Raw genomic sequence first — 57,671 nt, 5'->3', positions numbered from 1 at the left:
CATTATCGACACAAGGAGTTCCCAACACATACAGCTTTTCTAAGCCTAGTTGCTTCTCTACAGCCCGCAAAGCTTGAATTTGACATCCCACACCAATAACTAACAACCGCTTCATTCCTGACTGTTCTACTTGTTCTAAAATCGAAAGATTCGGCGATAGTGTTGGTTTATTCACCCGTGCGGCTAATATTTCTTCTGGAGTCCGTGCAATAATCGGCATCGGTTGAAAGCGATCTTCTTTGGTATTTTGCACGCAGACGACACCTTCAACGACACCGCGATTGAGCATTTCAATTGCAATAGAACTGACAATTCCTGTCCATTGCGCCCCTGCAATAGGTTCAGTCTTACGCGCCGCCATCATCTTTTGATGTACGCCGAAGTACAATTCATCAGGATTGTCTAAGTTACGGGCGCGAGTGTGCGATCGCGTTTCTAATTCCGCAATTTGTTGATTAAGAAATGCACACGCTTCCTTGACATAGTGAATATAATATGTATCGCATAACCCGCATTCGCTACAAAGTTCTTTTGCAGGGCGACGAGATGATTTTAGAGCTTTAGCTTTTTTGTGCTGGGCTTGGGGGGTCACTGATGTCATGAGTTGAGGAGCATTGATACATAACTATCTTTACCCAACGATACATGAGAGTTGGTTTGACTTGTACTAAGGTCATCAATTTTGCAATATTTTGCAATTTCGTAACTGTAGATTATATTAGTAAATACAATGTAATTACTGCTATGGGTACAGCCATCAAAACTCGTATAGTGAGAATTGGCAACTCTCAAGGAATTCGTATTCCCAAAACATTGCTAGAACAAACTGGGATTTCAACATTTGTTGAGATTGAACTTGAGGACGATCATCTCATAATTCGTTCGGCATCGCGAGCGCGTATGGGTTGGGACAAGGCGTTTACAGCAATGGCAGAACACAAAGATGATAATTTGTTAGACAATGTGAGTACAACTTCTTTGTGGGATCAAACTGATTGGGAATGGTAGTTAGGCGTTTTGATGTTTTCCTCGTCAATCTTGATCCTACTATTGGTAGCGAAATTCAGAAAATAAGACCTTGTTTAGTCATATCGCCAGACGAGATGAATAGGCATATTGCAACTGTCATTGTTGCTCCGATGACAACGAAAGGTCAATCTTATCCAACACGTGTGGCTTGTCAATTTCAAGGCAAAGATGGACAGATTGTTCTCGATCAAATTCGTACTGTTGAAAAAACCCGCTTGGTAAAACATTTAGGGCAAGTTAGTTTAGAAGCGCAACAAGCAGTTCTTAGTACTTTAGCTGAGATGTTTGCTGAGTAATTTAGGGTTCACTATAGATTACATCTGAAAATACTCTAATCGATAAACTGCCCTAGTGTACAGGTACAAAAACTCCTATGGATTGTAAGATTATCAATTGATAAAACGTATCACAGACTGCTAAATCATGTCAATTTTGTTATGTTGTCATGGTGGTTTGAGGAGAGGATACGTGCTATCTGCAATCCAAATAGGAAAATTCTGTATGCCTGATCGCTCAAAATTTAATTATGCAGCTTTACCCTTCATTGGGATTCATATTGCTTGTCTCGCAGTCTTTTGGCTAGGTATAGACTCAGTAGCACTCTGGATGTGTGTTGTACTGTTTCTTGTCCGCAAATTTGGCATTACTGGCGGCTACCATCGCTATTTCTCGCATCGTGCTTATAAAACTAGTCGTCTATTTCAATTCTTGCTAGGCTTTTTGGGTGCAACTTCTGGACAAAGAGGACCTGTCTGGTGGGCTGCACAACACCGCCATCATCACAAATACTCTGATACCGATGAAGATATCCATTCGGCTGAAAAAAAAGGTTTTTACTGGTCACACGTAGGTTGGGTGCTGTCTCCAGAATATGACGACTATAACGAAAAGTTAGTTAAAGATTTAACTCGTTACCCAGAACTACTTTGGCTAGAAAAATATCACTTTGTGCCACCTATCCTCCTAGCAGTTGTTTGTTACTTAGCTTACGGCTGGCTAGGGTTGTTCTGGGGCTTCTTTGTCAGTACAACGATTCTCTATCACACGACGTTTGCCATTAATTCCTTGTGTCATGTATTCGGTAGCCAACGCTATGAAACCGGAGAATCAAGCAAAAACTCATTATGGTTAGCCCTGATCACTTTAGGCGAAGGCTGGCACAATAATCATCACCGCTATCCTCTCGCCGCTTGTCAAGGTTTCTTTTGGTGGGAAATTGATATTAGCTACTACGTTTTGGTTGTACTGTCGTGGTTTGGTATTGTCTGGGATTTAAAACAACCTCCCAAACAGCTTTTGCAGCCTGAAACTGTGATCGCTAAGACTAAGACTTCCACTGTAGCCTAGTGCTTACTGCTTGTATATGGACAATCCGCGCCAGCTTGCTTTTATCGCCCTCCGTTGGGTACAGCGGGGGGCTTATGCTGATGTTGCCTTAGATCGCGTACTGCGTCAAACTGACTTAAGTAGTGTTGATCGCCGTTTGGCGACAGAGTTGGTCTATGGTAGTGTTCGCCGACAGCGATCGCTTGATGCATTAATCGATCAGTTAGCGAAAAAGAAAGCCCAGCAACAACCACCCGAATTACGAATTATTCTGCATTTAGGGCTATATCAGTTGCGATATCTTGACCATATCCCTGATGCGGCTGCGGTCAATTCTACCGTAGAGTTGGCGAAAAAAAATGGTTTCTCAGGACTTGCGAATTTTGTTAATGGATTGTTACGTCAATATTTGCGGTTAGCAACAAGGGAAGATCCTTTAAAACTACCTGATCATTCTGTAGAACGTTTAGGCATTTTACACAGTTATCCTGATTGGATTATTGAAGTCTGGCTAAAACAATTCGGCTACAAAGAAACTGAACAACTCTGCGCGTGGTTCAATAAACCCCCAGCAATTGATTTACGTATTAATCCTTTACGTGCTTCTGTTGAGAAAGTTACAACAGCATTGCAAGAAGCTGAAGTCGGTGTCACTCGTGTTGCCAATTTGCCACAAGCTTTAAGATTTACAACTAGCACAGGTGCAATTGAAAAGTTACCAGGATTTGATGCAGGTTGGTGGACAGTACAAGACAGTAGCGCACAACTTGTGAGCCATATCCTCGATCCTCAACCAGGTGAAGTTGTGATTGATGCGTGTGCAGCACCAGGAGGAAAAACAACACACATTGCTGAATTGATGCAAGATACAGGTACGATTTGGGCGTGCGATCGCACTGTGTCGCGTTTAAAAAAACTTCAGCAAAATATTGCACGGCTGCAACTCAAATCAATTAAAATCCGCACAGGAGATAGCTGTAATCTTCCTCAATTTGTTAATGTCGCAGATCGCGTTCTTCTCGATGCGCCGTGTTCAGGGCTAGGAACGCTTCATCGTCATGCCGATGCGCGCTGGCGACAAACACCAGAAACAGTACAAGAACTCACGGTTTTACAAACAGAACTTTTAACTCACGTTGCTACTTGGGTTAAGCCTGGAGGTGTTCTAGTTTATGCGACTTGTACTTTAAATTCTGAAGAAAACGAAGCGATCGTTCAAGCTTTCTTAACTCAACATCCATGCTGGCGGATTGAACATCCTGCTGCAAATTCTATTGGCGCTCCTTATGCGACATCATCGGGTTGGATGCAAGTCTTACCACATTACCAATCGATGGACGGTTTTTTTATTGTTCGCTTACAGAAAGAATCACAATAAGCTTGTATCTTAAAGATAAAATTAGCTAATTTGAAAAACTCAAGGACTAGTAATATATGAAACAAGACAAAGCTAGTGTCAAGAAGTTAGTAAAAATCTTAATTGGGGCTGCTTGGCTCGATGGTAGAATTCAGCCTGAAGAAAGAGAATACTTACATCACGTAGCGACAGAAAAAGACGTGGCTGCCGATCCAGAAATTCAGCCTCTACTTAACGAACTTAAGACTGTGCAGCCAACTGAATGCTACGAGTGGATAAAGGAGTATTTAGGAGAGCACCCTGGTTCTGAAGCTTATCAAGAGTTGCTAGAATCTATCAGTGGCTTGATTTACCGTGATGGAGAAGTTGCAACCGAAGAAGCACGCCTTCTCACCAAATTGCAATCCTTAGACACAACAGACAGTTCTTCTCAAGGAGCTTATTCTAGCGTACTCCAAGGAATTCAAACGCTTTATCGACGTTGGGTTAGTAGTCAAAGCTAATAAGAAAATAGCGAATAAAATTAAGGTTTTGGCTCGCCAATACCTGGTGTTTCTTCTTTTTTAACTTCTGGCACAATATCTGGACGTTGTTTATCTTCCCAACCAACGGGGCGCTTTGAGTTGTACCAAGCGATTGAGCCAATTGTAGTAGCAGCAATAAAGCCAACAACAATAGCTGCGGTAGCAGCAACGGGAAAATGAGGAACGTTGTCTGTTGCTGCTGTTGCTTGCATGAGGATTTCCATAGTTGTTCTTCCTGTAGTGATTTAATACTGCTTTTAAGACCGTATAAAAACACAATATAACTTACATCCACCTCAAGTTTGATCCCAGTAGGAGAGATTGGAGATTGGGGATTGGGGAAAGCCTGGCGACTAATCAGCAACGCCGTTTATTTAGTCTTTCGTTGGGACAATGTACGATCCTGCGGTAGATTGTGAACTATTGGTTTGAGACGTTGGCTGCTGTGTTTGCGGTTCAGACTGGCGGAGGTTGCGTAACCGTTCGCGTAGTCTTTCTTGTGTTTGTGGTGTCGGTGTTGGCGCGTTGCTACTTCTTCGCGTCGCGGCTGGGCGTTCATCACGACGCGATCGCCGTCTTGGTTCAGGTACAGTCGCTTCTTGTTGGTAACTACGGCGATAACGTCGGCGAGGACGATTGTTGTTGAAATCAGAATTATTTTCTGGAAAATCTCTGCGCGATCGAGATCTTCTCACTAAAGAAACTCGCTTGGGCTTGATTGGCTGGGCTTTGATACTACCTTTGCGCCCTGCTAAATTCGGACGTTCTGGAAAATCTTCAACTGGCATCTCTTCTACAGCTGCCATCATGAATTGTCGCCAGGTAGCAGCAGCAGTCCCGCTGTTTCCCCGAGTTGGTTCATTGTTATCGTTACCAAGCCAAACTCCGGCAACAAGTTGCGGGATATAACCAACAAACCACAGATCGCGCGATTCATCCGAAGTTCCTGTTTTTCCAGCAACGGGACGGTTTAAAGATGCAGGGCGTCCAGTACCTGCTTGTACCACATTTTGTAGCATCCATGTTGAAATCGCGGCACTACCAGGGTCTAGCACTCGCTTGGGCTGAGGTGTTGTAGTATAAAGAACTTCCCCACTGCGATTGAGAATACGGCGAATTCCGTGCGGTTCTACGTGCATCCCTTGCGTTGCTAGCGTTCCGTAGGCGCTTGTCAGTTCGAGTAAATTTACCTCAGAAGAACCTAATGCTAGCGAGTACATTGGTCTCAACTCTGATTTGATACCCATTTGGTGCGCAAGTTTAATCACTGGATCGAAGCCAACATCGATCATTACCTTAACTGCGACCGTGTTAATTGAGCTTGTGAGTGCATCGCGCATTGTTAACCAACCGCGAAACTCGCGGCTGTAGTTTTGCGGTTCGTATCCTTCGACAATGAACGGAGCATCTTGGTAGGACTTATAAGGAGATAAACCTGTGGCGATCGCCGCTGTGTAGACGAATCCTTTGAATGTCGAACCTGGTTGGCGCTGTGCTTGAGTTACGCGGTTAAACTGATTTTTGCCAAAATCCTTACCGCCGACTAACGCCCGAATTTCACCATTACGCGGATTAATCGCTACCAAAGCAGCTTGCTCAAAGTTCTGCCATCTACCGTTATTCGCAACAGTGTTTATTACTGCGGTTTCTGCCGCATTTTGCCACTTTGGATTTAACGTTGTCTCAACAATTAGGCCACCCGCTTCGATAACTTCTGGCGCAACGTACTTTGGTAATTCCTTTTGAATATAACTCGTAAAGTAGGGGGCGGTTACTTCAAGACGTTTTGGCGAACTAGGATTGATATTAATTGAAGTTGCGATCGCGGCTGTGGCTGTCTCAGAAGTCAAAACTCGATCTTCACGCATTCGCTGCAACACTAAATTACGCCGCTGTTGTGCTGCTGCTAAATTTACCGAGGGCGAGTAGCGACTTGGTGCAGGTGCTAAACCTGCAATCAGCGCCATTTCTGGTAGCGTTAGCTGATCGACTGATTTACTAAAATATACCGAAGCGGCATCGGCAACACCATACGCGCCTTCTCCCAAATACACTAAATTGAGATAGCGCTCTAAAATTTGCTCTTTTGTCAAATTTGCTTCAATTTTTTGCGCTAATCGAATTTCTTTCAGCTTGCGCCATAGCGTGCGCTCTTGATTTAGAAACAGAATCCGAGCAAGTTGTTGTGTAATTGTACTACCGCCTTCAACAACATTTGCCGAGCGTAAGTTAGAAACAGTTGCCCTGGCAATTCCTTGATAATCAATGCCATTATGCCGATAAAATCGGCGATCTTCTGAGGCAATAAATGCTTGAATTAACGGTTTAGGGATTTCTGCTAACTTGAGTTGTTCGCGCGTTGCTGGTCCAGATTGTTGCAAGATAGTACCATCAGCAGCTTTAATCGTTAAAGTCCCTTCGCGCACTACCGTAAACAATTCAGCAGTTTTTGGTAAACTCTGCTCAATGGAAAACGCTATTCCTCCTAGGGCGATCGCACTTCCACCAACACCTACTAGCCAAAGCAATTGACGGCGGTGCCATGGTTGTTTGTTAATCGCAGGAGAAACCAATTGACGCGGTAGTTGCTTGATCTGAGTCAGAGTCTGAACAACTTTCCGGCGGGGAAGTTGCTTTTGCCTAGGCGGTTGCTTGCGGCTGGGATTGCTCTTTTTTGCTGATTCAGTGTTACTGATTGTGTCTTGTTCCTTGAACCAGGGCATATTCGGCACGTCACTTCCTCGCTTCACTCCACTTCAAATGCAGCCCAGTATTACTTTTACTCTTGCCTATTTTACGACTTGCTGGAAAGTACAATTTTTACTCTAACAACTGAAATCTCTTGAGTGCGGTTAGGAAGTAGCATAAATCTTTACTCAGTGTACATCTAATATCATCTCCGGTTAAATAACCTTTCTTTGTGGTTAATAACTAGTAACGAGTTGTCATAGCAAATTAAGTTAGCATCCGTGTCCAACTCAAAGAACCTTGAATACCAAGTTTTCTGTTCCTGAAAGGTTATGTCATTACAACACAACTAACCACTAAACCTCCTGCATGAAGGCTTGAGGAATAAATTTGCAGCTAAACAAACAATCTATAGCAGAGGTCAGGGTTGAAAATCAGTTAGGGTAATAGTTATTCATACCTTCAATGTCCTCACTATCCCGACGAGACGGCTAGATCACTGTGAACTTATTGATAAAAGTCTTGCTTCAGTGTACGAAAGTACACTTTGCTTGAGTAGCCGCTGACTTCAATCAGAGGCGTTTGTGATTCATGCAAGAAGTCTACTAGTCACCATTTTTATCGTCACTAATTAACCAGATTTAATATAGGAAAGCTTTTGATTATAGATGTTTGGGGCAAGCCCATCGCTCATCTTTCCGAGGTGATTAGAGTTAAAAATATATGTATTGAAGGAAAATCGAAGTTGAATACGAACGCGCTATGTGCGATCGCAATTGGCAGTAATTTAGGAGACTCGCGCGCCACGGTAAAAGCTGCATTAGACACGTTAGCAGCGACACCAGACATCGCCTTAATAGCTCAATCAAGTTGGTATCAAACTGCCGCCGTTGGTCCCCCGCAACCAGATTTTATTAATGGGTGTGCGGTGTTACGGATACAAATGTCTCCACAATTACTGTTAGAAACTCTGTTGTCGATTGAAGCTCAATTTGGTAGGGTACGACGCGAACGTTGGGGACCGCGATCGCTTGACCTGGACTTATTGCTTTATGATGATTTAATTCTCGATACTCCCACACTGCAAATTCCCCACCCGCGAATGCGTGATCGCGCTTTTGTGCTAGTACCTTTAGCCGAAATTGCCTCAAATTGGATCGATCCTGTATCGGGTAAAGCGATCGCTGAACTCGTTCAAGCTGTAGACTGTTCTGGTGTTGTTCGTATTTGATTTGAAAGCACACTCAGCGGTAAATTTATATTCCCTAGCCTCTAACCTCTGACCCCTAAACTCTCACTTATGCCATCAGGTAAAGAACCCCCACAACTACTCAAACAGCGCCTTTACTATCGCGGACGCAAATTTGATTTTGAAGTCAGTCGTCTGCGCCTACCCAATCAAGCCGAAGGAAACTGGGAATGTATTCGCCATCCAGGAGGTGCTTTAGCTGTACCTGTCACTTCTGAAAGGAAGCTGATTCTTCTCAAGCAATATCGTTTTGCCGTACAAGGACGACTTTTAGAGTTTCCAGCAGGAACCATAGAACTCAACGAAGAACCTTTCGAGACAATTCAGCGGGAAATTCAAGAAGAAACAGGCTATCGCGCGCACAAGTGGCAGAAACTGGGACAATTTTTTCTAGCACCAGGCTATTCTGATGAAGTCATTTATGCTTTTTTGGCACAAAATCTAGAACTACTCGACAAACCGCCGCATCAAGACGCTGATGAAGATATCGAAATTGTTTTGATGAGTCCACAAGAATTGGAACAAGCAATTTTAGACGGCGAAGCTGTTGATGCCAAATCGATTTCTAGCTTTTTGCTCGCAAAACCATTTCTAAATTAACATATCTAGCATCAATGATGAAGAAGCAGGAAAGCAAAAGTTTCTATAATCCTAACTCTGTGAGTTCACCTTCATAGACTTCATTGATTAAGCCGCGAATTTATTCGCCAGGCTTCCCATACAGGAGATAATTATGTCGCTAAAGTGGCTAGAATGGTCACAAAAATTACAGGCGATCGCCCAAACCGGACTCACCTATACTCAAAGTCCGTATGATATCGAGCGATATCAGCAAATTCGTCAGATCGCGGCTGAAATCATGGCAACTTATGCTCATGAAACTCCAACCTATGTTTACGACCTATTGAATAAAGAAGAAGGTTACGCAACTCCGAAAGTAGATGTCAGAGGTGTCGTATTTCATAACGATCAAATTCTCTTGGTTCAAGAACGCGAAGACGGCTGCTGGACATTACCAGGAGGATGGGTTGATGTCGGAGAATCACCAAGTCAGGCAGTCATTCGCGAAGTTTATGAAGAGTCGGGCTATCAAACACGAATTATAAAGTTGTTAGCACTTTACGATCGCAATCATCCGCGTCATAATCATCCACCCCTGCGACATCACGTTTACAAACTTTTCTTTCAATGTCAAATCAGTGGTGGGAATGCAGCAGAAAGTACAGAAACAGCAGGCGCAGCATTCTTTAAAGAGCAAGAAATTCCCGAACTTTCCCTAACACGCGTTGTTCCTTCACAAATTTCGCGCCTCTTCGCGCATTATCGTCATCCTGAATGGCAACCCGATTTTGATTAGCAACATACCCATCTCACAGCAGAACATTAGTTGTAGAGTAGACTTTCAGCCTGCCCGATTGATGCAAAATCTAAATCAACTCATCTAAACTATTAGTACAAAAGAACTATTATTAAGCATTAAATGTCTGACCTCATTTTATTTTGGCATCGCCGTGACTTACGCATAGCGGATAACACTGGACTTGCAGCCGCAAGAAAGCAAAGTCAAAAAGTTGTAGGAGTATTTTGCCTCGATCCGAATATTTTAGAACGCGACGACGTAGCTGCTGTACGCGTAACGTACATGATTGGGTGTCTGCAAGCCCTGCAACAGCGATACACCGAAGTTGGCAGTCAACTCTTAATTGTGCACGACAATCCAACACAAGCAATTCCCAGACTCGCAGCAGCACTCAATGCTCAAGCAGTATTTTGGAATTGGGACGTTGAACCGTATTCGCAAAAGCGCGATCGCACGATTATCGAAGCTCTAAAAGAGAAAGGAATTCAATTTTTACACGAAAATTGGGACCAAATTCTTCATTCTCCTGACGAAATTCGCACTGGTTCTCACCAGCCTTACACCGTATTTACTCCGTTTTGGCGTAACTGGAGCAGTAAATCTAAAGCTGAACCTGTCGCAACGCTACAAGGTATCACAGGCTTGACAGATACAGAACGCGACATTGCCCAACAAGCAGGCGTTATTCCACTTCCTACAGCCAAAGATTTAGGATTCATTTGGGATGGCGATTTAGTAATTGCGCCAGGAGAAGCAGCAGCCCAAGAAAGGTTAGCAGAATTTAGCTATAAAGCAATCACCGAATACAAAGAACAGCGGAATTTTCCTGCGGTGAATGGTACATCGCAACTTAGCGCTGCGCTTAAATTTGGCGCGATCGGCATTCGTACAGTTTGGGCAGCAACGATCGCCGCATTAGAAAATAGCCGCAGCGACGAAACTGATACGAGTATCCGCGCTTGGCAACAAGAACTCGCATGGCGGGAATTCTACCAACACGCAATGTATCATTTTCCTGAACTAGCAACAGAAGCTTATCGCAAAGATTTCAAAAACTTTCCTTACGAAAACAACGAAGAACTTTTTCAAGCTTGGTGCGTCGGTAAAACTGGCTACCCAATTGTTGATGCTGCGATGCGTCAGATGAACGAAAGTGGCTGGATGCACAACCGCTGTCGCATGATTGTCGCAAACTTCCTCACCAAAGACTTGTTAATCGATCCGCGCTTGGGCGAAAAATACTTTTATCAGCGACTCATTGATGGTGACTTATCGGCTAACAACGGCGGTTGGCAATGGAGTGCATCAAGTGGTATGGACCCCAAACCTGTACGCATCTTCAACCCTGCCAGCCAAGCCCAAAAATTCGATCCTGAAGGCGAATACATCCGCGAATGGATACCCGAATTGCGTTCGGTAGATACCGAATATCTACTCAGTGGTGATATTCCAGCACTCGAAAGAGAAGCCCTTGGCTATCCGCTACCAATTGTCGATCACAAACGACAACAAAGGCAATTTAAAGCAATCTATGCACAGCAAAAAACGGTAATGGGAGGTTAATCATTTCTATAACAAACTTTTTCATAATCGCTACTTGTAAGTCGGCTGATATGTATTGAAACGATGTGAGAGAATGAGTCATTAGGTAATAGAAGGATGTAACGTTTACCAATTACCAGTTACCAATCACCGATTACCACAGTGCTGCGAGGATCAAAGTGAAAGTTTTAGTTGTAGGTAGTGGAGGGCGCGAACACGCGATCGCCTGGAAATTGTTGCGATCGCCGCAAGTTGAACAAGTCTTCTGTGCGCCTGGTAATGGTGGAACGGCAATTCTAGACCGCTGTCAAAATCTGCCATTCAGTGTTGAAGACTTTGCCAGTATGGGCGAATTTGCGCGATCGCACAACATCGATCTTGTCGTCGTAGGTCCTGAAGTTCCCCTAGCATTAGGAATTACAGACAATTTACAACGCCTCGGCATTAAAGTTTTTGGTCCTACGCGTGCTGGCGCACAAATCGAAGCAAGTAAAGCTTGGGCAAAAGCCTTAATGCAGGAAGCCAAAATCCCTACTGCCAAAGCTGCTGTATTTCATCACGCAGCCGCTGCTAAAGACTATGTAAAAGCCCAAGGCGCACCGATTGTGGTCAAAGCTGATGGTTTAGCCGCCGGTAAAGGGGTGACAGTTGCCGAAACGGTAGCGCAAGCCCACAGCGCAATAGACGCCATTTTTCAAGGGCAATTTGGTGCAGGCGAGTTTGTCGTTATTGAAGAATGCTTGGTTGGTCAAGAAGCCTCAGTTTTAGCGCTTACCGATGGTTTAACGATTCGTCCGCTATTACCTGCACAAGACCACAAACGCATTGGCGAAGGTGATACAGGAGAAAATACAGGCGGTATGGGAGTCTATGCGCCTGCACCGATTGTCACACCAGAGTTGATGGCAGAAATTGAAGCAAAAGTTTTACAACCGGCGATCGCTACGCTCAAAAAAAAAGGTATTGACTATCGCGGTGTCCTGTATGCTGGCTTGATGATTGCCCCCAACGGCGATTTTAAAGTTTTAGAGTTCAACTGTCGCTTTGGCGATCCTGAAACTCAAGCAATTTTACCGCTACTCGAAACTCCTCTCGAAGAGTTATTACTCGCTTGTGTAGAACAGCGATTAGAACAAATGCCGCCGATCGCATGGAAATCCGGTGCATCAGCTTGTGTCGTCATTGCTGCGGGTGGCTATCCTGGAAGCTACGAAAAGGGAAAAGTCATTTCTGGTATCGACTTTGCAGAAGCATTAGGCACAAACGTCTTCCATGCAGGTACCAAATTATTATCAGACCTCGTGACTGATGGCGGTCGAGTTCTCGGTGTTACGGGAATTGGCGAAAATTTTGAGCAAGCGATCGCACTTGCTTACAGTGCAGTTAATTGTATTCAATTTGAGAAAATGTACTATCGGCGTGACATCGGCTACCGCGTCCAATCAAAAGCTGTTAATTTTTAGTTGTTAGGTTTTAACAGAAGCCACAACTAACAACGTATAGAAGATGCTAGCTTTACTGAAGAAAATTCGAGAGGCGATCGCCCATTGGTGGTCAGAGTTCACGCTCCAGACTAAGCTAATGGCTGCTGCCACGTTGGTGGTTTCCTTAATCATGAGCGGTCTCACCTTTTGGGCAGTCAACACGATTCAACAAGATGCCCGTCTTAACGATACTCGCTTTGGTCGCGATCTTGGTCTATTGCTGGCATCGAATGTCGCTCCCTTAATTGCCGAAGATAATTTAACTGAGGTTGCCCAGTTTTCACAACGCTTCTACAGCAGCACTTCTAGCGTTCGCTATATGCTCTACGCAGATGAATCGGGCAAAATCTTCTTTGGCATTCCTTTTTGGGATTCAGAAGTTCAAAACTCCTTGACAATCGAACGCCGCATTCAACTTCCCGATGACTACGCTGCCAATTCAGAATTACCTATGGTGCGGCAGCATCGCACGCCTGATGGCGTTGTGACAGATGTTTTTGTCCCCTTGACGCACAACGGCACTTATTTAGGCGTTTTGGCAATCGGCACGAATCCCAATCCTACTGTCATTACCTCATCAAATCTCACGCGGGATGTCACGATCGCCGTATTCATCTCAATTTGGGTCATGGTAATTCTTGGTGCAGTGTTTAATGCACTGTACATTACAAAACCAATCAAAGAACTCCTCGTAGGTGTGAAAAACATTGCCGCCGGAAATTTCAAGCAGCGAATTGACTTACCCGTCGGCGGCGAACTCAAAGAATTAATTTCTAGCTTCAATGAAATGGCAGAGCGTCTAGAACGCTATGAGGAACAAAACATCGAAGAACTAACCGCCGAGAAAGCGAAGCTCGAAACCCTCGTTTCGACAATTGCGGACGGTGCGATATTACTCGATACGAATATGCACGTCATTTTAGTCAATCCGATCGCACGGCGAATGTTTGGTTGGGATGGTGCGCCTGTTGTTGGAAATAACATTTTGCATCATTTGCCACCAGTGCTACAGATGGAGTTAACACGTCCTTTGTATCAACTTGTCGCTGGCGAACGCGACAGTGCTGAATTTCGAGTCTCGCTCAATCAACCGACAAATCGTACGATTCGGATTCTGTTAACAACGGTTCTCGATCAATATCGCGAAAGTCTTAAAGGTATCGCGATGACGGTGCAAGACATCACGCGCGAAGTTGAACTGAATGAAGCGAAAAGTCAGTTTATTAGCAACGTCTCGCACGAACTGCGAACGCCTTTATTTAACATAAAAACTTATATCGAAACTTTACACGACTACGGTGCAGAACTCGGCGAACAACAGCGCCGCGAATTTCTCCAAACAGCCAACAATGAAACGGATCGCCTGACCCGCCTTGTTAATGATGTTTTAGATTTGTCGCGCTTAGAATCGTGTCGTATTTATCATTTTGATGCGGTAGATGTCGCGCAGGCGATCGACCAAACGCTGCGTAACTATCAGTTAAATGCTAAAGATAAAGGAATTGAATTAATTCAGGAAATTGAACCTAAGCTACCTCCTGTACTCGGCAACTATGACTTGTTACTACAAGTATTTACAAATCTAGTCGGTAACGCTTTGAAATTCACAAATGCTGGTGGCAAAGTTGTTATTCGTGCTTACTTAATAGAGAATACAAAAACAAAGCAAAGCTTGCTACGGCTCAATTCGCAGCCACTTGCTGGAAAAGTCCGTATTGAGATTTCTGATACGGGTATGGGCATTGATCCTGAACATCAAGAGAAGATTTTTGGTCGCTTCTTTCGTGTAGAAAACCGCGTTCATACTCTCGAAGGAACAGGATTAGGGCTATCAATTGTCAGAAATATTATCGACAAGCACCATAGCAGCGTACACTTAGTTAGTGAGGTTGGCGTCGGCACAACTTTCTGGTTCGACTTGGCAGTGTTTCAAGCAGCAATTTTAGAGAATCCATCGAGCGTTACAGCTGCGGATGGTAACTAGCGTAGCAAGGGTCAGGTGTCGTGAATACCGAAAATCAAATTACAGTAGGCAAATTGGAGTGGTTTTATCGTGAAAATAAACCAATTCAAAGTATAGATAAGCCACCTGTTGTTTTACTTCATGGTATTCCTGCCCAAAGCTACAGTTGGACGGCAATTATGCCAACTCTTGCCGAAAGAGGATTTCGTGCGATCGCCCCCGATTGGATTGGATTTGGTCTTTCCGCTAAGCCTGATAAACGAGATTTTGCTTACACGCCTGATGCTTTTATCACTGCATTAGCAGAATTTATTCAAGCCTTAGAAGTTTCGCGGTTTTCCTTAGTTGTGCAGGGTTTTTTGGGTTCGGTTGGTTTGCAATACGCTTTACGTAATCCCCAGCAAATTGAACGCTTAGCGATTCTCAATGCACCAATTTCTCCTAACGCTAAACTCCCTTGGAAGCTGAAACAACTCGGATTACCATTTATGGGTGATATGCTCACGCAAGACCCCCTATTAGTTGACCGTACGCTAGAAAGTGGTAGCCGTTATCAAATCGGTGAACAAGATTTGAATATTTACCGCAAGCCTTTTCTGACAAGTTCAGCAGCAGGGCGATCGCTTTTGGCGACTATGCGCAATCTTCAACTTCAACAATCACTCGCAGAAATTGACTCGGGCTTACGCAAGTGGCAACAACCAACAATGGTTATTTGGGGAATTAAAGATCCTTGGCTTGCGATCGCTGATACACAAAACGCAGTCGAGTCTTTAAAAAATGTCGAACTCGTCCAAATACCTGAAGCCGGACACTATCCGCAAGAGCATTGGTCAGAAAAAATTGGCGATCTATTGCAATTGTTTCTCCGTCGTACTACGTAATAGTTTTGTGCGTAAGTCTACAAAGGCCGATAGAGTTCATCTAGTAGCGAATAAATTCGCGATCATATTCAGGCTCGAATCTGCGTGGTATGTGTTGTAGGGTAAAGGTTCATCTCTTGTATAAATGCTCTTTTCCCAATTAATGCCACGTCGTTTAATAATGAAAGTGATAATCAATTACAAATAGCTAATATTCCGTTCAAGAATAAATATAAATTATTTATTTGTTAGAGATATTTTCTTAATCAAATCTTTAAAGAATTTAGATAAAAACTCAATAATGTTTTATTTTTATCCGCAAAATGCTTGCTAAATTACTAGTAATTCTCTGTATAGAATCCCTAAAATCTCCTTGTTTAGCAAAATAAAGTGAAAAAATCAATAACTTATAAAGCCAAGCTTACAAGGATTTAATTCTGCTAGCTCTAATTTCATCAAGTAGATATACAAGTCTGCTAAAACTTTCATGTCTCAAATTATTAGAAATTTGAGAATTGATTTACCTATCTGAAAAATATGTCATACAATTTAAAGCTACTAGAAAGCTTTAGTTCAAATATATTTAATACTTCTCTAGTTTCAGAACCAAACTCATCAGGCATACCATACAATACAACTTCAGAACTTACTGAACCAGTAATATACAGAAACAACAGATCGAGTAGCTCAGCAACTTATTCTCCTGATGTTTCTAACTTACCTACTCCGACATATTTAAGCTCTTCCCAAGATAATTTATCAACTCAGATAATTACAGACCAGGAAATTCAAGAAAATACATACTCAGCTTTTAATAACTATCCATATATCACAAGTGACGCACCGAATAACAATAATAGCGATCCATTAGCCACGACAAGTATTAATCCTATCTTTACCAAATTTAGTGTATTTGATGCTTCGGGAGACAATACTTTAAATAGCGTCTTTGAAAGTGGAGCTTTACGTCTCAACTATAATTTAGACAACATTTTTTCTTTATTAGATGTACGTCTAGAAGCCCTAAAAGGCAATAGTGTTGTATCAACTCTGGGAACTTGGAATCAAGCTAACTTATCGAATGAGTTAATTAACCTCGCCAGCTTTTCAAATTTTACTGGAGATAGTTATCAACTGCGTGCAGTAGCTCGTACTACTGACGGTCAAGAGTTTGCTTCTGCTTCTCAAGCTATAAATGTACTATCTTGGAACCGAATTAATGGCTCTTTTAAGGGTGAAATTATTGACTATACAGCAGACTTAGGGACAGGTGCCGTTATTATTGGACGCGGCGGTACAGATACATTAAACTTGTTTGAAATTTCTCCTTCTAGCATTACTAGTATTAATGGTATGAGCCTCGCTGATTTTAATCCGTTGTCTGGTTCAACTGCTAATCAAGCAATTTTTGGAGGTACAACCTTCGATTATATAAATCTTGCTGATGGTCGAGAAATTTACTTACAAGGTATTGAAAGATTGCGCTTTTCAGACTCCTCAATCTTTGAACTACAAGTACGCACTAATGATACTTTCTTCGGTTCTCAATGGAACTTACATATATCTGATGTAAGTAACGCATGGCGCTTTACTCAAGGGGCTAGCAATGTCTTACTAGCTTCTTTAGATACAGGAATTTTGACAGCAGCCGGTGCTAGCGGAGATATTGTTGATATTGCAATAGATCGCTTAATTACTGATCCTAGTGATGATGACAACTTTAATAACTATGGACATGGGCATTCTGCAATAAGTATCATGTCTTCAATTGCCAATAATTCCTCTGGGATTGCAGGAATTAACTGGAATAGCAGTGTGTACGTGAATGACGTATACAGAGGTGTATCTTTACAGCAAGCGATTCAAGATACTATTAGCTATGCACGAGCTAGAAATCAACGAGTTGTTTTCCAAGGCGGAATTCAAGGAAATTGGTTTAATAGTGGTGGAACGCGCGAACAACTTGAACAATTAATTCGAGATAACTCTGACATTGCTATTTTTGCGATCGCAGCCGGTAATGGTGGTCCTAATGGCAATCTTTCCGATCCTAATTACTTAACAAGCGTGAGTGGTGTTGCGCAATTAGAAACAACGCATGACAATGTTATGTCAGTTGGCGCACTACGGAACACAAGTGCTACAACGATAGTAGATGGCTTGACTAATGCTTCTTCTGTCAATCTTGCTAGTTACTCTAACCGTGGTTCTAATTTGACATTAGTAGCAGCAACCGATTCTCCAGCAATTGATAAATTCGGTAATATGCGCTTTTTTGGCGGAACCTCTGGCGCTAATCCTAACTTAGCTGGAATTGCTTCCTTGGTGTGGAGTGTCAATTCCAGCTTGACAGGAGGGCAAGTACGTCAGATTTTGATTGATACAGCAATGGATTTAGGAGCAGAGGGACGAGATAATACTTTTGGTCACGGATTAGTCAATGCAGATGCTGCTGTGCGTCGTGCAGTAGCACTCCAGCGTAGTGCTGACTTAGCAAATCTCTATTCTGGTTGTTCCATATTTGTGTAGGATAGCAGGGGTTAGAAACTAGGAGAACTTAAGAGAAGTGTAAGTGTTAAGTTATAAGTTATCAAAGCCGCTTCAACTTAAAGGTCGAATAATTGTTTAGAGACTACATAACAGCAAAAACTTTGATACCCGTTTTTAGAGTTTTTTATTTTAAAATTAGATGACTGCCAATTAACAGTTATACATGAAAAGATTTAATAGAAAAGGAATGCGATCATGGACAGACATCTAAGCTCGCTATCTCTTCTTGGAATAGTTTTTGTATCTGCTCAATCTCCTGAACTTGACACTATGACTTTTTGCACTCCTAGCATAGAACCTGCAATTACAGTAACAGTTTCTGATGCTCAAACAAATTTACCACTAGAAGCTAAAGTTGTTGTTCAAAAACAGAACTTCCAAGAGGAACTTCAACTGAGCAGTGTAACACCAGCAGGACAATTTATATATGGAGGAGTGTTTGAACGTCCTGGAGTCTATACCGTATCAACATCAAGCGATGGTTATGAAACTTCTGTCTTAGAGAAAGTCGAGGTAACTCAAGGTGAATGCCACGTACTCACTCGTCATCTTCAAGTTCGATTAAAACCCGTTAAATGCAACTAAATACCATTACTAACTTAACTATAACGTTTCTCTAGAATTAACAAATACGTTATTGAAAGTAGTAATATCCAACAAATCGGGAAATTTATATTTTTAGAAGTACTGCTAAGCGATAAGCAGCTTGTAGAATTCAACAGCACTCATGCTTTTCTAAAATATAATTTAGATGCCAACGATTTGTGACCAAGTTGTTAATACAAAAACACTTAAAGTAACAACTGCTAACGCTCCCTGAATTAAATTTCCTATCAAAGAACCGACGACAATTCCTACTCCAGCTTTGACGGCTAGTTGCAAATTGTGTTGATAAAGATATTCCCCTATAATCGCTCCAAGGAATGGTCCGAGGAGAATACCGAGTAAAGGTCCACCGAAGGGTAAAGTTGGTAATAAGCCTAAAAAGCCTAAGATTAAACCGACAATTGCGCCTATTTGTCCCCATTTACTTGCACCAGCACGTTTCGCACCCCAGTAGCTTGCTAAAAAATCAATTCCGATACTCGCAAGCAACACAACGATCGCAACCGTGAGGGGTACAGCAATACTACTCAACGAGCCTTGGAGAACTCCCCAAATAATAATAGCTATTAAAATTAAACTGGTTCCAGGAATCCCTGGAACCACAGCGCCAATGACACCAACAATCATCAGGGCAACTAGCACCCAATACAGCGTTAACAACATAAAGCTTTATCCAGAGACAGAAGCAACATTTGTAGAGTTCTTGAGCGTGACACTTAATTTATCAGCAATTCCCGCGATCCAATTTTCATCTTGCTTAGTATAGCTACGCGGTGCATTAGCTGCTAAAATCAACGCACCCTCTTGACCAATTGGTTGTACTATTACACCTTGAGTATTCTCTGGCAAGTAATCAAATTCAATCCGTCCTGGGTATATTTTTAAGTCTACTAGGTAAACAGGTTTGTGCTTGTCTAGCACGCGTTGTAAAATTGCCCCTGGTTTGACTTCTGGTTGTTGACCCAAAATACCCCGCCGCAGCAATACTTTACCTTGGTAGAATACGACTAGCGATCGCGTTGCGGTATTTGTTAATAGTAAGTGCGATGCCCAAGCTAGTTCTGTTTTTGCTGGCTCTGGCAATGGTGCAATCTCAAAACCTTCTTGCCCGACTAAACTGACGGTATCGGGCGATTGCGGTATAATTCGCTGCCATAGCAAACCTGTTAATATTAATGTTGCGCTTAGCATAATCCCTAGCGCATCTGCTCGTGCCTGTGAACCCGTTAACTCTGGTGTTAGTAGACGGTTGAGCAGAAGTAATGTTCCTCCTAGCGCACCTACAACAATTGGTAGCAGCCGGAAGAATTGATTTTGGTCTGATTTAGCCATCGTTTAGCAATGAGTAATTAGTTTTTTTTACTTCACTCCTCGCCTGGTTCTATAATGCGTTGAAACAAATAACCCGTACCTCTTGCGGTAAGAATAAGTTCTGGATTACTCGGATCGTCTTCTAATTTTGCACGCAAGCGCGAAATGTGAACATCTACGACGCGAGTATCTACGTGTCTTTCAGGAGTATAGCCCCACACTTCTTGAAGAATCTCTGAGCGCGAGAAAGCTTCACCTGAACGACTTACGAGTAACTCAAGCAAACTAAATTCCATTCCGGTTAATCGAATCCGCTCATCTCCTTTGTAAACTTGCCGTTTGTTAGTATCTATCCGCAGTTGTCCGACGTGAATCACGCCTGAACTTGGAATTCCTGTCACGCCCGTTTTATCGACTCGCCGCAATACCGAACGAATCCGCGCTTCGAGTTCTTTAGGAGAAAATGGTTTGACAACGTAATCATCCGCACCGAGTTCTAAACCTGTGATGCGATCTGCGACATCTCCCAAGGCTGTTAGCATAATGATTGGGACGTCTGATTCTTTACGTAGCTCTTGACAAACTCCGTAGCCGTCTAGCTTTGGCATCATGACGTCAAGTACAACTAAATCAGGTTGCGCTTTCCGAAATGTGTCGAGTGCTTCTTCCCCGTCAGCTGCGGTAACAACGTCATAACCAATCATTGATAGTCGGGTTTCTAAAATACGACGTATGCTTGCTTCGTCATCTACTACTAAGATTTTTTCTTTATGACTTTCCAATCTTCTTCGCGCTCCTTAATTGGATTTTATGAAACTTAATTTTTAGTACCATTAATTTAAAATTTTAGCTGATTTGTGTATTAAAAAATATCGAATTTTGCATCAAAAATTGATTTCAAACTTTTTTAAACTTTCGCTCTAAACATATTTTAACAATTAACAAATAGCCAATGCCAAAGCCTCGAACTTATTACGTATGCAATGAATGTGGTGCAGAGTCTCCGCAGTGGTTTGGCAAGTGCCCTGCCTGTGGAACTTATAATTCTTTAGAAGAACAAATCGAGTCTACAACATCAGCAACTTTACCCAGTCGTGGTGGATTACAACTTACGCGAAGTAATAACAAATCGGCGGCTAAACCAGCTAAACCAAGAGCTTCGCTTACCTTTGCTCAAATTAGCGATCGCCAAGTAATGCGTTGGGTTTCTGGCTATGGCGAACTTGACCGAGTTTTGGGCGGCGGTATTGTTCCTGGGTCTTTAGTACTCATCGGCGGCGATCCTGGAATTGGGAAATCAACTCTTTTATTGCAAGTTTCTAATCAACTCGCACAAAAGTATCGCATACTTTATGTTTGCGGAGAAGAATCAGGACAACAAGTAAAGCTGCGCGCTTCGCGTTTAGGAGTTGCGAAACCAGTTAATGACTCAAGTAATGACGAGGCAAATATTAATTTACCACAGCCTAATTCACCGGCAACTGAAATCGCTGTTGGTGCCGATTTGTATGTTTTACCTGAGACAGATCTTGAAGAAATTTTAAGAGAAATTGACTCGCTTAAACCGAATGTTGCTGTCATCGATAGCATTCAAACAGTTTATTTCCCCACACTAACTTCAGCACCTGGTTCGGTTGCACAAGTACGCGAATGTACCGCAGCTTTGATGCAAGTTGCAAAACGCGATGATGTGACAATGTTAATTGTGGGTCATGTTACCAAAGAAGGTGCAATAGCAGGACCTAAAGTTTTAGAACATTTAGTCGATACTGTTTTGTATTTTGAAGGCGATCGCTTCGCCTCGCATCGACTTTTAAGAACTGTTAAAAATCGCTTTGGTGCAACGCATGAAATCGGCATCTTTGAAATGATTGATCGCGGTTTGCGCGAAGTTCCGAATCCATCTGAGTTATTTTTAGGAAATCGTGACGAACCTGCACCAGGCACCGCGATCGTTGTCGCGTGCGAAGGAACGCGCCCGATTGTTGTTGAGTTGCAAGCTTTGGTAAGTCCCACAAGCTATGCTTCCCCGCGCCGATCGACAACGGGTGTCGATTACAACCGTTTGTTACAAATTCTTGCTGTTTTAGAAAAACGTGTTGGTATTCCGCTATCTAAGCTAGACAGCTACGTTGCTTCGGCGGGTGGTTTGAGTGTTGAAGAACCTGCTGTAGATCTTGGTGTGGCGATCGCTGTCGTCGCCTCGTTTCGCGATCGCGTCGTCGATCCAGGGACAGTTTTAATCGGTGAGGTTGGCTTGGGTGGGCAATTGCGAGCAGTTTCGCAAATGGAACTCCGTCTCAAAGAAGCCGCAAAACTGGGTTTCAAGCGCGCGATCGTTCCCAAAGGGCAAAACCTCCCTGATGTCAATTTGGAAATCATTCCTGTCGCAAAAGTTCTTGATGCAATTATTGCGGCTATTCCTCCGCAACACCTGCAAGACTCGGTTTTACTTGATGAAGAGTCATGAAAAAGGAGTCAGGGTGATTTTCTTAACCTTGACCTCTCTCAATTATGAAGTCCACGTAGGCGGACTTCGTTGTTAAGCTGCAACTTCAGTCACCAAGCTAAGAAAAAGTTAAATATTGGTTAAAAATAAGTTAACAAATTGACGATATACTAGTTGGTATCGATTAAAATCTAACTACAAGTTGTAGCCACAATCTCAAAAGTTGTCGGCAAAATACGTATTGCCGTTTGTATTGCTTGATGTTAGATCAATAAGGGCGTTTCATAAAACTGGATCTGCGATGGCGAATCAATCTGAATTTCTCTATCCGCGCAGTCGCTACTATGGCAAAGTTAAGCCAGAGAACCTGGTTTTCAATGCCAACCTACAAGAGTTTGCCCAGCGCGTCAGCTACATATGTAATCTAGAAACGGCTGGGAAACTATCCCCCGAAGAGTCTTATAAGCAAATTCATGCGCTTTGGAAAGACCTCAAACGCACGAAAAAGCAACTGGGTATTGGCGAAAATCTCTTTCAAGACGATAGCGAAAATCCGCCCGCGTAAGTGGATGGCTTAGCGTGTTAAGCTAGCTAACTTCTGCGACAACACACTCGCGTAATAATCTTGTAGTTGGCGTGTAGCTGCTCCCCAGCCCCAACGTTCAGCTTCTTTACGGGCATTTTGCCGAATTATTTCACGCTCTTGTGTTTGTTCTAATAAGCGTTGTGTCGCCGCGATCGCGCCTGCATCATCCGCATCCGGCTCGAACAAATAACCATTGACACCGGAAGTCACAATATCAGGAACACCACCTGAATTTGCTGCAACAACCGGACAACCTGCTGCCATAGCTTCTAGTAGTACTAATCCTAGCGTTTCTGTCCGCGAAGGAAAAATAAACGCATCTGCTGACGCAAACGCCGCTGCTAAATCTTTACCAGTGAGATAACCAACAAAATGCGTTGGTGTTTGAGCAAAGTGCTTTTCTAAGGCGTGACGATGTGGTCCATCGCCAACTAAGGCTAAACGCGCTTCGGGAATCGCTGTCAAAATCGCTTTAATCCGCTCAATTTCTTTTTCTGCTGATAAGCGTCCGACATACAACAGCAGCGGCTTTTCAGGATGACCCTGGCTGAGATGCGATCGCATTTCTCTACTCGCCTGATCCGGATGAAATAATTCTGTATCTACACCCCGTTGCCACAATGCTATCCGTTCAATACCATGCGCAGCTAGCTCCTGCATCATCGCTGTTGAAGTACATAAATTAATTTCTGCTTGGTTGTGACCCGTCTTGAGCAATTCCCATAGCAAGCCTTCTAACATTCCCAAGCCATAGTGTTGTAGATATTGTGGCAAATGCGTATGGTAGGAAGCGACTAAGGGAATTTTGAGCGCTTTGCCATAAAACAACCCAGCCAAGCCTAAAACGGCTGGATTTACAACATGAATAATATCCGGCTGAAAGTTTTCTAGTGCGTGACCGATCGCAGGTCGAGGTAGTGCTAATTTCAACTCCGGATACAGTGGTAAGGGAAAGCCTGAGACACCATGCACTTTAGCGCCTTTGTACTCTGCAATTCCGCCCTCAGGGGCAAATACCATGACTTGATTGCCGTTACGCTGGAGATGATCGATAGTATGGCTTAAGCGCGTGACAATACCATCGACCTTGGGTAAAAAGGTTTCTGTAAATAAGGCGATTCGCATAGGTTGTAGGTTGTCAGTTGTTATTTTTTGGCTGTCAGTTGTCAGCGATAAGTTACTACTGACCACTGACGATTAACTCCTGACTATCTCCGCCAAGAAACTTTTGGCAGAATTTGGCTGTGGTCAACGCGATGCTGATACTTGACCGCAAAGTTAAGTAACGAATCAAGCAATGCTTCTGAAAGATAATGCGGCTGTAATCCTAAGTTGAGTAAATTTGTGTTTTTGGCGTTGAAGTAATGTTCTTCTTTCTCGATTCTCGGATTATCAATGTTGTTGATTTCGACGCTCAATCCCAACGATTGTCCAGCTTTTTTCACCATTAACGCTAAGTCACCAACGCTAAACTGTTCGGTGAACTGGTTAAATACGCGAAATTCTCCAGGTTGCGCTGGATTTGCGATCGCGAGTTCCACACACCGCACTGTATCGCGGATATCTAAAAAGCCCCGCGTTTGACCTCCTTGACCATAAACTGTCAGCGGATGACCAATGGCAGCTTGAATACAAAAACGGTTAAGCGCGGTGCCAAAAATACCGTCGTAGTCTAAGCGGTTGATCAGCAACTCATCCATCCCTGTTTCTTCAGTCAACACGCCATAAACAACACCTTGGTTCAAGTCGGTTGCGCGCAAGCCCCAAATGCGACAAGCAAAGTGAATGTTGTGGCTGTCATGGACTTTGCTGAGATGATACATACTACCTGGCTGTTTTGGATAAGGTAGTGTGTCTTTGCGTCCATTGTGTTCAATCGTGATATAGCCTTCTTCAATATCGATGTTTGGCGTACCGTATTCACCCATTGTTCCCAACTTCACTAAGTGACAGTCAGGAAACTCGCGCATCGCGTACAACAAATTTAATGTTCCGACGACATTGTTGACTTGGGTTAAAACGGCGTGTTCGCGGTCAATCATCGAAAATGGAGCCGATCGCTGTTCGCCAAAATGAACGATCGCATCTGGTTCAAACTTATGTAGCGCCTGATTCAGAAAATCGTAATTGTTAATATCACCGACAAATAGGTCGATCGATTTTCCCGTCAAATCTTGCCATCGCTGTAGTCTTTGTTTGATCGGCGCAATCGGAGTTAATGTTTCTACGCCTAATTCCAGATCCCAGTACCGCCGTACCAAGCTATCTAGAATGCCAACTTCGTACCCTTGATTAGAAAGGTACAGTGCGGTTGCCCAACCGCAATAGCCATCGCCACCAATAACCAGGACTTTCATCTTCAAACTGTGCTAACTCGCTGATCTTCGCTAAATCTATCAGGTTTGTGACCCCTATAAACCACTAAATGTAGAAGTCATCACCAGGATGAGAAAGCGCTAATACGCAAATAGGTCTCTCAACTTGTGTAGCTACTGTGTTGTGGAGGTATGCGCTCCACTACCGTAACTAGTATCACCCCTACATTTAGAGCTTAGGAATCGCAGATCGATGTGAGAATGCTTAAGCTTAGCAAACTTTCTGACACCGAATCCTTAACTTTTACCCTAGCTATTTCCTTCGCGTTAAACATTAAGATATGTAACATTATTGACGTTAAAACGCTTTGCAGTCTTGACAACTAATGATAGAGTCGATAACGTAATATGCATACCCGGGTAAGACCACTCAAAAGTTATATGCAAGCTAAGCAAAAAGTTACTTTATATTTGTCGCCAGAATTGCATCGAAAACTCAAAATTCGAGCCGCAATCGACTCAGAACCAATGTCCGACATTGCCGAAAAAGCTTTAATCTTCTATCTCAATCATTCTGAAGTAGTAGAAGAGACAGAAGCAAACCACGGCAGAAACCATCGCTTATACAACTGCCCTGAATGTGAAACGGCACTTGTTATGCGAGACGGAAAAATGGTTCCGGTAGGCGAACAACCTGGAGTTCGGGAAGAAGTACCCGTCGAACAGGTTGCACAAGTGGAAGCAAGTCCGCAAGGTGAAGAACTAGTTCCTTGCTAAAGACTTAATCCGAGGTGAATTTGTATCAAGCGTCTGTCTGCATCAACTAAGGTTCCAAGTAGGTCGTCGGCAATGAAAGAAGAGCTAAACGTCTTAATACAAGCTCAATACCCTCTAATCTACCTTGTGACCTCCGAGGAAGAACGGGCTGAGCAGGCAATATCGATGATCGCCCAAACGCGACCCCAACGGCGAATCTTTGTCTGGACTGTCACCCACGGTATTGTTGAGTATGGTCAACCCCGGAATATTACGCAACACAATACCGTGTCGCCAGAAGCCGCGATTGAATGGGTAATCCGCCAACGCGAAGCAAGCATATTTATTTTCAAAGATTTACATCCTTTTATTGATTCACCTGCAACAACACGATGGTTAAGAGATGCGATCGCCAGCTTCAAAGGCACGCAGAAAACCATTATTTTGATGTCGCCATTACAGCAAATCCCCATCGAGTTGGAAAAAGAAGTCGTCGTTCTTGACTTTGCGCTCCCCGACATGACTGAGCTTAATGATGTGCTATCTCGGCAGTTGGAGCAAAGCCGAAACCGGCGGTTAAGTACCGAGGCAAGAGAAAAACTTCTTAAAGCAGCTTTGGGTTTAACGCGCGATGAAGCTGAGAAAGTTTACCGTAAGGCTCAGGTTTATACTAAAGGTCAACTGACCGAAAACGAAGTAGACATCGTTTTATCGGAGAAAAAGCAGCTAATTCGCCGTAACGGTATTTTGGAATTTATCGAAGAGGACGAAACTCTAGAGGCTGTTGGTGGCTTAGAAGAACTCAAACGGTGGCTAAAACAACGCTCGAACGCCTTTACTGAAAGAGCGCGCGAGTATGGACTACCTCAACCTAAAGGAATGTTAATTCTCGGTGTCCCTGGTTGTGGTAAGTCACTTATTGCCAAAACAACATCTCGACTCTGGGGTTTACCACTACTCCGTCTTGATATGGGTAGAGTTTATGACGGCTCAATGGTAGGTCGATCCGAAGCTAACTTACGCAATGCCTTAAAGACAGCCGAATCGATTTCACCAGCAATTCTCTTCATAGATGAACTCGATAAAGCCTTTGCTGGTGGTACCGGATCTGCTGATTCAGACGGCGGAACATCAAGTCGAATTTTTGGTTCGTTCTTAACCTGGATGCAAGAAAAAACTTCTCCAGTATTCGTAATGGCAACCGCCAACCGAGTTGAACGTTTACCAGGTGAATTTTTAAGAAAAGGTCGTTTTGATGAAATTTTCTTTGTCGATCTTCCCAACGCTGAGGAGCGTAAAGAAATTTTCCAAATCCACCTTGTCAAGCGTAAACGAGACATTTCGCGATTTGACCTTGAACAACTTGCCAAAGTAGCTGATGGCTTTTCAGGTGCAGAAATCGAGCAAGCATTAGTTGCTGCGATGTACGAAGCCTTTGCGCAAGACCGCGAGTTTACGCAATTAGATATTATTGCTGCGATTAAAGCGACGTTGCCCCTATCGCGCACCATGACCGAACAGGTCACAGCCCTCAGAGATTGGGCTAGGCAGCGTGCCAGACCCGCAGCAGCCTCCGTTGCTGAGTATCAGCGAATGGAGTTTTAAAAGCTTTCTCCTGCTACCAACAGGAGCAAAGGCTAGCAAATGCTAGCAGTTTAGTCAAAAGCCGCGAATACAAACTTCCCAAAAGGCTCGCGGTTCCATCTGATCCCAAACGTTGTTTTTCTCAATTTTCCCTTTAGGAGGAAACTAAAATGTCTCACTTTAGCACCCTACGCACCAAAATTACTGATGTAGAAATCCTCAAGGCTTCTCTACGCGACTTGGGTATTACTACCAAAACTGAAGCCGATGTACGCGGATACAATGGTCAGCGTGTTCGTGCCGACTTAGTTGCAGTATTAGAAGGTGAGTATGACCTTGGTTGGTCTCGCAATAGCGATGGTTCGTTCGATTTGATTGCTGACCTTTGGGGCGTTGCTAAGAAGCACAATCAAACTGAGTTAATCAACTCAATTAACCAAAAGTATGCTGTTAACAAAACTTTAGCTGAAGTTAAGCAGCGTGGTTTGCAAAATGCCAATGTTAAGTTGGTATTGCAATAGTTTATACAGCGCGTTCCCAAGTATGCGGGTTGACCAAGAATTGTGAGGTTAACCCTTTTTTATTACGTTAACCAACATTAAAGAAAGGGTAGAAATTTCTACCCTTTTATTATGAAGTATTAACAACTAAGAACTAACCAATCACAAAGGTTACTTTTTCTTTCCAGTCAAAGCTTCGAGGAAACTCTTAGAGTTTTCTTCAACTGATGTTGCCTGAGCATTTTCTGGACGACTCATTTTTTCTGCGTCAGCAGCACCTTGAATTTCGTTAAGACCTTCATTGGCTTTAACTTGCGTTTCTTTACGAGAGTAGGGATCGTCTAAAGCTGCTTTCTGTGCTTCTTTTTCGATTGCTGTCAGATTCGCCTCACCTTGCTGGGGCGCGGATGGAGCAGCATTAGGTTGTGGAGTCTCTGTACCACTTAAAGCAGGTGTAGCACTGGATAATACTAGAAAAACACAAGCACAGATAGCTATCAAAACACGGGCTGGACGCAAAGCAGAAAATTTGAAACGAATAGAGCGCATACCAAGTTTCTCCTGGTTATAGCAATTGACCATTAATTAGGTTATTAACAGGATAAGACTAAGCAGAATCCTATACAACTACTTGTAGTTGTATCGTGAAATGTTCATTTAGATACATCTACAGCAAGATAGATATGTTAATCACCAAGTGGAAGCCTAAAAATGAGTTAAAAAGTCTACTTTTGGTAGTAAAGGATCTTGCACAATACCGACACCGACAAAACCCCATCTTTGAAGTAGGCTTTTAACTTGACTACCAGCAACTGATTCTACAGCAAATTGCTCTGCTACGTCTGCACCATGCGTATTGAGATAGCTAAGTGCGTCAAAATCTTCGCGAAACATTAACAAATAGCCATCTTTTTTTGTCGTTTCAGTCGCAGTTTGAGGGTGAGCAACAAGATAACGTCCGTCGGCTCTGGAGCGGATTAAATAATATATTTGTGACATAAGCAGAAAACCTCAGGAGCTATCTGAGATTATTTTTAACTCCTGACTCTAGTTTCATTTAATTAATATTCTCTAAACGAATTCTGGGATCTACGACTTTGAGGAGCAAATCGGCAATCAAGTTACCGACAATGAGCATCACCGCGCCCATCGTTAAGCTTGCCATGACGAGATACAAATCTTGTGCTAAAACCGCTTGCAGAATTAAGCGCCCCAAACCAGGCCAATTAAAGAAAAATTCGGCAATAAATGCACCGCTCAATAAACTAGCGAGTTCAAAACCGAGAATTGTAATTAATGGGTTCACCGCATTGCGTAACGCATGAACATAGATGACACGGTTTTCTGGCAAGCCTTTAGCGCGCGCCGTTTGAATGTAGTCTTGTCGCAAAACATCCAATAACTCACCCCGCGTGATGCGTTGCAAACCCGCAAAACTGGTGATGCTTAATGCGATCGTGGGCAGGATCATGTGCCAAGCAACATCCAAAATTCTGCCAAATGGCGAAAAGTCAGCATGGTTAATACTTGTCATTCCACCCACAGGAAAGAGGGGCGAAGTATTTTGGGCAAAAATGAGAAGTAAAAGCGCAGTGATAAAGCTAGGAAAACCTTGTCCTGTGTAGCTGATAACTTGTAACAAGCGATCGCTCCAATGATTTTGTTTGACTGCGGCTACAATTCCCAGCGGAATGGCGATCGCCCACGTCAGAACGAGAGATGCGATCGCAAGCAACAACGTTGCACCAACTCGCTCCCACAATAACGAAGCCACCGAGCGTTGATAGACGAAACTTGTGCCAAAATCGCCTTGCGTCACGATCCGCCACAGCCAACGTCCGTACTGCTCGATCCACGAGCGATCTAAACCAAACTGCTGGCGTAGTTCCTCGATGCGTTCGGGCGAAATTTGCGGATTTTGCCTTAGCGTGTCGAGATAATCGCCAGGAGCCAACTGAATAATAAAAAACGAAAGTGCTGATGCGAGTAACAGCGTTAGCAGTGCCTGTAGTAGCCGCTTAACGACATAAACAACCGTTTCGCTATCAAATAACCGATTCAGCCAGCCCCAACGGGCAATCGCAGAAACCTTACTCGAAGTCATAATCGCAGTTCGCTCGTAGCCAGAGTCAAGTCAAGACAATCTCGTTACCATCAATATTCAACCAGCGAGATGACAGGTACACCATCAGGCAACTGTTGTCGTCCTTGTAAATCCCGTAGCTCGATAATAAACCCAAAGCCAATTAACTTGCAGCCGATCTGTTGTACTAATTTGGCAGTTGCGCTTGCGGTTCCCCCTGTCGCCAGCAGATCGTCAACGATTAACACTGGGCTACCTGGCTGTAAAGCGTCTTGATGCACCTCCAACCGATCCATTCCATATTCCAGTTGATACTCGACAGCATGAACCGACGACGGTAATTTTCCTGGTTTGCGGACTGGAATAAAACCAGCCCCTAATTTATAAGCTAAAGGCGCGCCAATAATAAAGCCCCGCGATTCCATCCCGACGACATAATCTGCTTTCAGATTCGCTACCTGAAATTTATCGGTTAGGGAATCAATCGTGTAGCGTAAACCATCTGCATCGCGCAGAAGCGTCGTGATGTCTCGAAATAAAATTCCAGGTTTAGGAAAATCGGGAATATCACGAATTAAGGACTTGAGATCCATAAGCGTGTTGCCAAGAGTAAATTAGTGTAAAGTAGCATAATATTTTCAACAAAAATTAATGTCTTGTTGAGTTAGACAAGGTTATCAGGTTCTTGCTTCTGCTCCCTAGTTCCCGATTCCTCAATGATGCCTGAAAAATCGTACACTAGAAATCTAGATAAATCTGAATTGTTGCTGACATTTGTAAGTTAGTAAATAATTCTCAACCATAAAATCGCTGAATCTAGCTCGAACTCGCGAACTATAGTAGATGTATCCTCGGCCTCTTGCTTAATTGCTGCGAAGCTGGGATCTAATTGACTCAAGATCCGTCAGTTCAACCAGTAGGGGAATCTTGCTTCCATGCCAAAAGTGGACGTTTTGTCGTGTAATTTGGCAATCTAGTGGAAGTTTGTATGGCAAAATTCCTCTTCACCCGAGATCGTTTGATAACATGAATGCTTCTGTAAGTGTAGTACCAATAGATGCGGCTGCTGTCCAGTCCAATCCTTTGATTTTAGATTATTTACCTTATCCACCTATTGAAGAAAAAGGGTGTCCCCGCCGCACCTGTTTGCAAATTGACTTGATTCTACTAGCAATCGAAGCTTTAGAAATAGGTGGTTCTGAAGCTCTTCTGGATGTAGCACGAGAACTAGAACTTCAAGACATTATCAAAAATCGGGTGAATTTGTGGCGGCTACGCAGTACAAATCCATTACGTAGAGGGCATACGCGCCGTTTGTTAAGTATTGTTGAGGCAAAAGCGCTCGTTGTCATCGCGTGTCATATAGCAAGACGCTTGACAGTTTTACTGCGCCAATTGTTGTTAGCTTATCAACAGATGAGAGATAAGCAAATTCCTCTAGAGCAGAACTTACGTTTAGCGAATTACCTAGAGCGTTTTCGCGCGCATTTCCGTAGCCGCATGAACCCGCGCCGTTCAGGAGTCTTAGCTTACAATTCTGATGATAAGTTAAACGAACTCGCACTCAGTTTATTAGGACAATTACTATTTTGTACTGGGACTGCCGGAACTCAGAGGTTGTGGATGAGTTTGTTTGACGGGGAAGTAGAATGAAGACAATTCAACGCAAGTACAGTTTGCCTAATTGTACTCTCTTTGTAGAGGGTTTAAGCGAGCCTATAAACGAGCAGTCTCCAAGTGTTAGACCCGTGCTTTCGATATTGGTGAATGCAGAATGTCACTTAGCAGGAGCTAAACAACCTTTGACGGGAGGACGAGAATTTTTTGAGAGTTTAGTAACGGCGGTGAGTGGTTATGCTCAAGAATTTTTGAGCAAAGTTCCTCATCCTGAAGCGCATCGAAACGAGTCAGGTTTAGTGCAATTGCAGCAAATTGATCCTAATCGTCATCGGTTAACTGTCTATTCAAGCGCCTCAAATCCTAACTCAGAAGCGACGAATACCCCCGTGACGATCGATTTAACCACGGTGCAACTGTTTGATTTGGTAGAAGCCGTCGATCAATTCTTTGCGGATAGCCAAACGTTACCCACAATGTCGTTACAGCTAGCTCCTGTCTCTAAACGCTATGCGGGACACACGCCACAGTTAACAAAACAAGCCGTACCAGCCGCAGTTGGAGTGTCGAGTTTAGCATTAGCGGCGATCGCGTTCTTTTTCGTCCCCATTCCCGAAGTTCGTCGTCCCGAAGAACCACAACCACAATCGCGATCGCGTAGCAGTAATTTAGCCGCAGCAATTACTGACACCGAACAAATCGCCTGGCTGCAACAAAAACTCTACAACCGCATCAATCGCGTTTGGAAGACTCGCACGGTCAATCACGATTTAATCTACCGCGTGAGTGCTACAGCCAACGGTGCAATTGTCGGATATCGATCGACGAATGCGATCGCCAATGATGCGATCGCGCAAACTCCGTTACCGAATTTACTTGTTTATCCTGTCGCCACTCCAGAAACAGCACAAGAAGCACTCGCGCAGTTTCGCGTAGTATTCGGTCGTGACGGGGTGTTGCAGGTGTCTCCCTGGCAAAGTTAGCAGTTACTGGACAACTTGACGCATATAGTTACCCCATAATTGTGCCGCGATCGCGCTGCTACCTGCTGTGGGAGAACTATTGTCGTTCCCTAACCAGACGCCGGTTACAAGTTGGCGATCAGGAATAAAACCAATAAACCACAAATCGCGATTATCATCGGTTGTACCAGTTTTTCCGGCAACACCTAAACCTAATGCGGCGCTTCTTCCTGTCCCACGCTGGACAACACTGCGTAACATCGAAGTCATTGTCTCAGCTACATTAGGGGGGATTGCCTGAATATTCGCATCATTACTCTGCTCAAAAGAATAAATCTCACGGCAAGTTTTTAAGTTTTGGCGATCGCTACAATCGCTGCTGTCTAAAATGCGACTGATCAAGTGCGGACGATTCCATACGCCACTGTTAGCAATAGCAGCAAACGCGCCTGTCATTTCGAGAACATTCGTTTCGCTTTGTCCTAAGACCAAACCAGGTACAGGATTGAGCGGCGATTTTACACCTAGCCGCCTTGCCATCCGCACTACCCGATCTAATCCCACATCTTGAGCGACACGTAAAGCAACCGAGTTTTCAGACAGTGCTAGCCCAGCATACATATCAATACTACCACTAGAGCGTTCGCATCCACGATACCTCTGACCTCTCCAAGAAACAGGCGCACACGAATAAGCTTTGTAAGGGGAAATTCCCTGCTCAACGGCGGCGGTATAAGCAAATAACTTGAACGTTGAACCTGGCTGTCTTTGTGCTTGCGTAGCACGGTTAAATTGACTTGTTTTGTAGTCAGTCCCGCCGACAAGTGCTAATACTGCACCTGTATTAGCATCAAGCGTGACGATTGCGCCTTGCGAAAAACGATACGCTCCGCCACTGTTACTTACCGCGTCGCGTAGTGCAGTTTCTGCTTGGGCTTGCATTTTGGGGTCTAGCTGCGTTTCAATAATAAAATTACCTTCGCGTGCAAGTTGCTCGCCCAAGATTTGCCTGAGTTCCTGAAAGACGTAACTATAAAAGTAGGGCGCGATTGTGTTGGCTTGTTCTTCACACACGCGACGGCTGACATCTACAGGCGATCGCCGCGCGCGATTTGCTTCTTCCGCACTAATTCTACCCTGCGCGAGCATTCGAGTTAGTACACGATTGCGGTAATCGATAATACTTTGATGACTTTGCGCATCACCACAAAAGTTGAAGCTGTTCGGGGCGGGCAAAATTCCGACTAAAGTTGCGGCTTCGGTTAAAGTTAAATCTTTCGCCGCTTTGTCAAAGTAGTATCGTGCAGCATCCTCAAAACCTAAGGTGTCTCCACCTAGATAAATTCGGTTTAAGTAAGTTCGTAGTAAAAAGTCTTTACTATAAAACGTTTCCAGCTTCAGCGCGACGATCGCTTCGCGCAGTTTGCGTCCTAAAGAATCTTCGGATCCGACATAATCGCGAAACAAGCTTCGCGCAACTTGTTGCGTCACAGTACTTGCACCTTGTTGAAACTCGCGATCGCGCACATTCACGACAATGGCGCGCAGAATTCCAATCGGATCGACGCCAAAATGCCAATTAAAGCGACTATCTTCGGAAGCAAGAACCGCATCGGGTAAATAAGGTGAAAAGTCTGATAGGCGTGGTAAATCAACATGGGAAGTTGTTCGCGGTGGACGTAAGGGCGTTTCTCCATCACGCGCATAAACAACAACGGGCGCTTGTGTCGCACCTGGTAAAGGCACAACAGAAAACTTTGTCCATTCAATTCCAATTCCCAGCGCCAAAAGCAGCGTCACGCCACCAATACCATACGCGCACCAATTAATTGCCTGAACATACCAAGGTGGCGGATCGACGTATTGTAGCCTCACCGCCGCCGCGAGTTCTGGCGGACCCAGTGTAATCATATCTCCGTGACGCAGTGCTAGCGATGAAATGCGTCGTTTACCGCGATAGATACCATTCGTCGAGTTTTCGTCTTTGATCACAAAAGGCGATCGCCGCTTCGGATCGCGGGAAATCGATAGATGAATCTGGCTGACAACCGGATTGCGGACGACAATATCACAAGAGCGCGAACTGCGACCGAGAAGATAGCGATCACCAAGCAATGGATAAACTTCAGCTTTATCAGCCCCTGCATCCTGTAACCAAAGCTCAGGCACTCTAGCATTTGGTTTGAGGGCTAGTTTGGAAAAATCTACTTTGGCTTGAATCGTTTTTACTGCTTGAGTTACCTGTCCGAAAACGGTTTGTGGTTTGCGCGGTGGTTGGGGTTGATTCATTTTCTATTTGCATTACCAAGTTGTCAGTAAAAGTTTTGACTCATTGCAAAAATGAGGAAGTTTCTCAGCAAATGATTTAGTCTTTTACCTTCCAGTAATTGAGATGCGATCGCTCATAGCTCAGCGCCCAAAGCGGCTTCTTTCATCCGAGGAGATTTTTTGAAGCTCGATGTTGATGTACTGAAAATATTTTACTCACAAGCTCACAATAGTTACTGAGCAAAACGATTCGCTACAAGCTGTCTTTAACACATTCGTGTTTTGCTTTAAAGTTATTGATTGATTAGCGCGATCGCTAATATATTCTTTAAACTTATTAAGACGATAAAACAATGTTATCGGTTTCCTGAAACTATCTTGTGACAATGTCTCTCCTTATGTGGAGCCTTCTTATGCATACAAAGATCTCATATATATCCTCATTAGGGTAGATTTTTGATGTATTTTCCTCTGTTTTAATGATCCAAAAAATGTGTTGAGGTTAAGTGGTGTGAAAATAAGATACATAGGTTTATTTGGTACTGCTCTGACTCTGGCATTATCTAGCAATGCTGTAGCTCAAGAAGCAACAACTCAAACTCCAGAGATTGAGCTTTCGCCACAAGGTTTAGAAATTCTGTGCGAGCGTTTTCCACTCAACTCACGTTGCGAAGGTGGTACACCGCTAACAGGACCAGCACCCACAGGTACAACCCCTGATGCAACGACGCCTGTAACCCCAGGAGGTACAACTCCACTCGATCCAACTGCACCACCAGTAACACCGCTACCAGGACCTGATGGTACGATGACTCCAGATACCATGACTCCGCCAGCAGGACCAACTGACGGTACAACATTGCCTCCAGAATCTCCTACAGGTGGTGGCACACGAGTAGCACCTGAAAGCCCAATTAATGCTCCAGATGCAACAACACCAGTACCTGGCACAGATAGCACCACAACTCCTGACGGTGCAGTAGCACCCACAAGTCCTGATGCGCCTATTGATGACCGAATTGAGTCTCGTCCTCCTGAGCCTCTACCAGGTGGAACAACCGCACCTGGACCCGGCATGGATGGTACTACACCTTAACAATCAACACTAAGGCATAGTTAAGGTTCTAGCTGATAAATATTAACTACAAGGGGATCTACGTTTAAGATCCCCTTGTTTTCATCTATTTCTACGAGGAGTATCTTTTGGCTGTGCAAATGTGGCAATGAGTAAGCAGATAATACCGATATTAATCGATACATCGGCAAAATTAAAGATGGGAAACTGAATCAGGCGAAAATCCAGAAAATCAACAACGCTTCCTGCGACAAAGCGGTCAATTCCATTTCCTAGCGCGCCGCCTAAAATTAACCCATAACCTAGTTGTTCAAAAGTCCGCATGACTCCCCCAAACCAAGCTAATACCATTAATCCTAAACTCACAGCTAAAGACAGCCAGCGCAACCACTCAACTTTGCCACTAAATAAGCTAAACGCTGCACCAGTGTTAGTGACATACGTAAGATGAAATACTCCCTCGATGAGAGGTTGGGTTTCTGATAAATAAAAGTTCTGTACAATCCAAAATTTAGTTAATTGGTCAATAACTAAACTAATAACAGCAACGATCCAGAAAAGACGATTTTTTACACGCATGAGAATTTACAAAAGCTGAGATTTTAGATGCATCTAAAATCTCGATAGAGTAATCTACTTGAAGCTAGTACAACATAACGAATCGTAAACAGTAAGATAAAACTGCTACTGCACAAGTAATAATTAGATGTCCTGGTAGCGAATAAACAGAATATCTCAATACTGCTTCTAAAAGCGTTAACTGTGTAAACCCCGCACCAATAATATACTTTAAAATAAGATACCCTACCCCAGTTGAATGAATCGCTAGTAGACCACACAAACAACTAAAAGCAAGTGACTCTAGTTTGTTTGAAGTTTTAAAGGCAAGAAAACCACATATCCACGCTCCTGGAACAAAGCCTAGTATGTAGCCGAAGTTAGGTTGGTTGAGATAGTTAAGTCCGCCACCTTGATAAAATACAGGTAGCCAAGTTAAGCCAAGCACGATATAAGCAATTTGAGAAAGTGCGCCTGCTGTTTTACCTCCTAAGCAACCTACAAGCAGCACTGCTCCAATTTGATATGTTACTCCTAAAGGAGTCGCCTGAATGCCGTACTGGTTCCAACTCCAAGGGGCGTTCGTAAAATGTGCTTCGATAAAAGTGCCACCAATGGTGAGGAGTAAACCAACTAAAGACCATAGTATTTGACGGGGAACAGCCACTATTTTCTTCACATTCGTAAGGATCGTAGTAAGAGTACCAATCGGCTTGATTCATCATCTCATTATCTACTACTACCTTAGAAGTCTTATGGTACTGTGGCCAACAAATTTTTGTTAGGGAATTACTTAATGGTTCTAGCCTGGCGACTTCAGTCGCGGCGCAAAAACTAAGTCCACTTGCGTGAACTCATCTAATGCTTCTTCGGCATAGCTACAGTATTATGCACTAAGTTCTTTTGTGTCAAACTGACTTTGACAAGCCAAGCAAGCTTATAAAAAACCTTGCCACAACTGATAAAGATGGACAAGGTGTTACAGCTATTTATGGCAATTTTAACCGAATTTGCCGCTGACGTACTGTCGCGTGTATTCTTCTCGCGGGTTATTGAAAATTGCTTCTGTTCTATCGTACTCAACTAAATAGCCAAAGCGTTTTCCACCTTCTTCTGCTTCAGCGTTGAAAAATGCAGTAAAATCAGCTACCCGTGTCGCCTGCTGCATGTTGTGCGTCACAATCACAATTGTGTAATTTTCTTTCAGTTCTTGAATAAGTTCTTCTATTTTTCGAGTAGATATCGGGTCAAGTGCAGAAGCGGGTTCATCCATCAAAACGACATCAGGTTCGATCGCAACTGTCCGCGCGATACACAGACGCTGTTGTTGACCACCAGATAAGGATAAACCACTTTCTTTGAGTTTGTCTTTAACTTCATCCCATAATGCGGCTTGGCGGAGCGATCGCTCGACAATCTCATCCATTTCGCTTTTTTTGTAGCCGTTGATTTTTGCACCAAAAGCGATGTTGTCGTAGATCGATTTCGGGAAAGGATTTGGTTTTTGAAACACCATCCCAATTCTGCGGCGTACCTGTACTGGATCTACTTTATCGCCATAGATGTCAACGCCTTGATAGGTAACTTTCCCACCAACTTTTGTTCCAGGAATCAAATCATTAAGACGGTTGAAGCATCGCAATAGCGTACTTTTACCACAGCCAGAAGGTCCGATAAAAGCAACAACTTGATTTTTAGGAATGTCTAAGCTCACACCGCGTAAAGCTTGGAAAGAACCGTAAGTAACAGAAACGTTTTCAGTACGTAAGATTGCTTCTTGCGTCGTACTACTATTTCTAGAATTTGGTGTATCGATCGTGTCAGAATTCATGGTTCTATGAGTTTAGTAAAGATTTCTCGTTTCAAATCTTGTTGGTCAGCGCTTAAGCAACACTTTAGTTACTGAAATTTCCTGCGCGTTAGTAAACGAGAGGAAATACTCACGGTCAGGATGATAGCTAACAATACTAAAGCTGCTGTCCAAGCAAGCTGCTGCTGTGCTTTAAAGGGAATGATCGCGTAGAAATAGATGAGAACTGGTAGTGTAGCAATCGGTGCCCAGATATCAGTTGACCAGAAGTTATTATTCAAAGCTGTAAATAGTAAAGGTGCCGCTTCTCCCCCTGCGCGCGCTAAAGACAATGTAACTGCGGTAGCAATAGAAGGTAAAGCTGCTGGAATAACAATACGGGAGATTGTCTGAAACTTTGTTGCTCCTACGCCAATAGCTGCCTGGCGCATTTCTTGGGGAACAAGCAATAATCCTTCTTCGGTAGCGCGTAGCACAATTGGTACCATTACAACTGATAATGCTACGCCTCCAGCAAATGCAGAAAATGTACCCGTTGTCAAGACAACTACAGTGTAAGCAAACAAGCCTGCTAAAATTGCGGGAACTCCAGCCAAGACGTTTGTTGCAAACTTGACCATATAAGCTAGCTGAGTACCGCGCCCAAATTCTGACAGGTAAACAGCAGCCAAAATTCCTAACGGTACGCTAAAAGCTGCACCAATTCCTAGAGTATAGATAGTACCAATAATCGCATTACCAAAACCGCCTTCTGTCAATCCTGGTGGCGGTGGTAACTCGGTGAAAGATTGTATACCTAATTGACCAATACCTTCTCTAGCAACATCCCAAACAATCGCTACCAATGGAATCAAGATTAGTATCGTGAAACCACCAGTCAAGATCGTCATGAAGGTGTCAAACGAATTCCGAAAAGGTGTACGTGCAGAGCGAGTTAAGTTTATTCTTGATGCTCTGCTATTTTCAGAAAATCTGCCTTCAACGGTTGCCATATCGCTTATACCCTCGTACTTACATCAAATTACTTACTCGATATTCTGAAATTTCTGAATAATGATTTCCGCCAAGATATTCACAATTAGCGTCAAAATCATCAAAATTAAGCCAGAGTAGAGTAAAGCTGCAACCTGGTCACGACCAGCTTCTCCAAACTGAGCCGCAATGATCGAGGCAATCGTAGCACCTGGAGCTAATAGCGATGTGGTAATTTGGTTCGAGTTACCAACCAGCATTGCTGCTGCCATTGTTTCACCCATCGCCCGACCTAAGGCAAGCATAATCGAACCGACAATACCAGAGAAAGCAGCCGGAATTAAAACTCGTAAAATAGTTTCCCAGCGCGTTGCACCTAGCGCCAGCGCACCTTGACGTAAGTCGCGGGGTAATGCAATTAAGCTACCACGAGAAATTGCAATGATTGTGGGCGAAATCATGACTGCTAAGACAATACCCAACGTTAGTAAACTGTTACCCCTGGGTGCTGTGCTAAACAGTGGAATCCAGCCAAAATTATTGTGCAGAAAGTCGTAGAAAGGGCGAATAAATGGAATAAATACAAAAATACCCCATAAGCCGACTACCACACTTGGAATAGCAGCAATCAATTCAATTGCTAAGGCAATGGGTGTCCGGATCGAGTTGGGGATAAAATCTTCACTTAAGAAAACTGCTACGCCAACCCCTACAGGAATAGCAATCACAAGAGCAATTATCGATGTAACAATTGTTCCATAAATCTGTGGCAGCGCACCGTAGATATTTCGGACTGGATCCCAAGTTGTTGTCACTAAAAACTGTAAACCGAAAGTCCGAATTGCGGGCAAGGCACTAATTGCAATTTGCACGCCAATCCATAAGAGAACTGCACTAATTGCAACGGCTCCTAGAATCACTAGCCAGTAAAAAACTCGGTCAAGTGTGTTTACTAAATTATTTTGCTTTTCTAGTTCCCGCCATTTCTGTCGTGGCTGATCTCCAGTTACCGCACTCATGATTTCCCTTCTATATAAGCTGTGCTTGTTTACAACAAAAGTTTTGCGGCTAGCAACATTTGACTGTTACTAGCCATACTTTTAGCTAGTTACCCTGCTTTAACTCTTTCATCAAAGACTTGACGAATACGCTGTATAATATTATCTGGCATTGGGATGTAACCTAATTCTTCTGTGATTGATCTGCCATCGGTTAAAGCCCATTCAAAGACGTTACGCATTGCTTGCCACTTGTTGGCATCTTGGTAGGTGGGATACACCAAAATCCAGGTCAAGCCACCGATTGGGAATGCTTCTGGGTTTTTAGGATCGGGTACGAGTAAGGCAAAGTCTTCAGGAATTTCTACATCTTGAAATATTGCGCTAGCGGACTCAGGAGTAGCTCCTACATACTGACCTGAAGCATTTTCTAGTAAAGCAGTAGGGATATTATTCAACTTCGCGTACGCAGCTTCGATGTAGCCGATAGTACCTTCATTTTGTTGAATTTGCGCAGCTACACCTTCGTTACCTTGAGCACCAACACCTGTGGGCCAGTTAACCGATGTACCAACTCCAGCTTGCCAATTTGGACACGCTGTATCAATGTGATTGACAAAAATAAATGTTGTACCACTACCATCTGAGCGATGAGCGAAGGTAATTGCTCTGTTGGGCAAATTTAAGTTGGGGTTAGCTTGGGCAATGAGGGGATCGTTCCACTGAGTGACTTGTCCTGTAACAATACCACAGTAAGCTTGGCGCGACAGTCTTAATTCTTGTCCTTCAATTTCTGGCAAGTTGTAAGCGAACGGAACAGCACCCCCTGCCATTGGGACTTGAATTGGCTCGGCATTATACTTTTGTCGGAAAGACTCGAGGCGATCGCCCTGAATCGGCGCATCACTCGCACCGAAGTCTACTGTTCCGTTGATGTACTGTTCTAAACCAGCACCGCTACCAACAGATTGATAACTAACTTGTACGCCTGGATTAACATTTCTGTTATATTCGGTGAACCATCGCTGGTACAAAGGCGCAGGAAAAGTAGCACCAGCACCGCTAATATTGGCACTAGGACCTTGTTGTGCTGCTGGGCTTGTATCTGTACCAGGTGTGGTGGTTGTTTGTTGTCCGCAGGCAGCTAGACCTAAAGCTAACGCAGCTAAAGGTGCAATAAAGGCTTTTGACTTAGAGATTTGTAACGGCATATGGTTCTTGACAATTTGCAACAAATTCAACACAAAGTTTTTGATGGAAGTCGAGAAATAATTGAGGTTGTTTATAAGAAAAGTCACCACAGAGTGGAGACAAACTGTCATTAATTGCTTAAGTCACCTTCACTTGCATAAAAGCCCACACATTTCAATCTTACTTCAGAAGTAACTTCGATTTACCTAACGTTTAGTAGCACAAGCTCAGGTTTTGCCTAAGTGAGTGTACTGATGTTTTTCGTATTCAGTAAGTCTAGACACCATAAATAACTTGGCAGACTTAGGTTAAGTCAAGTTTAAGTACGGGTAGGATATAGTCGAAAAAAACAAATTGAGATGAAAATAGTTAAAATTAACTTTGTCTGCTTTTAGGAAAAAACGGCGCTATACAGCAAGATATTGTTGTTTTGTTAACTTGATTAGACCAAACAAAATATTCCAAAATTCAATTGCCTGTGGTGACGCGATCGCAATAACGTCGTTAACAAGCCATGTTTATTTTAAGTTCAGCCATGCCTGAAAAAAGTAAAAAATCTCTCCCGATCCTTGTTGCTGGCTGCTTGATTGGCATTGGAGCAGTTACTTATTGGATATTAACTCAACAAGATAGATTAACAGAAATACCTGTCGGAGCCAACGTTGTTCCACAAGATGCCCTGCTGACAATATCAGTATCTACAGATGAAAAACAGTGGCAACAATTGCGACAGTTTGGCACAGTTCAGACGCGAGCCGAATTAGAAAAGAATGTAACACAGTTGCGCGATCGCTTCTTAACGGCTTATGGCTACAACTACCAGCAAGATGTTCAACCTTGGATCGGTAAAGAAGCAATGATCGCCTTTTTACCGCCTGAATTCAATGCGACAAACCAAAATCAAGCAGTCTTAATGATACTGCCAATTGCTAATCAAACAGCTGCACGAAAAATATGGGAAACGCCGCGATTGCAACAAACTAAGTTGATTTCGCGCAACTATAAAGGTACTCAAATTCAAGAAACACAAAGTACAGGTAACGCAAATTATTCAGCCGCAGTTTTAGATCAGCGCTTTGTTGTTGTCAGCGACAATCCTCAAGTTACAGAAAAAGCAATTGATACTTATCAAAGTGGGATGTCCTTAGCACAAATCCCAGGATACACAGCAGCTATCAGTAAAATTACACAACAAAATCGCTTTGCTCAAGTATACATTAATATTCCAGCAGCCGTTCGAGTCGCGAGTACGAGTCCCACACCGACAGCGATTCCACAAGGCTTAGCCCGTCTTCAAGAAAATCAAGGACTCGCTAGTACAATCACCATAGAACCAGAAGGACTTCGGTTGAGAAGTATTTCATGGTTAAAGCCGAATAGCCAACGCGTACATCGCGTAGAAAATAGCGCAGGTCAAATGCAGCGCCGTTTACCCGCAGAAACTTTGATGATGCTTTCTGGTGGTAATTTTCAGCAGTTGTGGCAAGACTATACGTTAACATCACAATCAAATCCTTTAACGCCGTTTCCACCAGAGAATTTAAGAGCCGGTTTTAAGTCGCTGACAGGTTTAGATTTAGATCGCGATTTACTCAGTTGGATGAATCGCGAGTTTTTGATCGCGGTTGTCCCTGCGCCCGCACAAGACGCACAACAAGACTTCGCACTTTCACTCGTGCTAATGATCGAGACAAGCGATCGCGCCGCCGCTAACAAATCATTTCAACAGCTAGAGCAAGTATTGCAAAGCCGCTATCAATTTAAAACGCAAGAAACACAATTAGGCAATAATACAGTAACTAACTGGATAGCACCGTTTGGAACGCTGACAGCGACACGTGGCTGGTTAGATAAAAATGTCGCTTTTATTGCACTTGGCGCGCCGATCGCGGATCGCCTGCTACCGCAACCTGCAACGAACTTATCAAATACAGCCGAATTTCAAAATACGGTTCCTAGCGAACTTAATCCGAACAACGGTCAATTTTTCCTTAACGTTAATCCTACATTCAAAGCTTTACCTTTACCGCAGTTTCTTCCTGGGCAAAGGACTTTACTCGAAGCAACACGCGCTATTGGTGGAACCGCAGCGGTAAGCGACGAGCGCACTATCCGCTACGATATTTTTGTTTCGCTGGAAAAAGACGAGTCTCAAATCGAAGGTTCCAAAGAAAGCAACTCGTCAATGGCGACTAACTGAATTTGCTTTGTCTTCATAGGACAGTAAGCTACGCTACCAGATAGGATCGAATTAGTGGTTTTTAACCGCAGTGACATCAACAACACCTTTGTATTTTCGTTAGCCCACGCAGGTGGACAAGATCTACAAAGCCGCGAATAAATTCGCTAGGCGTCCTTACCACCATGTAAGACTCTATAAAAGAAAGATTGACAGAACACAAAAAAAACTATTATGAATCTCGTTTTACTACAGAACTTATTAGACAATGCTTCGTTTGCGATTCTCTTTGTGACAATGTTGATCTACTGGATCGGAGCAGCATTTCCAAACATCAGCTATCTTCCAGCGTTAGGAACCGCAGGAATGGCGATCGCTAACTTGTCTATTGCTACTTTATTAGGCGCAAGATGGTTAGAAGCAGGATACTTCCCCATTAGTAATTTATATGAATCTTTGTTTTTTCTAACTTGGGGAATTACAACCGTCCATCTGATTGCCGAAAATAATACTCGCAGTCGCTTGGTAGGAGTTGTAACCGCACCCGTTGCGATGGGGATTACGGCTTTTGCGGCATTGACATTACCTAATGATATGCAATCTGCTGCGCCTTTAGTCCCAGCACTAAAGTCAAATTGGCTGATGATGCACGTGAGCGTGATGATGTTGAGTTATGCAGCCCTGATGGTGGGTTCGCTTTTGGCGATCGCGTTTCTTGTCGTCACTCGCGGTCAAAAAGTTGTCCTTCAAGGTAGTTCAGTAGGAACTGGTGGTTATCGCAACAATGGCTATAGTTTGCACAAAGCGGGTGAGTTAGTTAAGCCAACCGAGGAAGTTAATTCAGATAACGGCGTTGCGACATTTCAAAGTAATGGTAGCAGTACCGCAGTGATTGAGGCAGTGACAACAATTCAAACCCCGAAAGCTACACTTCCTTCCGAACCTCTCTCACCTCAGCGCCTCAGCTTAGCAGACACGCTCGATAATATTAGCTACCGTATAATTGGTTTAGGATTTCCACTACTTACAATCGGTATCATTGCGGGTGCAGTTTGGGCAAACGAAGCTTGGGGTTCTTATTGGAGTTGGGACCCGAAAGAAACTTGGGCGCTGATTACGTGGCTTGTGTTTGCAGCTTATCTTCATGCACGGATTACTCGTGGTTGGCAAGGACGCCGCCCAGCAATTCTAGCAGCAACTGGTTTTGTTGTCGTTTGGGTTTGCTATCTGGGTGTAAATCTTTTGGGTAAAGGACTCCATTCCTACGGTTGGTTTTTCTAAAATGGCTCTTGTCGATAACAATAAGCGTCTCTCTGACCTCTGCGACAGTTAATGGCTGAATGCTCAGACTGGAGTCTACTACACGCCAAAGTGCATCGAACCTTGCGATCGCGTTGTCTTTTGCCACGCGATCAACGCATCCTTGTTGCTGTTTCAGGCGGACAAGATTCGCTGTGCTTAATTAAACTCCTTCTCGATTTACAATCTAAATGGCAATGGCATTTAGGCATTGCGCACTGTAATCATCAATGGCGTAGCGACGCCGCAGCAAATGCTACTTACGTAGCTCAACTAGCACAAGCATGGAATACACCATTCTATAGCGAAACTACTGATCGCGTATTACGTAGCGAAGCCGCAGCCAGACAATGGCGCTATCAAGTCTTGAGTGCGATCGCACAAAAACACCAATATAAATACATTGTTACCGGTCATACAGCCAGCGATCGCGCCGAAACACTGCTGTATAATTTAATTCGCGGAAGTGGTGCGGATGGATTACAATCTCTCACTTGGTATCGCGCACTTACGCCGGAGATTGGCTTGGTACGTCCTCTGTTAGAAGTCACGCGAGAGGAAACAGCACAATTCTGTCAAGATATGCAATTGCAGGTTTGGGAAGATTCTACTAACCAAGACCTCAAATATGCGCGAAATCGAATTCGCCAAGAACTGATACCATATTTGCATCAATTTAATCCCAAAGTAGAGCAAACTTTAGCTCAGACCGCAGAAATTTTCCATGCAGAAGTAGAATACCTAGAATCAGCCGCTGCTCAACTCCAGCAAAATGCAACAATCACAAACGATGATGCAACGGTTAAGCTCGATTGCTTGATTCTCCGGAACGCACCTTTAGCTTTGCAACGTCGCGTCATTCGGCGAGTATTGCAACAAACCCTGCAAACTGCGCCTAGCTTTGCGCAAATTGAAAAAATTATTACCTTGATAACAGCCCCGAATTGTTCGCAAACGGATCCGTTACCTGGAGGCGCGATCGCACAAATTAAACAAAACTGTCTTTGGATTTACAGCAGCAGGGTAGAAGAAAAATAAAAATTAACGAAAAAGTAACTACTAACTCATACGCAATATCACGGATAGTCAGGTTATTCGACTATAGATGATATAACTTCTTTCTCGTTTAAGGCACTGCCGTTTCAATACTTGGAACAAGGTTTTGCAGAACTTGGTGGATCTGCGCGATTGTTTGCTGTTCGCTACTGTTATTGAATGCCGCGCTGATCGCTTCTAGTTGCTGTTGTAGGCTATTCCAGTTGTCTTGAAGTGGTTGCAATACTTCTTGCGATAACTTGATTCTGCCCGAAGTTTCTGCGATGCTTGCCTGTAGCGAGTGTAGTTGCTGTTCTAAAGTTTGCCATTGTTGCTGTTTGAGCGCTTGCATCTCGGTCTGCGAATCAACTAAGCTCTGTAAAGAGACAATGCTCGATTCTATTTGAGAAAGCTCTTGTTCTAGCTTTTGCAGTTCCTCAGCTTTTTGCTGCTTAAATACTTCGATTTGTGCTAGTACTGGCTGTAAATCTACGCTTGGCTCATCACTAATCGTCGTGAAATTGTGACAACCTTGCCGATGCCAGAGAACGTGCAGATGCTGTTGTAAAATTGCTTTACGCTCGCGCAAATTTTGCCGTTGCCCGACTAAAGTTTCATTCAACATTTGGTAGCGATCGTACTCTTCAGCTAATTCAGCCTCTATTTGCGATCGCGCACTTGAGTCGCTTTGACTTAGTTGTGTTTGCAATTGATCCACAGCTTGCTTTTGCAACTTAAGTTCTTCTTCTTGATCGTTAACAAACTGAGAATTCTTAGCTAAATCCTCCTGCAAGTCTTGTACAATCTGCTGTAACTGCTCAATTGGCATTTGTTCTAAATCTGTTATTTTGACCTTCTCGCTAACATCAACTTGCGTAACAGATTCTGCAATGCGAGATACTTCTCGATATAACTCCTCATGTTTTTGTAACTGCCATTTCAGTGTTTGCGCGTACTCTTGTTTATAGTTTAAAATAGTAGTTTTTACCTTTAACTCAGATAAAGATTGTTCTAATAAGCTTTGGGCTTGTTGCCACTCAGTAAAGCTTTCTTGCCATGTTTGGGCGATACTTTCAAACTCTTGTTGTTGCTCTTGAGCATAACTTTGCTGTTGTTCTATTTGTTGCCAGTGCTGAGTTAAAGTATGTTGTCCAGTAGCAAGATTTGCTAACAAAAGTGTAAGTTCTTCTTGTACTGATGTGGTTGGTACACTACAAGACAAATGCTCCACTAATTCCTGTATTTGACGTACCTGAAATTTATCTATTCCTAAATGTTGAGATTCTTCCCAACAATGCCGTTCATTTTGTAGCTGTTCCCAGCCTTTTGCTAAATCTTGACGGCTAGATTCAATTTCCTGGCGCAGCATTTCTGCTTTTTCTTGCCCAAATTTAAGTTCTTGATGTCGCGCTTCTAGTTGTTTAAATTCAGCTTCCATTTGCTGAAGTTGCTCTAAGCGCGCTTCCATTTCCATGTTGCGGCGATTCATTTCCTGACTTTGGTAAGTCAAAGACTGCTTCCAATGCTCAATTTCTTCTTCCTGACGCTTAAATTTTTCAATTACGCGAGAGAAGCTTTGTAAAATATTGACCAAAGGACGCCCTGCTTCTTGCAAGCGTTGCACTTGTCGATTTGCGTTTAAATCAGCTAATACTAAAGCTCCTGTCGCAAAATTACTAGCTTCCTCCGCAGGAATAACTTCTTCGCCTGGTACAGGATTCCAACTTTGATCGCCTCGCTGAAAGGCTAGTAATTTAATTTCAGCCTTTCCAGCACCCATAAACCCACTTTTTTGCTTCTGAACTTCTGCTAAATACAGCACTCTGACCGCCCTCTTAAATTACCTTAATTACTGAAGTATCGCAAATGATTTAAAGTTGTTTAAATTAAGCTTTGATTGTGAGTATTTTAGAATCTGAAAATATATATATTCAATTTTTTAGGTATAACTAAGTATCCAAAAAAAGATTTATTAACTAAGTTGAACATCGGTTTCATTTGAAATATTTGTTATAAATTATTAGTTGACCAAAATGTATTATTTCTTCTGTTAACATAAAACATTTAATAGCTCGTACACTTAATCAGACTATATTTAATAGCATTATCACAATTTATTACCAGCTACTACCGTGTATTTACTGAAGACAGCAAACTTGCTAGGCTATTTGTAATAAAGTAATCAGTAAATTTTCGCTTGGTCGTTTACCAAGTTAGCGTTAATTTAGTCTTGTAGTTAAGTAAATTCAAGCTAGTTTATCAAATCAAATATAAAATACTCAGCTAATGTTTTTTCTAGCATATATGTAAAGAGAATATTAACATCTCATCAAACTTTATTTTGAAAATCATTTTAAAGAGGCTAGTTCTTGAGCTAGCAAATTTTATCTAGGAGATAAGTTAATAATTATGGCAACAGTTTTAGTTGTGGAAGATAGTCCCACGCAAAGGGAAATTATCATACAACTCCTACAAAAAAGTGGTTTACAAGTTACCGTAGCCCATGATGGAGTTGAAGCCTTAGAGCAGATTCAAGTATCTTGTCCATCAATTGTTGTACTTGATGTTGTCATGCCGCGGATGAATGGTTATGAGCTTTGCCGTAAGTTAAAAACAGATCCAAAAACTCAAAATGTACGAGTAATTATGTGTTCGACAAAAGGAGAAGAATTTGATCGTCATTGGGGAATGAAACAAGGTGCAGATGCATATATTGTTAAACCTTTTCAATCAAATGAATTTTTAGGAACAGTGAAACAACTGCTGCAAGGATAAATCAACCTAATGAGCGGTAATTTAGAATTATTAACAACAAGTCCTAGCCAAGAGCAAGTTGCAAATCAGCTGCAAGAATTAGAAAGACCAGAGGGAGAACTACATTTACGATTTTACTTAGCATCTGGTCAAGAATTAGCTTTCAGCGCCATGGCGATTAGAGAAGTCATTTCTGCACCACCCGATCGCATTACACCAATTCCTAACACTTCTCCTTTACTGCTAGGGACATTAAATTTACGCGGGCGAGTCATTTGGGTAGCTGATTTAGGGCAATTTTTAGGTGAAACGTCTGCGGTTAACACAGATCGAGCAGAAATTCCGATTATTGCCGTAGAAGATCAAGAAACAATTATAGGGTTAGCTGTAGAACAAATTGTAGGTATGGAGTGGCTAGATGTTGAGGCAATTCAGCAACCAAAGACAACAGATAATACCACTCCATATTTGCGCGGTGAGTGGTTATTAAGCGATCGCACCCATCAGTGTCTTCGACTGCTCGACCAAAAAGCAATTATCCGGAGTAATCGATGGGCAGCAGTATGAAATTAAGGCAAGCGGAGACGGCAAATGACATTAAGTATCAATCAAGATCAGGAATACCAAGAGGCACAAAAAGCCTATATTCAAGGCAACTACGAAGCAGCAGTCGCAATTTTGGAACGATTACTTCAAGAGTTTCCTGACGATCCAAATAGTCATCTATTGCGGGGACATATTTACTGCATACATCAACAATATGCCCAGGCACAAGCAGAGTATCGCACCGTTATTGAGCTTACAGAAGATACAGATTTGATTGATTGCGCAAACGAGGCGCTCGAATCGATTGGTCAATACGAAAGCGCACAGCAAGCAAGTCACTATACAAATTCTGAAAAAGAGTTTGAAGACACTTATCTGTTGATGGATGTTGCTAACAACGCTGAAACACCATTTAACCACCAGCAACCTGAAGATAACGAACTTGCTGCCTTTGAGGAATTCGATTCTAGCAGCTGTGATTTTGAGCATTTTGACTACAACACACCATCGCTTTCAGAAGTTGAGTCGCCGTTTCCAGACGCTTTTAGTTCTTCATCAGGCGATCGCGCGCAGGAAGCAACGTCAATCGAGGCGTTTGTCGATCCTTTTGCTTTGGCTCAAGCCAAAGTCCCGTCGTCAATTGGTAGAACAAAACTACAAGATGAGGATTTACCAAGCAACTCAGATTTCTTTGCAACTACCGCAGCAACGGAACACTCAAAGGTGGATTTTTCTAAGTCAGTAGCCACAGAAACCTCTGAAATTGAAGATACTTTTGGTTATCCAGCCTCACAGCAGCAGCAAGTAGAAGAAGTTGAAGACCAGACACTGCTGTTGTCTCCAACAAAGTTGCAAGTAGAAGAAGTCGAATCACCTTCTGCTGAAGATCCAACAATTGAAGATACCTTTGGGTCAAAAATTCCTGTCAACAACTTTGTACAAGACGAGCATCCGACAGTAGGTCATGCAGCGAGTACATCAATACAGGAATTTTCTATTGCTGAATTCGATGCCTTTGACGATTTGGGTAGTGTTCCTGAATTTGAGCATTCAGCAACTGAGGTTGCACCGCAAAACACCAATGAAGGAGATGTCATTTTAGGCGATTTGGCAAGTGAAGTCGCAGCTATGCCAACTGCGAATGAATCTGTTCTCCCTCACACAGATAATGCTTCAGTCCCACCTAGCAATCATGCTCAAGGGTGGCGTAAGCATTTTGAAAACGCCTCTTTAGAGAAAAAACAATGGTTAACAGCAAGTAGCGTCGGCATTGTCTCAGCAGTTGTAGTTGCTACACTCAGCTTAAGTAGCTCGTTTCTCACTCCTGTGCCGAATAGATCTGCCGTAAGAAACACTGGTTGGATGCTAGCAGCAGCAGCGGGAATTGCGGGTTTTGCGACGACTCGGTTTTTGGGACAAATCACAACCAAACAAATCAAACGCACAACCGCAGATCTCTATCTACAGTTTGATGCTCTTAGAGAAGGTACTTTCACTCCACAACCTGCTGCGCAAGACGAATTAGGTCAACTCGTTGCTAAATTCAACGAAATGGCGCACGTCATTCAAGCAACGACAAGTGAAGCGCAGCACAAAGCGCGACAACAGGAGGAAGAGAAAGAAAATTTGCAGCGCCAGGTTATGCGCTTACTTGATGATGTTGAAGGTGCAGCACGTGGAGATTTAACAGTGCGTGCGGAGGTCAGCGCTGATGTGATGGGTGCGGTTGCTGACTCGTTCAACTTGACAATTCAAAGCCTGCGTGAAATTGTGCAACAAGTGAAGATTGCCGCGAAGCAGGTGAGTAAGAGTGCTACAGATAGCGAAACATTCGCACAAAGCTTATCTTCAGAAGCGTTGCGCCAAGCCGAAGAACTCGCGGTGACGCTCAATTCGGTACAGGTGATGACTGAAGGAATTCAACGCGTTGCAGAAAGTGCGCGCGAGGCAGAGTTGGTGGCGCGTTCGGCTTCAACAACTGCATTGAAAGGAGGAGAAGCGGTAGAAAGAACGGTTGCAGGTATTTCAGAAATTCGCCAAACGGTTGCAGAAACGACACGTAAAGTTAAGCGCCTTGCTGAATCATCGCAGGAGATTTCCAAAATCGTTGCCTTAATCTCGCAAATCGCCTCACGAACCAACTTGTTAGCACTTAATGCTAGTATCGAGGCGGCACGGGCGGGCGAAGCTGGACGCGGTTTTGCAATTGTAGCTGATGAAGTTCGCCAACTTGCAGACCGTGTTGCTAAAGCATTACGCGAAATTGAACAAATCGTTAAGCAAATTCAGAGCGAAACAGGTTCTGTGATGACGGCGATGGAAGAAGGTACGCAACAAGTTATTCAAGGAACGCACCTAGCGGAACAAGCTAAACGATCGCTCGAAGACATTGTGCAAGTTTCTAATCGCATTGATACACTTGTTGGCTCAATTACAGCAGAAACCGTCGCGCAAACCGATACTTCGGTTGCTGTAGCTTCGGTTATGCAATCTGTAGAATTAACCGCTCAAGCTAATTCGCAAGAAGCGCAGCGTGTTTCTGGATCTTTGAAAAATCTTGTGAAAGTCGCAGGCGATTTACTGAACTCAGTTGAACGGTTCCGTGTAGAAACAACAGAATCAAACTAAAGCTAAATAGTGAGTAGCTTAGTTAAACTGGCAACTTAACAATGTAAGTCTATTTTTGTTTAAATTATACATTAGAATTCCTATGGTACAAGAGCAAGAACAGCGAATTTTAGGCTACTTTATTGATGAAGCTAACGACCACCTAAATACAATCGAGCAAGGGTTGGTAAATCTTCAAGATACACTTACAGATGCGGAAATGATCAACGCCGTTTTTCGGGCGGCGCATTCAGTAAAAGGTGGTGCTGCAATGCTAGGTTTTGATAGCATCCAGCAAACATCGCATCGTTTAGAAGACTATTTCAAAGTTCTCAAAGAAAACGCAACAGTTCAAGTTGACCAAAAATTAGAAACATTACTTCTGAAAGTATTTGATACTTTACAAGAATTAATTAATAATCTAGAAACATACCTATCACTTCCAGAGCAAGTTGTTGATGATTTAATGGCAAAAACCGAGCCTATATTTACTGAGCTAAATGATCATTTAGAATTACTTGTACAAAAAGCTAAAAGTAGCGATCGCCGTTCAACTGATTTACCAACCCATGAATCAATTAGAAATGATCTGCTACCCGTTTTTCAAAATCAAGTTATGCAAAAGCTGCGCGAGATGTTACAGCTATTCAAGCAACCCGAAACTCCGCAAAGCCGCCAACAACTACAGGAATGTTGTCAGCAGCTATCACAACTAGGTACTCAGCTTAAACTACCTAGCTGGTCTAAAGTGTGCGAAACTGCATCAGAAGCGATCGCGAATCAAGATAATAACTATCGTATCCTTGCCCCTGTTATTATTAAAGACCTCAAGCAATCCCAAGAATTAGTTTTAGCAGGTCGCAGTTCCGAAGTTTCCACAACCCAACAACTACAAGCACTTTCTGCTAAGAATATACACAATTAGCAACATTATAGCTAAGTTGTTTAACTATGAATATTGATTCTTTTAGAACATCGATATTGAGTAAGTAAAACCTCAAGTTTATATGTTCTTAGAATTAGAAAACTCATAGATACAAAGATACAAGCAGATATTAGTGAGGAAAGTAAATTCCTCACTAACTACTATTAAAAATATATACTTATTTCAACTAGCTTTAATTGTAAAAATACTATGCTGCCAGAGTCAGAACAGCACATTTCAGCGTTTAACAAAGAACCTGCTGAACAGGATATTGAAGCTTTACCAGAGAACGCCAAACAAACGAATGTAGATATTGAGAATGGGCTTAATAGTTTGTTTGAAATAGAGTCTGAAGGCGATATTAGCCAATGGTTAACATTAGACACACCAGAGGAGTTAGCAAAACTCGACTTATCTCCCAGTTTTCAAACATTAGAATCTAATTTTGTTAACGTAGATGGTGAAGTAGAACTTAAACTATCTGTTACATCTGATGATGAGTTTAATTTTAATACTTTGTTTGATGATAAGAATGAGGAAAATCTAATTGAATCAGATGATGTAAATCTTGAGTTTTATAGCTTATTTTCGACTCTAGAAGATACAGTAAAAACAAACAATTTAGATACTCCTCAAAATGACTTTATTTCAGAAGAAGTTCATCAAGTATCTTCTTTAAATGAGCAGAAGACCACAACTATACAAAACCAAGAAAAATTTGATGTAGTAGACTTTTGGTTTGACGAACATAGTGATTTACAAAATAACCTGTATGGTAGTAACGAATTGAATAATGTTATTAAAAATTCGATTGAACCAAATTTAGAGATTAAAACGATAGAAGATATTGAATTACTAACAATCTCTGAACTAGAAGTTAGTACAAATGTAGTAAGTAATTTCTCTGATGGCACAAACCAACAGGCTACTAATTTTAGTGGCGTACAACTTGAAAAAGAAACAGTTATTCAGTCATTTTCAGAAGTAGATTTTACAGATTTAGAATTACTCTTAACAGAAGAAAACGTAGTAGATAATGAAGTTAATGTAGAAGATACGTTAGATAGAGGATCAGAGCCGATTGAACAAACTGTCGATGTTAACGATGAGTTTGACGAATTAGCAGCATTACTGGCGACTGATACAATCGAAGTAGAAACTACAGAAGATTTTGCCGAACTGGATGCGCTGTTAGAAACAAAAGCGATCGCAGCAGAAAACGAGTTTGCTGAACTTGAAAGCCTCCTCGAAGACGAACCACAAAATCAAAAGTGCGAAGAACCTACATCCGAATCCATAACGAAAACATCTCCTTCTGTAGCCCGCACAGCCTTTGAGCAGACGATGCGGGTTTCAGTTAAGCAATTAGATGGAATCGGTAACTTAGTCGGAGAACTTGTTGTTAACCGCAATAGTTTAGAACAAGACCAACAGCGATTGCGTCAGTTTACCGAAAATCTCTTACATCGCGTGCAACAACTCAACGAACTAGGAATCAGAATGCAGGAGTTGTACGAACGATCACTGCTGGAAGCTTCTTTACTAAGCAGTCGTTCGCACTCGCGTTCAGAATCGGTTGATGCGGACAAAACTCCCGAACGTCACGCCACTGGGATGGATTTTGACGCTTTGGAAATGGATCGGTTCACCGGCTTTCATACATTATCTCAAGAGATGATCGAAATGATTGTCCGCGTGCGCGAATCAGCGTCGGATATTGAGTTTGTTACGGATGAAACCGAACAAGTCGCGCGTCAATTTCGCCAGGTGACAACTCAACTGCAAGAAGGAATTACGCGATCGCGAATGATTCCATTTTCGCAAATTGCTGATCGCTTGCCGCGTGCAGTAAAAGATATTACGCTCAAATACGGCAAACAAGCTGATCTCAAAATCGAGGGTCGCGACACCTTAATCGATAAGGTGATACTTGAGCAACTCTACGACCCAATGACGCATTTGGTCAACAATTCAATTACACACGGTATTGAAACTCCTGAAGAACGTATTGCGCAAGGTAAATCACCAACAGGAACAATTACAATCCGCGCTTTCCATCAAGGAAACCAAACAGTGATTTCAGTCTCTGATGATGGTGCGGGTATCGATCCTGACCGCGTGTTGACCAAAGCAATTCAAAAAGGGTTAATTACAGTAGCCGAAGCACGCACAATGTCCCGTGTAGATGTTTACGACTTGCTGTTTCACCCTGGTTTTAGTACCAAAGACAATGTTGATGAATTTGCTGGTCGAGGTGTAGGTATGGATGTTGTGCGTACCAGCCTTATAGAAATTCGGGGCATCATCAACACTGATTCTACCCTAGGTCAAGGAACAACATTTACAATTCGCCTACCACTGACTTTAAGTATTTGTAAAGCACTGTGCTGCTTAAGCGATAAAGCGCGGATCGCGTTTCCGATGGATGGAGTTGAAGATATGCTAGATATACCAGCGTCTGCTTTACTCAAATCGGAAGAGGGTCAACCTTGTGTTGTGTGGCGGGATTTAGTATTGCCATTGCGACCATTGAAAGAGCTATTACATTACAATCGCGTTTTAGGTCGCGGTAATGTTTATGGCACTAACCGTGAAGAGGATTTAGTTTCGGTCATTATCTTGCGATCGGCGGGAACTTTTACCGCACTGCAAGTAGATCAAGTTTTAGGCGAACAAGAAATTGTAATTAAGCAATTTGAAGCGCCGATCTCAAAACCAATTGGTATTGCAGGCGCAACGATTCTTGGCGATGGTCACGTTATGCCAATTGCTGACGTGTTGGAATTAATTGATTTATCGCTGGGACGCATTCAACACAGAAACAACGAAGCGCTATGGACTACAAATGCAACTCCTAGCAAGCCAATAGTGACAGAACCCGTCAAGACTGAGCCGACGGTATTGATTGTTGATGACTCAATTACAGTCCGCGAGTTGCTCTCACTCACATTTAACAAAGCTGGCTATCGTGTCGAACAAGCGCGCGATGGTCAAGAAGCTTGGGACAAACTACGCGATGGTTTACCCTGCGATCTCATCTTCTGCGATATCGAAATGCCCAGAATGGACGGATTGGAACTGCTATCACGCTTGCAACAAGAGCCTAACTTCAGTGATATTCCAATTGCAATGCTGACCTCGCGAGGTGCAGAAAGACATCGCCAAATGGCAATTCAACTCGGTGCGAGTGGTTATTTTACCAAGCCATATTTAGAAGAAGTTCTGCTGGATGGTGCTGCGCGAATGCTTCAAGGCGAGATGTTGGTGGTTAGCTAGTTGTCTGGCAAATCAATTCGCGGCTCGAATTACAACGTCCACCTACGTGGACTCACGCATCAATCAATATTATAGAAACCTGTGAAGACAGGGTTTGTTTGTGTTGCTGCGGTTTCAACCGCTAAGCTCCGATTATATTTGTCAATACTAGCGAGGAATTGAATACAGTAGAAAAAGGGTTTTTAACGACAACTAACCAATGACCACATCCCCAAGCGAAATTGATACCCAACCTGCGTTTGTTCATGTACCTGTTTTAAGTCAGGAGTTACTCGCAGAGTTAGTCGTGCGTCCTAGCGGACATTATCTTGATGCCACGGTGGGTGGTGGTGGTCATAGTCGCTTGATTTTAGCATCCGCTCCAGGTGTGCGCGTGACAGCAATTGACCAAGACTTAGAGGCGATTGCTGCTGCGCAAGCAACACTTGCACCTTATAAAGAGCAGGTTGAATTTTGGCATGGGAATTTTGCTGAATATCAACCGCAAATGCAATTTGATGGCATTATTGCCGATTTGGGTGTGAGTTCGCATCACTTTGATGCACCCGAACGCGGTTTTAGTTTTCGCCATGAAGCACCTTTAGATATGCGGATGAATCAGCAGCGATCGCTCACTGCGGCTGAAATCATTAATCATTGGGAGGAGGCGCAACTTGCAGATATCTTCTTTAAATATGGCGAAGAACGACTATCACGCAGAATTGCGCGCCGAATTGTTGAACAGCGTCCGTTTCAGACAACAACACAATTAGCTGAAGCGATCGCATCATGGGTACCTCGTCAATATCGTTACGGTAGAATTCATCCAGCTACGCGTGTTTTTCAAGCTTTGCGGATTGTTGTCAATGATGAGTTAACCATATTAGAAACTTTCTTACACCGCGCCCCGCATTGGTTATTACCACAAGGTAGAATTGCGATTATTAGCTTTCATAGTTTAGAAGACCGAATCGTTAAACATACTTTACGCGCTGCGCCTCAATTACAAGTCCTGACAAAGAAACCGATTACACCTCAAGAAGACGAGTTAGCGACTAATCCCCGTGCGCGTTCGGCAAAGTTGCGAATTGCACAAAGAAATACTGCTTCTCATTAAAACGAGACTCGTCGAGGAATTTTAATACAGAAGGTCGAGCCTTGACCTAACTCACTTGTAACACTAATCGACCCGCGCATCATTTGGACTAAGCTACCGGTGATTGCGAGTCCTAAACCTGTACCGCCGTGTTGACGAGCGTTTGATTGACTTGGCGAATCTCTGTAAAAATATCTTTGAGATCGTCTGCTGCAATTCCAATTTCGGTGTCGTGAACTGCGATCGCAACTTGTTCGCTAGAAGGTTCGCAAACAGAAACTCGAATACTACCAGCGTTTGTAAATTTAATCGCGTTTGACAGTTAATGAACTACCCCGCCGCAAGCGGACGGGGTATCAGAATCAAAAAAGAGTCAATTGCTCATCTCGGTGCAGTTTG

The 57,671-nt window shown here is 43.1% G+C and carries 51 protein-coding genes and 1 pseudogene (1 of these 52 running past the window's edge); 31 read left to right on the top strand and 21 right to left on the bottom strand.

Annotation, left to right across the window (positions count from 1 at the left end):
* Positions 1 to 601, bottom strand: the beginning of a protein-coding gene (locus NIES1031_RS17530; protein WP_073550796.1) for a Coenzyme F420 hydrogenase/dehydrogenase, beta subunit C-terminal domain. 602 nt of this gene lie to the left of the window's left edge; only the first 601 of its 1,203 coding nucleotides appear in the window; its start codon is at positions 599 to 601; its stop codon lies beyond the left edge, outside the window.
* A gap of 143 nt (positions 602 to 744) precedes the next feature.
* Between NIES1031_RS17530 and NIES1031_RS17525 the strand changes: the two genes are divergently transcribed.
* From NIES1031_RS17525 to NIES1031_RS17505, 5 genes are all read left to right on the top strand, one after another.
* Positions 745 to 1,008: an AbrB/MazE/SpoVT family DNA-binding domain-containing protein gene (locus tag NIES1031_RS17525; protein WP_073550795.1), complete on the top strand. Its 264-nt coding sequence runs from the start codon at positions 745 to 747 to the stop codon at positions 1,006 to 1,008.
* The gene (locus tag NIES1031_RS17520; protein ID WP_178378168.1) at positions 1,002 to 1,325 is read left to right on the top strand and encodes a type II toxin-antitoxin system PemK/MazF family toxin; all 324 of its coding nucleotides are present in this window, start codon (positions 1,002 to 1,004) and stop codon (positions 1,323 to 1,325) included. Before NIES1031_RS17525 ends, NIES1031_RS17520 begins: the two co-directional genes overlap by 7 nt.
* Positions 1,326 to 1,497: 172 nt before the next feature.
* A complete protein-coding gene (locus tag NIES1031_RS17515; protein ID WP_178378167.1) occupies positions 1,498 to 2,376 on the top strand; it encodes an acyl-CoA desaturase in 879 nt (292 codons plus the stop codon).
* A gap of 16 nt (positions 2,377 to 2,392) precedes the next feature.
* The gene (locus NIES1031_RS17510; protein WP_073550792.1) at positions 2,393 to 3,733 is read left to right on the top strand and encodes a 16S rRNA (cytosine(967)-C(5))-methyltransferase; all 1,341 of its coding nucleotides are present in this window, start codon (positions 2,393 to 2,395) and stop codon (positions 3,731 to 3,733) included.
* A gap of 56 nt (positions 3,734 to 3,789) precedes the next feature.
* Positions 3,790 to 4,215: a tellurite resistance TerB family protein gene (locus tag NIES1031_RS17505; protein ID WP_073550791.1), complete on the top strand. Its 426-nt coding sequence runs from the start codon at positions 3,790 to 3,792 to the stop codon at positions 4,213 to 4,215.
* Between the two features lie 20 nt (positions 4,216 to 4,235).
* Here the strand turns inward: NIES1031_RS17505 and psb35 are convergent, their stop codons facing one another.
* Positions 4,236 to 4,460, bottom strand: coding sequence for a photosystem II assembly protein Psb35 (psb35, locus tag NIES1031_RS17500; RefSeq protein ID WP_073550790.1), 225 nt, complete (start codon positions 4,458 to 4,460; stop codon positions 4,236 to 4,238).
* Positions 4,461 to 4,610: 150 nt separating this feature from the next.
* The gene (locus NIES1031_RS17495; RefSeq protein WP_073550789.1) at positions 4,611 to 6,959 is read right to left on the bottom strand and encodes a transglycosylase domain-containing protein; all 2,349 of its coding nucleotides are present in this window, start codon (positions 6,957 to 6,959) and stop codon (positions 4,611 to 4,613) included.
* A 710-nt stretch (positions 6,960 to 7,669) separates the two neighbouring features.
* On the opposite strand from NIES1031_RS17495, the gene folK reads away from it, so the two are divergent.
* The 9 genes from folK to NIES1031_RS17450 all read left to right on the top strand — a co-directional run bounded on the left by folK (position 7,670) and on the right by NIES1031_RS17450 (position 18,520).
* Complete coding sequence (gene folK / locus NIES1031_RS17490) at positions 7,670 to 8,155, top strand: 2-amino-4-hydroxy-6-hydroxymethyldihydropteridine diphosphokinase (RefSeq protein ID WP_073550855.1); 486 nt, start codon at positions 7,670 to 7,672, stop codon at positions 8,153 to 8,155.
* 69 nt (positions 8,156 to 8,224) lie between these two features.
* A complete protein-coding gene (locus NIES1031_RS17485; protein WP_073550788.1) occupies positions 8,225 to 8,773 on the top strand; it encodes an NUDIX hydrolase in 549 nt (182 codons plus the stop codon).
* 133 nt (positions 8,774 to 8,906) lie between these two features.
* Positions 8,907 to 9,530, top strand: coding sequence for an NUDIX hydrolase (locus NIES1031_RS17480; RefSeq protein WP_073550787.1), 624 nt, complete (start codon positions 8,907 to 8,909; stop codon positions 9,528 to 9,530).
* Between the two features lie 123 nt (positions 9,531 to 9,653).
* On the top strand, positions 9,654 to 11,096 hold the full coding sequence (locus NIES1031_RS17475; RefSeq protein ID WP_073550786.1) for a cryptochrome/photolyase family protein: 1,443 nt from the start codon (positions 9,654 to 9,656) through the stop codon (positions 11,094 to 11,096).
* A 158-nt stretch (positions 11,097 to 11,254) separates the two neighbouring features.
* Complete coding sequence (purD, locus tag NIES1031_RS17470; protein ID WP_073550785.1) at positions 11,255 to 12,538, top strand: phosphoribosylamine--glycine ligase; 1,284 nt, start codon at positions 11,255 to 11,257, stop codon at positions 12,536 to 12,538.
* Positions 12,539 to 12,581: 43 nt separating this feature from the next.
* Positions 12,582 to 14,543 (top strand): two-component system sensor histidine kinase NblS, encoded by a 1,962-nt coding sequence (nblS, locus tag NIES1031_RS17465; protein WP_073550784.1) that lies wholly within the window; start codon positions 12,582 to 12,584, stop codon positions 14,541 to 14,543.
* A gap of 20 nt (positions 14,544 to 14,563) precedes the next feature.
* Positions 14,564 to 15,406 carry an alpha/beta fold hydrolase gene (locus NIES1031_RS17460; RefSeq protein ID WP_073550783.1) on the top strand — a complete coding sequence of 281 codons (843 nt, stop codon included), beginning with the start codon at positions 14,564 to 14,566 and terminating at the stop codon, positions 15,404 to 15,406.
* A gap of 516 nt (positions 15,407 to 15,922) precedes the next feature.
* Positions 15,923 to 17,914, top strand: a complete 1,992-nt coding sequence (locus tag NIES1031_RS17455) for a S8 family serine peptidase (protein ID WP_073550782.1) — start codon at positions 15,923 to 15,925, stop codon at positions 17,912 to 17,914.
* Positions 17,915 to 18,205: 291 nt separating this feature from the next.
* Positions 18,206 to 18,520 (top strand): carboxypeptidase-like regulatory domain-containing protein, encoded by a 315-nt coding sequence (locus NIES1031_RS17450; protein WP_073550781.1) that lies wholly within the window; start codon positions 18,206 to 18,208, stop codon positions 18,518 to 18,520.
* Between the two features lie 162 nt (positions 18,521 to 18,682).
* Here NIES1031_RS17450 and NIES1031_RS17445 read toward each other — a convergent pair whose 3' ends face one another.
* Genes NIES1031_RS17445 through rpaB form a run of 3 tightly spaced genes read right to left on the bottom strand, consistent with a single transcriptional unit; the run spans position 18,683 to position 20,634 of the window.
* A complete protein-coding gene (locus NIES1031_RS17445) occupies positions 18,683 to 19,204 on the bottom strand; it encodes a DUF456 domain-containing protein (RefSeq protein ID WP_073550780.1) in 522 nt (173 codons plus the stop codon).
* A gap of 6 nt (positions 19,205 to 19,210) precedes the next feature.
* Positions 19,211 to 19,873 carry a cofactor assembly of complex C subunit B gene (locus NIES1031_RS17440; RefSeq protein ID WP_073550779.1) on the bottom strand — a complete coding sequence of 221 codons (663 nt, stop codon included), beginning with the start codon at positions 19,871 to 19,873 and terminating at the stop codon, positions 19,211 to 19,213.
* Between the two features lie 32 nt (positions 19,874 to 19,905).
* On the bottom strand, positions 19,906 to 20,634 hold the full coding sequence (gene rpaB, locus NIES1031_RS17435; protein ID WP_015187602.1) for a response regulator transcription factor RpaB: 729 nt from the start codon (positions 20,632 to 20,634) through the stop codon (positions 19,906 to 19,908).
* A 170-nt stretch (positions 20,635 to 20,804) separates the two neighbouring features.
* Here rpaB and radA point away from each other — a divergent pair, with 170 nt between their 5' ends.
* Positions 20,805 to 22,322, top strand: coding sequence for a DNA repair protein RadA (gene radA / locus NIES1031_RS17430; RefSeq protein ID WP_073550778.1), 1,518 nt, complete (start codon positions 20,805 to 20,807; stop codon positions 22,320 to 22,322).
* A gap of 280 nt (positions 22,323 to 22,602) precedes the next feature.
* Positions 22,603 to 22,866, top strand: a complete 264-nt coding sequence (locus NIES1031_RS17425) for a DUF7219 family protein (RefSeq protein WP_073550777.1) — start codon at positions 22,603 to 22,605, stop codon at positions 22,864 to 22,866.
* Between the two features lie 9 nt (positions 22,867 to 22,875).
* Here NIES1031_RS17425 and NIES1031_RS17420 read toward each other — a convergent pair whose 3' ends face one another.
* Together NIES1031_RS17420 and NIES1031_RS17415 are read right to left on the bottom strand one after the other, a co-directional pair.
* Positions 22,876 to 24,012, bottom strand: coding sequence for a glycosyltransferase family 4 protein (locus NIES1031_RS17420; protein ID WP_073550854.1), 1,137 nt, complete (start codon positions 24,010 to 24,012; stop codon positions 22,876 to 22,878).
* A gap of 83 nt (positions 24,013 to 24,095) precedes the next feature.
* On the bottom strand, positions 24,096 to 25,244 hold the full coding sequence (locus tag NIES1031_RS17415; RefSeq protein WP_073550776.1) for a UDP-sulfoquinovose synthase: 1,149 nt from the start codon (positions 25,242 to 25,244) through the stop codon (positions 24,096 to 24,098).
* 399 nt (positions 25,245 to 25,643) lie between these two features.
* Between NIES1031_RS17415 and NIES1031_RS17410 the strand changes: the two genes are divergently transcribed.
* The 3 genes from NIES1031_RS17410 (at position 25,644) to NIES1031_RS17400 (ending at position 28,063) form a co-directional block, all read left to right on the top strand.
* On the top strand, positions 25,644 to 25,979 hold the full coding sequence (locus NIES1031_RS17410) for a slr0373 family blue light stress response protein (protein ID WP_073550775.1): 336 nt from the start codon (positions 25,644 to 25,646) through the stop codon (positions 25,977 to 25,979).
* Positions 25,980 to 26,051: 72 nt separating this feature from the next.
* Positions 26,052 to 27,563: a stress-responsive protein Ycf46 gene (ycf46, locus tag NIES1031_RS17405; protein WP_015187596.1), complete on the top strand. Its 1,512-nt coding sequence runs from the start codon at positions 26,052 to 26,054 to the stop codon at positions 27,561 to 27,563.
* A 149-nt stretch (positions 27,564 to 27,712) separates the two neighbouring features.
* Positions 27,713 to 28,063, top strand: coding sequence for a DUF1257 domain-containing protein (locus NIES1031_RS17400; protein WP_015187595.1), 351 nt, complete (start codon positions 27,713 to 27,715; stop codon positions 28,061 to 28,063).
* Positions 28,064 to 28,213: 150 nt separating this feature from the next.
* On the opposite strand, the gene NIES1031_RS17395 is transcribed toward NIES1031_RS17400, so the two are convergent.
* The 4 genes from NIES1031_RS17395 to NIES1031_RS17380 form a co-directional block, all read right to left on the bottom strand.
* The gene (locus tag NIES1031_RS17395) at positions 28,214 to 28,591 is read right to left on the bottom strand and encodes a low temperature-induced protein (protein ID WP_073550853.1); all 378 of its coding nucleotides are present in this window, start codon (positions 28,589 to 28,591) and stop codon (positions 28,214 to 28,216) included.
* Positions 28,592 to 28,747: 156 nt separating this feature from the next.
* Positions 28,748 to 29,041, bottom strand: a complete 294-nt coding sequence (locus tag NIES1031_RS17390) for a hypothetical protein (protein WP_073550774.1) — start codon at positions 29,039 to 29,041, stop codon at positions 28,748 to 28,750.
* A 58-nt stretch (positions 29,042 to 29,099) separates the two neighbouring features.
* Positions 29,100 to 30,146 (bottom strand): ABC transporter permease, encoded by a 1,047-nt coding sequence (locus NIES1031_RS17385; protein WP_073550773.1) that lies wholly within the window; start codon positions 30,144 to 30,146, stop codon positions 29,100 to 29,102.
* Between the two features lie 50 nt (positions 30,147 to 30,196).
* Entirely contained in the window at positions 30,197 to 30,718 is a 522-nt protein-coding gene (locus NIES1031_RS17380; RefSeq protein ID WP_073550772.1) for an adenine phosphoribosyltransferase, read from the bottom strand.
* A gap of 433 nt (positions 30,719 to 31,151) precedes the next feature.
* Here NIES1031_RS17380 and NIES1031_RS17375 point away from each other — a divergent pair, with 433 nt between their 5' ends.
* Positions 31,152 to 31,778 carry a DUF3038 domain-containing protein gene (locus NIES1031_RS17375; protein ID WP_073550771.1) on the top strand — a complete coding sequence of 209 codons (627 nt, stop codon included), beginning with the start codon at positions 31,152 to 31,154 and terminating at the stop codon, positions 31,776 to 31,778.
* On the top strand, positions 31,775 to 32,725 hold the full coding sequence (locus NIES1031_RS17370) for a DUF4335 domain-containing protein (protein WP_073550770.1): 951 nt from the start codon (positions 31,775 to 31,777) through the stop codon (positions 32,723 to 32,725). The genes NIES1031_RS17375 and NIES1031_RS17370 overlap by 4 nt, the downstream gene beginning before the upstream one ends.
* 3 nt (positions 32,726 to 32,728) lie before the next feature.
* Here NIES1031_RS17370 and NIES1031_RS17365 read toward each other — a convergent pair whose 3' ends face one another.
* Entirely contained in the window at positions 32,729 to 34,993 is a 2,265-nt protein-coding gene (locus tag NIES1031_RS17365; protein ID WP_073550769.1) for a transglycosylase domain-containing protein, read from the bottom strand.
* A 490-nt stretch (positions 34,994 to 35,483) separates the two neighbouring features.
* On the opposite strand from NIES1031_RS17365, the gene NIES1031_RS17360 reads away from it, so the two are divergent.
* The gene (locus tag NIES1031_RS17360) at positions 35,484 to 36,068 is read left to right on the top strand and encodes a hypothetical protein (RefSeq protein ID WP_073550768.1); all 585 of its coding nucleotides are present in this window, start codon (positions 35,484 to 35,486) and stop codon (positions 36,066 to 36,068) included.
* A gap of 81 nt (positions 36,069 to 36,149) precedes the next feature.
* Here NIES1031_RS17360 and lspA read toward each other — a convergent pair whose 3' ends face one another.
* The 6 genes from lspA to pstS form a co-directional block, all read right to left on the bottom strand.
* Positions 36,150 to 36,626: a signal peptidase II gene (gene lspA, locus NIES1031_RS17355; RefSeq protein WP_073550767.1), complete on the bottom strand. Its 477-nt coding sequence runs from the start codon at positions 36,624 to 36,626 to the stop codon at positions 36,150 to 36,152.
* Between the two features lie 64 nt (positions 36,627 to 36,690).
* The gene (locus tag NIES1031_RS17350) at positions 36,691 to 37,272 is read right to left on the bottom strand and encodes a biotin transporter BioY (protein ID WP_218596843.1); all 582 of its coding nucleotides are present in this window, start codon (positions 37,270 to 37,272) and stop codon (positions 36,691 to 36,693) included.
* A 333-nt stretch (positions 37,273 to 37,605) separates the two neighbouring features.
* Positions 37,606 to 38,436, bottom strand: coding sequence for a phosphate ABC transporter ATP-binding protein PstB (pstB, locus tag NIES1031_RS17345; protein WP_073550766.1), 831 nt, complete (start codon positions 38,434 to 38,436; stop codon positions 37,606 to 37,608).
* Positions 38,437 to 38,504: 68 nt separating this feature from the next.
* A complete protein-coding gene (gene pstA / locus NIES1031_RS17340; RefSeq protein ID WP_236738884.1) occupies positions 38,505 to 39,305 on the bottom strand; it encodes a phosphate ABC transporter permease PstA in 801 nt (266 codons plus the stop codon).
* A 135-nt stretch (positions 39,306 to 39,440) separates the two neighbouring features.
* On the bottom strand, positions 39,441 to 40,406 hold the full coding sequence (gene pstC / locus NIES1031_RS17335) for a phosphate ABC transporter permease subunit PstC (protein ID WP_073550764.1): 966 nt from the start codon (positions 40,404 to 40,406) through the stop codon (positions 39,441 to 39,443).
* A gap of 89 nt (positions 40,407 to 40,495) precedes the next feature.
* Entirely contained in the window at positions 40,496 to 41,596 is a 1,101-nt protein-coding gene (pstS, locus tag NIES1031_RS17330; RefSeq protein WP_073550763.1) for a phosphate ABC transporter substrate-binding protein PstS, read from the bottom strand.
* Positions 41,597 to 42,111: 515 nt separating this feature from the next.
* Here pstS and NIES1031_RS17325 point away from each other — a divergent pair.
* From NIES1031_RS17325 to tilS, 3 genes are all read left to right on the top strand, one after another.
* Positions 42,112 to 43,776 (top strand): DUF3352 domain-containing protein, encoded by a 1,665-nt coding sequence (locus NIES1031_RS17325; RefSeq protein WP_084544390.1) that lies wholly within the window; start codon positions 42,112 to 42,114, stop codon positions 43,774 to 43,776.
* A 213-nt stretch (positions 43,777 to 43,989) separates the two neighbouring features.
* A complete protein-coding gene (gene ccsB / locus NIES1031_RS17320; RefSeq protein ID WP_073550761.1) occupies positions 43,990 to 45,036 on the top strand; it encodes a c-type cytochrome biogenesis protein CcsB in 1,047 nt (348 codons plus the stop codon).
* 51 nt (positions 45,037 to 45,087) lie between these two features.
* Positions 45,088 to 46,092 (top strand): tRNA lysidine(34) synthetase TilS, encoded by a 1,005-nt coding sequence (gene tilS / locus NIES1031_RS17315; protein ID WP_073550760.1) that lies wholly within the window; start codon positions 45,088 to 45,090, stop codon positions 46,090 to 46,092.
* Positions 46,093 to 46,180: 88 nt separating this feature from the next.
* On the opposite strand, the gene hmpF is transcribed toward tilS, so the two are convergent.
* Positions 46,181 to 47,911, bottom strand: a complete 1,731-nt coding sequence (gene hmpF / locus NIES1031_RS17310) for a pilus motility taxis protein HmpF (protein WP_073550759.1) — start codon at positions 47,909 to 47,911, stop codon at positions 46,181 to 46,183.
* A gap of 587 nt (positions 47,912 to 48,498) precedes the next feature.
* On the opposite strand from hmpF, the gene NIES1031_RS17305 reads away from it, so the two are divergent.
* From NIES1031_RS17305 to rsmH, 6 genes are all read left to right on the top strand, one after another.
* The gene (locus NIES1031_RS17305) at positions 48,499 to 48,864 is read left to right on the top strand and encodes a response regulator transcription factor (protein ID WP_015187576.1); all 366 of its coding nucleotides are present in this window, start codon (positions 48,499 to 48,501) and stop codon (positions 48,862 to 48,864) included.
* Positions 48,865 to 48,873: 9 nt separating this feature from the next.
* Positions 48,874 to 49,410 carry a chemotaxis protein CheW gene (locus tag NIES1031_RS17300; protein ID WP_073550758.1) on the top strand — a complete coding sequence of 179 codons (537 nt, stop codon included), beginning with the start codon at positions 48,874 to 48,876 and terminating at the stop codon, positions 49,408 to 49,410.
* 24 nt (positions 49,411 to 49,434) lie between these two features.
* The gene (locus NIES1031_RS17295) at positions 49,435 to 52,017 is read left to right on the top strand and encodes a methyl-accepting chemotaxis protein (RefSeq protein ID WP_073550757.1); all 2,583 of its coding nucleotides are present in this window, start codon (positions 49,435 to 49,437) and stop codon (positions 52,015 to 52,017) included.
* An 82-nt stretch (positions 52,018 to 52,099) separates the two neighbouring features.
* Positions 52,100 to 52,921: an Hpt domain-containing protein gene (locus NIES1031_RS25070; protein ID WP_073550756.1), complete on the top strand. Its 822-nt coding sequence runs from the start codon at positions 52,100 to 52,102 to the stop codon at positions 52,919 to 52,921.
* Positions 52,922 to 53,131: 210 nt separating this feature from the next.
* The gene (locus NIES1031_RS17285; RefSeq protein WP_073550755.1) at positions 53,132 to 56,197 is read left to right on the top strand and encodes a hybrid sensor histidine kinase/response regulator; all 3,066 of its coding nucleotides are present in this window, start codon (positions 53,132 to 53,134) and stop codon (positions 56,195 to 56,197) included.
* A gap of 199 nt (positions 56,198 to 56,396) precedes the next feature.
* The gene (gene rsmH, locus NIES1031_RS17280) at positions 56,397 to 57,293 is read left to right on the top strand and encodes a 16S rRNA (cytosine(1402)-N(4))-methyltransferase RsmH (RefSeq protein WP_073550754.1); all 897 of its coding nucleotides are present in this window, start codon (positions 56,397 to 56,399) and stop codon (positions 57,291 to 57,293) included.
* Here rsmH and NIES1031_RS26405 read toward each other — a convergent pair.
* Positions 57,290 to 57,582 (bottom strand): annotated as a pseudogene (locus tag NIES1031_RS26405) (ATP-binding protein). The gene rsmH and the pseudogene NIES1031_RS26405 overlap by 4 nt on opposite strands.
* Between the last annotated feature and the right edge of the window lie 89 nt (positions 57,583 to 57,671).

This window comes from Chroogloeocystis siderophila 5.2 s.c.1, assembly GCF_001904655.1.
Lineage (GTDB): Bacteria > Cyanobacteriota > Cyanobacteriia > Cyanobacteriales > Chroococcidiopsidaceae > Chroogloeocystis > Chroogloeocystis siderophila.
The sequence above is the reverse complement of the archived record's forward strand: the minus strand, read 5'-3'. Positions and strand labels throughout refer to the sequence as shown.

Excerpts from the sequence above, each read along its gene's own strand:
- NIES1031_RS17425 (WP_073550777.1), top strand. The coding sequence starts at position 22,603 with ATGGCGAATCAATCTGAATTTCTCTATCCGCGCAGTCGCTACTATGGC.
- NIES1031_RS17285 (WP_073550755.1), top strand. The coding sequence starts at position 53,132 with ATGCTGCCAGAGTCAGAACAGCACATTTCAGCGTTTAACAAAGAACCT.
- pstC (WP_073550764.1), bottom strand. The coding sequence starts at position 40,406 with ATGAGTGCGGTAACTGGAGATCAGCCACGACAGAAATGGCGGGAACTA.
- NIES1031_RS17300 (WP_073550758.1), top strand. The coding sequence starts at position 48,874 with ATGAGCGGTAATTTAGAATTATTAACAACAAGTCCTAGCCAAGAGCAA.
- radA (WP_073550778.1), top strand. The coding sequence starts at position 20,805 with ATGCCAAAGCCTCGAACTTATTACGTATGCAATGAATGTGGTGCAGAG.
- NIES1031_RS17445 (WP_073550780.1), bottom strand. The coding sequence starts at position 19,204 with ATGTTGTTAACGCTGTATTGGGTGCTAGTTGCCCTGATGATTGTTGGT.
- NIES1031_RS17450 (WP_073550781.1), top strand. The coding sequence starts at position 18,206 with ATGACTTTTTGCACTCCTAGCATAGAACCTGCAATTACAGTAACAGTT.
- NIES1031_RS17305 (WP_015187576.1), top strand. The coding sequence starts at position 48,499 with ATGGCAACAGTTTTAGTTGTGGAAGATAGTCCCACGCAAAGGGAAATT.
- NIES1031_RS17385 (WP_073550773.1), bottom strand. The coding sequence starts at position 30,146 with ATGACTTCGAGTAAGGTTTCTGCGATTGCCCGTTGGGGCTGGCTGAAT.
- NIES1031_RS17525 (WP_073550795.1), top strand. The coding sequence starts at position 745 with ATGGGTACAGCCATCAAAACTCGTATAGTGAGAATTGGCAACTCTCAA.
- NIES1031_RS17475 (WP_073550786.1), top strand. The coding sequence starts at position 9,654 with ATGTCTGACCTCATTTTATTTTGGCATCGCCGTGACTTACGCATAGCG.
- NIES1031_RS17480 (WP_073550787.1), top strand. The coding sequence starts at position 8,907 with ATGTCGCTAAAGTGGCTAGAATGGTCACAAAAATTACAGGCGATCGCC.
- NIES1031_RS17495 (WP_073550789.1), bottom strand. The coding sequence starts at position 6,959 with ATGCCCTGGTTCAAGGAACAAGACACAATCAGTAACACTGAATCAGCA.
- NIES1031_RS17415 (WP_073550776.1), bottom strand. The coding sequence starts at position 25,244 with ATGAAAGTCCTGGTTATTGGTGGCGATGGCTATTGCGGTTGGGCAACC.
- ccsB (WP_073550761.1), top strand. The coding sequence starts at position 43,990 with ATGAATCTCGTTTTACTACAGAACTTATTAGACAATGCTTCGTTTGCG.
- NIES1031_RS17395 (WP_073550853.1), bottom strand. The coding sequence starts at position 28,591 with ATGCGCTCTATTCGTTTCAAATTTTCTGCTTTGCGTCCAGCCCGTGTT.
- psb35 (WP_073550790.1), bottom strand. The coding sequence starts at position 4,460 with ATGGAAATCCTCATGCAAGCAACAGCAGCAACAGACAACGTTCCTCAT.
- NIES1031_RS17375 (WP_073550771.1), top strand. The coding sequence starts at position 31,152 with ATGAATGCTTCTGTAAGTGTAGTACCAATAGATGCGGCTGCTGTCCAG.
- nblS (WP_073550784.1), top strand. The coding sequence starts at position 12,582 with ATGCTAGCTTTACTGAAGAAAATTCGAGAGGCGATCGCCCATTGGTGG.
- NIES1031_RS17520 (WP_178378168.1), top strand. The coding sequence starts at position 1,002 with ATGGTAGTTAGGCGTTTTGATGTTTTCCTCGTCAATCTTGATCCTACT.
- NIES1031_RS17295 (WP_073550757.1), top strand. The coding sequence starts at position 49,435 with ATGACATTAAGTATCAATCAAGATCAGGAATACCAAGAGGCACAAAAA.
- pstS (WP_073550763.1), bottom strand. The coding sequence starts at position 41,596 with ATGCCGTTACAAATCTCTAAGTCAAAAGCCTTTATTGCACCTTTAGCT.
- NIES1031_RS17380 (WP_073550772.1), bottom strand. The coding sequence starts at position 30,718 with ATGGATCTCAAGTCCTTAATTCGTGATATTCCCGATTTTCCTAAACCT.
- NIES1031_RS17455 (WP_073550782.1), top strand. The coding sequence starts at position 15,923 with ATGTCATACAATTTAAAGCTACTAGAAAGCTTTAGTTCAAATATATTT.
- NIES1031_RS17410 (WP_073550775.1), top strand. The coding sequence starts at position 25,644 with ATGCAAGCTAAGCAAAAAGTTACTTTATATTTGTCGCCAGAATTGCAT.
- NIES1031_RS17365 (WP_073550769.1), bottom strand. The coding sequence starts at position 34,993 with ATGAATCAACCCCAACCACCGCGCAAACCACAAACCGTTTTCGGACAG.
- NIES1031_RS17325 (WP_084544390.1), top strand. The coding sequence starts at position 42,112 with ATGCCTGAAAAAAGTAAAAAATCTCTCCCGATCCTTGTTGCTGGCTGC.
- NIES1031_RS17390 (WP_073550774.1), bottom strand. The coding sequence starts at position 29,041 with ATGTCACAAATATATTATTTAATCCGCTCCAGAGCCGACGGACGTTAT.
- NIES1031_RS17485 (WP_073550788.1), top strand. The coding sequence starts at position 8,225 with ATGCCATCAGGTAAAGAACCCCCACAACTACTCAAACAGCGCCTTTAC.
- tilS (WP_073550760.1), top strand. The coding sequence starts at position 45,088 with ATGGCTGAATGCTCAGACTGGAGTCTACTACACGCCAAAGTGCATCGA.
- pstA (WP_236738884.1), bottom strand. The coding sequence starts at position 39,305 with ATGACGATCTTGACTGGTGGTTTCACGATACTAATCTTGATTCCATTG.
- pstB (WP_073550766.1), bottom strand. The coding sequence starts at position 38,436 with ATGAATTCTGACACGATCGATACACCAAATTCTAGAAATAGTAGTACG.
- NIES1031_RS17400 (WP_015187595.1), top strand. The coding sequence starts at position 27,713 with ATGTCTCACTTTAGCACCCTACGCACCAAAATTACTGATGTAGAAATC.
- rsmH (WP_073550754.1), top strand. The coding sequence starts at position 56,397 with ATGACCACATCCCCAAGCGAAATTGATACCCAACCTGCGTTTGTTCAT.
- NIES1031_RS17505 (WP_073550791.1), top strand. The coding sequence starts at position 3,790 with ATGAAACAAGACAAAGCTAGTGTCAAGAAGTTAGTAAAAATCTTAATT.
- NIES1031_RS17440 (WP_073550779.1), bottom strand. The coding sequence starts at position 19,873 with ATGGCTAAATCAGACCAAAATCAATTCTTCCGGCTGCTACCAATTGTT.
- NIES1031_RS17510 (WP_073550792.1), top strand. The coding sequence starts at position 2,393 with ATGGACAATCCGCGCCAGCTTGCTTTTATCGCCCTCCGTTGGGTACAG.
- ycf46 (WP_015187596.1), top strand. The coding sequence starts at position 26,052 with ATGAAAGAAGAGCTAAACGTCTTAATACAAGCTCAATACCCTCTAATC.
- NIES1031_RS17370 (WP_073550770.1), top strand. The coding sequence starts at position 31,775 with ATGAAGACAATTCAACGCAAGTACAGTTTGCCTAATTGTACTCTCTTT.
- lspA (WP_073550767.1), bottom strand. The coding sequence starts at position 36,626 with ATGCGTGTAAAAAATCGTCTTTTCTGGATCGTTGCTGTTATTAGTTTA.
- NIES1031_RS25070 (WP_073550756.1), top strand. The coding sequence starts at position 52,100 with ATGGTACAAGAGCAAGAACAGCGAATTTTAGGCTACTTTATTGATGAA.
- NIES1031_RS17420 (WP_073550854.1), bottom strand. The coding sequence starts at position 24,012 with ATGCGAATCGCCTTATTTACAGAAACCTTTTTACCCAAGGTCGATGGT.